The organism is Halohasta sp. A2 (genome assembly GCF_056175805.1).
Window position 1 is genome coordinate 1 of the sequence record NZ_JAQFWV010000008.1, and the last position, 55,617, is coordinate 55,617.

Annotated in this window: 58 protein-coding genes, 1 tRNA gene and 1 pseudogene (1 of these 60 only partly in view); 31 read left to right on the plus strand and 29 right to left on the minus strand. The window is 61.6% G+C overall.

Annotation, left to right across the window (positions count from 1 at the left end; all coding sequences use genetic code 11):
* Positions 1 to 199 precede the first annotated feature (199 nt).
* Positions 200 to 670, plus strand: a complete 471-nt coding sequence (locus O2S87_RS03955; RefSeq protein WP_475407505.1) for an Lrp/AsnC family transcriptional regulator — start codon at positions 200 to 202, stop codon at positions 668 to 670.
* On the opposite strand, the gene O2S87_RS03960 is transcribed toward O2S87_RS03955, so the two are convergent.
* Positions 665 to 1,681: an amidohydrolase family protein gene (locus tag O2S87_RS03960; RefSeq protein WP_475407506.1), complete on the minus strand. Its 1,017-nt coding sequence runs from the start codon at positions 1,679 to 1,681 to the stop codon at positions 665 to 667. The two genes, O2S87_RS03955 and O2S87_RS03960, sit on opposite strands and share 6 nt — an antisense overlap.
* Positions 1,682 to 2,022: 341 nt before the next feature.
* Here O2S87_RS03960 and O2S87_RS03965 point away from each other — a divergent pair, with 341 nt between their 5' ends.
* Complete coding sequence (locus tag O2S87_RS03965) at positions 2,023 to 3,507, plus strand: proton-conducting transporter transmembrane domain-containing protein (RefSeq protein WP_475407507.1); 1,485 nt, start codon at positions 2,023 to 2,025, stop codon at positions 3,505 to 3,507.
* The gene (locus tag O2S87_RS03970; protein WP_475407508.1) at positions 3,497 to 5,965 is read left to right on the plus strand and encodes a DUF2309 domain-containing protein; all 2,469 of its coding nucleotides are present in this window, start codon (positions 3,497 to 3,499) and stop codon (positions 5,963 to 5,965) included. Before O2S87_RS03965 ends, O2S87_RS03970 begins: the two co-directional genes overlap by 11 nt.
* A 15-nt stretch (positions 5,966 to 5,980) precedes the next feature.
* On the opposite strand, the gene O2S87_RS03975 is transcribed toward O2S87_RS03970, so the two are convergent.
* Entirely contained in the window at positions 5,981 to 7,027 is a 1,047-nt protein-coding gene (locus O2S87_RS03975) for a TrmB family transcriptional regulator (RefSeq protein ID WP_475407509.1), read from the minus strand.
* Between the two features lie 46 nt (positions 7,028 to 7,073).
* Positions 7,074 to 9,302, minus strand: a complete 2,229-nt coding sequence (locus tag O2S87_RS03980) for an alpha-amylase family glycosyl hydrolase (protein WP_475407510.1) — start codon at positions 9,300 to 9,302, stop codon at positions 7,074 to 7,076.
* 102 nt (positions 9,303 to 9,404) lie between these two features.
* On the opposite strand from O2S87_RS03980, the gene O2S87_RS03985 reads away from it, so the two are divergent.
* The 6 genes from O2S87_RS03985 (at position 9,405) to O2S87_RS04010 (ending at position 16,641) form a co-directional block, all read left to right on the plus strand.
* The gene (locus tag O2S87_RS03985; RefSeq protein WP_475407511.1) at positions 9,405 to 11,453 is read left to right on the plus strand and encodes a DUF7997 domain-containing protein; all 2,049 of its coding nucleotides are present in this window, start codon (positions 9,405 to 9,407) and stop codon (positions 11,451 to 11,453) included.
* A gap of 629 nt (positions 11,454 to 12,082) precedes the next feature.
* A complete protein-coding gene (locus tag O2S87_RS03990) occupies positions 12,083 to 12,673 on the plus strand; it encodes a 50S ribosomal protein L15e (RefSeq protein WP_475407512.1) in 591 nt (196 codons plus the stop codon).
* A gap of 140 nt (positions 12,674 to 12,813) precedes the next feature.
* Positions 12,814 to 14,619 carry a methyl-accepting chemotaxis protein gene (locus O2S87_RS03995; protein ID WP_475407513.1) on the plus strand — a complete coding sequence of 602 codons (1,806 nt, stop codon included), beginning with the start codon at positions 12,814 to 12,816 and terminating at the stop codon, positions 14,617 to 14,619.
* 57 nt (positions 14,620 to 14,676) lie between these two features.
* Positions 14,677 to 15,513 (plus strand): SAMP-activating enzyme E1, encoded by an 837-nt coding sequence (ubaA, locus tag O2S87_RS04000; protein ID WP_475407514.1) that lies wholly within the window; start codon positions 14,677 to 14,679, stop codon positions 15,511 to 15,513.
* 227 nt (positions 15,514 to 15,740) lie between these two features.
* Positions 15,741 to 15,914 (plus strand): ribbon-helix-helix domain-containing protein, encoded by a 174-nt coding sequence (locus O2S87_RS04005; protein ID WP_475407515.1) that lies wholly within the window; start codon positions 15,741 to 15,743, stop codon positions 15,912 to 15,914.
* On the plus strand, positions 15,904 to 16,641 hold the full coding sequence (locus O2S87_RS04010; protein ID WP_475407516.1) for a queuosine precursor transporter: 738 nt from the start codon (positions 15,904 to 15,906) through the stop codon (positions 16,639 to 16,641). Before O2S87_RS04005 ends, O2S87_RS04010 begins: the two co-directional genes overlap by 11 nt.
* Before the next feature lie 64 nt (positions 16,642 to 16,705).
* On the opposite strand, the gene O2S87_RS04015 is transcribed toward O2S87_RS04010, so the two are convergent.
* Positions 16,706 to 17,650 carry an LEA/WHy family protein gene (locus O2S87_RS04015; protein ID WP_475407517.1) on the minus strand — a complete coding sequence of 315 codons (945 nt, stop codon included), beginning with the start codon at positions 17,648 to 17,650 and terminating at the stop codon, positions 16,706 to 16,708.
* A gap of 138 nt (positions 17,651 to 17,788) precedes the next feature.
* On the opposite strand from O2S87_RS04015, the gene O2S87_RS04020 reads away from it, so the two are divergent.
* Together O2S87_RS04020 and O2S87_RS04025 are read left to right on the plus strand one after the other, a co-directional pair.
* Positions 17,789 to 18,331: an NADPH-dependent FMN reductase gene (locus tag O2S87_RS04020; RefSeq protein WP_475407518.1), complete on the plus strand. Its 543-nt coding sequence runs from the start codon at positions 17,789 to 17,791 to the stop codon at positions 18,329 to 18,331.
* 44 nt (positions 18,332 to 18,375) lie between these two features.
* Positions 18,376 to 19,152, plus strand: a complete 777-nt coding sequence (locus O2S87_RS04025; protein ID WP_475407519.1) for a pirin family protein — start codon at positions 18,376 to 18,378, stop codon at positions 19,150 to 19,152.
* Between the two features lie 15 nt (positions 19,153 to 19,167).
* Here O2S87_RS04025 and O2S87_RS04030 read toward each other — a convergent pair whose 3' ends face one another.
* The 3 genes and pseudogenes from O2S87_RS04030 to O2S87_RS04040 form a co-directional block, all read right to left on the minus strand.
* Positions 19,168 to 19,479: a DUF7964 domain-containing protein gene (locus O2S87_RS04030; RefSeq protein ID WP_475407520.1), complete on the minus strand. Its 312-nt coding sequence runs from the start codon at positions 19,477 to 19,479 to the stop codon at positions 19,168 to 19,170.
* Between the two features lie 248 nt (positions 19,480 to 19,727).
* Positions 19,728 to 19,798: transfer RNA gene (locus O2S87_RS04035), tRNA-Gly, on the minus strand.
* A 179-nt stretch (positions 19,799 to 19,977) separates the two neighbouring features.
* Positions 19,978 to 20,852 (minus strand): annotated as a pseudogene (locus tag O2S87_RS04040) (eCIS core domain-containing protein).
* 525 nt (positions 20,853 to 21,377) lie between these two features.
* Here O2S87_RS04040 and thpR point away from each other — a divergent pair.
* The 3 genes from thpR to rpiA all read left to right on the plus strand — a co-directional run bounded on the left by thpR (position 21,378) and on the right by rpiA (position 23,869).
* On the plus strand, positions 21,378 to 21,938 hold the full coding sequence (gene thpR, locus O2S87_RS04045; RefSeq protein ID WP_475407521.1) for an RNA 2',3'-cyclic phosphodiesterase: 561 nt from the start codon (positions 21,378 to 21,380) through the stop codon (positions 21,936 to 21,938).
* Between the two features lie 65 nt (positions 21,939 to 22,003).
* The gene (locus O2S87_RS04050; RefSeq protein ID WP_475407522.1) at positions 22,004 to 23,128 is read left to right on the plus strand and encodes an ORC1-type DNA replication protein; all 1,125 of its coding nucleotides are present in this window, start codon (positions 22,004 to 22,006) and stop codon (positions 23,126 to 23,128) included.
* Positions 23,129 to 23,176: 48 nt separating this feature from the next.
* Positions 23,177 to 23,869, plus strand: a complete 693-nt coding sequence (rpiA, locus tag O2S87_RS04055; RefSeq protein WP_475407523.1) for a ribose-5-phosphate isomerase RpiA — start codon at positions 23,177 to 23,179, stop codon at positions 23,867 to 23,869.
* A 68-nt stretch (positions 23,870 to 23,937) separates the two neighbouring features.
* On the opposite strand, the gene O2S87_RS04060 is transcribed toward rpiA, so the two are convergent.
* Entirely contained in the window at positions 23,938 to 24,105 is a 168-nt protein-coding gene (locus O2S87_RS04060; RefSeq protein ID WP_253737876.1) for a DUF1931 family protein, read from the minus strand.
* A 184-nt stretch (positions 24,106 to 24,289) separates the two neighbouring features.
* Here O2S87_RS04060 and larB point away from each other — a divergent pair, with 184 nt between their 5' ends.
* The 7 genes from larB (at position 24,290) to O2S87_RS04095 (ending at position 28,516) form a co-directional block, all read left to right on the plus strand.
* Complete coding sequence (gene larB / locus O2S87_RS04065) at positions 24,290 to 25,051, plus strand: nickel pincer cofactor biosynthesis protein LarB (protein ID WP_475407582.1); 762 nt, start codon at positions 24,290 to 24,292, stop codon at positions 25,049 to 25,051.
* Positions 25,052 to 25,179: 128 nt separating this feature from the next.
* Positions 25,180 to 25,326, plus strand: coding sequence for a DUF7563 family protein (locus O2S87_RS04070; protein WP_475407524.1), 147 nt, complete (start codon positions 25,180 to 25,182; stop codon positions 25,324 to 25,326).
* 128 nt (positions 25,327 to 25,454) lie between these two features.
* Complete coding sequence (locus O2S87_RS04075) at positions 25,455 to 25,730, plus strand: GIY-YIG nuclease family protein (protein WP_475407525.1); 276 nt, start codon at positions 25,455 to 25,457, stop codon at positions 25,728 to 25,730.
* A 45-nt stretch (positions 25,731 to 25,775) separates the two neighbouring features.
* Positions 25,776 to 27,149 carry a phosphoglucomutase/phosphomannomutase family protein gene (locus O2S87_RS04080; protein WP_475407526.1) on the plus strand — a complete coding sequence of 458 codons (1,374 nt, stop codon included), beginning with the start codon at positions 25,776 to 25,778 and terminating at the stop codon, positions 27,147 to 27,149.
* A 74-nt stretch (positions 27,150 to 27,223) separates the two neighbouring features.
* Complete coding sequence (locus O2S87_RS04085; protein ID WP_475407527.1) at positions 27,224 to 27,967, plus strand: DNA polymerase sliding clamp; 744 nt, start codon at positions 27,224 to 27,226, stop codon at positions 27,965 to 27,967.
* A gap of 101 nt (positions 27,968 to 28,068) precedes the next feature.
* Complete coding sequence (locus O2S87_RS04090) at positions 28,069 to 28,311, plus strand: PRC-barrel domain containing protein (RefSeq protein ID WP_475407528.1); 243 nt, start codon at positions 28,069 to 28,071, stop codon at positions 28,309 to 28,311.
* Position 28,312: 1 nt separating this feature from the next.
* Entirely contained in the window at positions 28,313 to 28,516 is a 204-nt protein-coding gene (locus O2S87_RS04095; RefSeq protein WP_475407529.1) for a DUF1328 family protein, read from the plus strand.
* Between the two features lie 98 nt (positions 28,517 to 28,614).
* On the opposite strand, the gene O2S87_RS04100 is transcribed toward O2S87_RS04095, so the two are convergent.
* The gene (locus O2S87_RS04100) at positions 28,615 to 29,205 is read right to left on the minus strand and encodes a DUF7474 family protein (protein WP_475407530.1); all 591 of its coding nucleotides are present in this window, start codon (positions 29,203 to 29,205) and stop codon (positions 28,615 to 28,617) included.
* A 121-nt stretch (positions 29,206 to 29,326) separates the two neighbouring features.
* Between O2S87_RS04100 and O2S87_RS04105 the strand changes: the two genes are divergently transcribed.
* A complete protein-coding gene (locus O2S87_RS04105) occupies positions 29,327 to 30,433 on the plus strand; it encodes a DNA primase (RefSeq protein WP_475407531.1) in 1,107 nt (368 codons plus the stop codon).
* A gap of 43 nt (positions 30,434 to 30,476) precedes the next feature.
* Here O2S87_RS04105 and O2S87_RS04110 read toward each other — a convergent pair whose 3' ends face one another.
* Positions 30,477 to 30,704 (minus strand): DUF7472 family protein, encoded by a 228-nt coding sequence (locus tag O2S87_RS04110; protein WP_475407532.1) that lies wholly within the window; start codon positions 30,702 to 30,704, stop codon positions 30,477 to 30,479.
* 144 nt (positions 30,705 to 30,848) lie between these two features.
* Here O2S87_RS04110 and O2S87_RS04115 point away from each other — a divergent pair, with 144 nt between their 5' ends.
* Positions 30,849 to 31,562: an SWIM zinc finger family protein gene (locus O2S87_RS04115; protein ID WP_475407533.1), complete on the plus strand. Its 714-nt coding sequence runs from the start codon at positions 30,849 to 30,851 to the stop codon at positions 31,560 to 31,562.
* Here O2S87_RS04115 and O2S87_RS04120 read toward each other — a convergent pair whose 3' ends face one another.
* From O2S87_RS04120 to O2S87_RS04145, 6 genes are all read right to left on the minus strand, one after another.
* The gene (locus O2S87_RS04120; RefSeq protein ID WP_475407534.1) at positions 31,563 to 31,991 is read right to left on the minus strand and encodes an Ig-like domain-containing protein; all 429 of its coding nucleotides are present in this window, start codon (positions 31,989 to 31,991) and stop codon (positions 31,563 to 31,565) included. It lies immediately after the preceding gene.
* Between the two features lie 79 nt (positions 31,992 to 32,070).
* Positions 32,071 to 32,493: a Holliday junction resolvase Hjc gene (hjc, locus tag O2S87_RS04125; RefSeq protein WP_475407535.1), complete on the minus strand. Its 423-nt coding sequence runs from the start codon at positions 32,491 to 32,493 to the stop codon at positions 32,071 to 32,073.
* A gap of 109 nt (positions 32,494 to 32,602) precedes the next feature.
* Positions 32,603 to 32,791 carry a hypothetical protein gene (locus tag O2S87_RS04130; RefSeq protein ID WP_475407536.1) on the minus strand — a complete coding sequence of 63 codons (189 nt, stop codon included), beginning with the start codon at positions 32,789 to 32,791 and terminating at the stop codon, positions 32,603 to 32,605.
* A 74-nt stretch (positions 32,792 to 32,865) separates the two neighbouring features.
* On the minus strand, positions 32,866 to 34,155 hold the full coding sequence (locus O2S87_RS04135) for an adenosylhomocysteinase (RefSeq protein ID WP_475407537.1): 1,290 nt from the start codon (positions 34,153 to 34,155) through the stop codon (positions 32,866 to 32,868).
* Between the two features lie 137 nt (positions 34,156 to 34,292).
* Positions 34,293 to 35,072 carry a PGF-CTERM sorting domain-containing protein gene (locus tag O2S87_RS04140; RefSeq protein WP_475407538.1) on the minus strand — a complete coding sequence of 260 codons (780 nt, stop codon included), beginning with the start codon at positions 35,070 to 35,072 and terminating at the stop codon, positions 34,293 to 34,295.
* 79 nt (positions 35,073 to 35,151) lie between these two features.
* Positions 35,152 to 39,156: a hypothetical protein gene (locus tag O2S87_RS04145; RefSeq protein ID WP_475407539.1), complete on the minus strand. Its 4,005-nt coding sequence runs from the start codon at positions 39,154 to 39,156 to the stop codon at positions 35,152 to 35,154.
* A gap of 45 nt (positions 39,157 to 39,201) precedes the next feature.
* On the opposite strand from O2S87_RS04145, the gene O2S87_RS04150 reads away from it, so the two are divergent.
* The gene (locus O2S87_RS04150; RefSeq protein WP_475407540.1) at positions 39,202 to 39,654 is read left to right on the plus strand and encodes a helix-turn-helix domain-containing protein; all 453 of its coding nucleotides are present in this window, start codon (positions 39,202 to 39,204) and stop codon (positions 39,652 to 39,654) included.
* 10 nt (positions 39,655 to 39,664) lie between these two features.
* Entirely contained in the window at positions 39,665 to 40,330 is a 666-nt protein-coding gene (locus tag O2S87_RS04155; RefSeq protein WP_475407583.1) for an IS630 family transposase, read from the plus strand.
* Positions 40,331 to 40,347: 17 nt separating this feature from the next.
* Here O2S87_RS04155 and O2S87_RS04160 read toward each other — a convergent pair whose 3' ends face one another.
* The 5 genes from O2S87_RS04160 to O2S87_RS04180 form a co-directional block, all read right to left on the minus strand.
* Positions 40,348 to 40,497, minus strand: a complete 150-nt coding sequence (locus O2S87_RS04160) for a surface glycoprotein (protein WP_475407541.1) — start codon at positions 40,495 to 40,497, stop codon at positions 40,348 to 40,350.
* Between the two features lie 324 nt (positions 40,498 to 40,821).
* The gene (locus O2S87_RS04165; RefSeq protein WP_475407542.1) at positions 40,822 to 41,112 is read right to left on the minus strand and encodes an ArsR family transcriptional regulator; all 291 of its coding nucleotides are present in this window, start codon (positions 41,110 to 41,112) and stop codon (positions 40,822 to 40,824) included.
* Between the two features lie 97 nt (positions 41,113 to 41,209).
* Positions 41,210 to 41,662: a DUF8103 family protein gene (locus O2S87_RS04170; protein WP_475407543.1), complete on the minus strand. Its 453-nt coding sequence runs from the start codon at positions 41,660 to 41,662 to the stop codon at positions 41,210 to 41,212.
* 86 nt (positions 41,663 to 41,748) lie between these two features.
* Entirely contained in the window at positions 41,749 to 43,038 is a 1,290-nt protein-coding gene (locus O2S87_RS04175; RefSeq protein ID WP_475407544.1) for an amidohydrolase, read from the minus strand.
* Between the two features lie 32 nt (positions 43,039 to 43,070).
* A complete protein-coding gene (locus O2S87_RS04180) occupies positions 43,071 to 43,778 on the minus strand; it encodes a peptidase (RefSeq protein ID WP_475407545.1) in 708 nt (235 codons plus the stop codon).
* Between the two features lie 111 nt (positions 43,779 to 43,889).
* On the opposite strand from O2S87_RS04180, the gene hisG reads away from it, so the two are divergent.
* Positions 43,890 to 44,735 (plus strand): ATP phosphoribosyltransferase, encoded by an 846-nt coding sequence (gene hisG, locus O2S87_RS04185; RefSeq protein WP_475407546.1) that lies wholly within the window; start codon positions 43,890 to 43,892, stop codon positions 44,733 to 44,735.
* A gap of 21 nt (positions 44,736 to 44,756) precedes the next feature.
* On the opposite strand, the gene O2S87_RS04190 is transcribed toward hisG, so the two are convergent.
* From O2S87_RS04190 to O2S87_RS04205, 4 genes are all read right to left on the minus strand, one after another.
* Entirely contained in the window at positions 44,757 to 45,800 is a 1,044-nt protein-coding gene (locus O2S87_RS04190; protein ID WP_475407547.1) for a lysostaphin resistance A-like protein, read from the minus strand.
* Positions 45,801 to 45,864: 64 nt separating this feature from the next.
* The gene (locus O2S87_RS04195; protein WP_475407548.1) at positions 45,865 to 46,242 is read right to left on the minus strand and encodes a DUF7473 family protein; all 378 of its coding nucleotides are present in this window, start codon (positions 46,240 to 46,242) and stop codon (positions 45,865 to 45,867) included.
* 44 nt (positions 46,243 to 46,286) lie between these two features.
* Positions 46,287 to 46,847, minus strand: a complete 561-nt coding sequence (locus O2S87_RS04200) for a TATA-box-binding protein (RefSeq protein WP_475407549.1) — start codon at positions 46,845 to 46,847, stop codon at positions 46,287 to 46,289.
* 55 nt (positions 46,848 to 46,902) lie between these two features.
* Positions 46,903 to 47,220 carry a DUF5658 family protein gene (locus O2S87_RS04205; protein WP_475407550.1) on the minus strand — a complete coding sequence of 106 codons (318 nt, stop codon included), beginning with the start codon at positions 47,218 to 47,220 and terminating at the stop codon, positions 46,903 to 46,905.
* Positions 47,221 to 47,370: 150 nt separating this feature from the next.
* Here O2S87_RS04205 and O2S87_RS04210 point away from each other — a divergent pair, with 150 nt between their 5' ends.
* Entirely contained in the window at positions 47,371 to 48,357 is a 987-nt protein-coding gene (locus O2S87_RS04210) for a methyltransferase domain-containing protein (RefSeq protein WP_475407584.1), read from the plus strand.
* A gap of 53 nt (positions 48,358 to 48,410) precedes the next feature.
* The gene (pyrE, locus tag O2S87_RS04215; protein ID WP_475407551.1) at positions 48,411 to 48,932 is read left to right on the plus strand and encodes an orotate phosphoribosyltransferase; all 522 of its coding nucleotides are present in this window, start codon (positions 48,411 to 48,413) and stop codon (positions 48,930 to 48,932) included.
* Positions 48,933 to 48,968: 36 nt separating this feature from the next.
* Here the strand turns inward: pyrE and O2S87_RS04220 are convergent, their stop codons facing one another.
* A complete protein-coding gene (locus tag O2S87_RS04220) occupies positions 48,969 to 50,084 on the minus strand; it encodes a DUF373 family protein (protein WP_475407552.1) in 1,116 nt (371 codons plus the stop codon).
* Between the two features lie 93 nt (positions 50,085 to 50,177).
* Positions 50,178 to 51,035, minus strand: a complete 858-nt coding sequence (locus O2S87_RS04225; protein WP_475407553.1) for a hypothetical protein — start codon at positions 51,033 to 51,035, stop codon at positions 50,178 to 50,180.
* Positions 51,036 to 51,207: 172 nt separating this feature from the next.
* Between O2S87_RS04225 and O2S87_RS04230 the strand changes: the two genes are divergently transcribed.
* Entirely contained in the window at positions 51,208 to 52,203 is a 996-nt protein-coding gene (locus tag O2S87_RS04230) for a radical SAM protein (RefSeq protein WP_475407554.1), read from the plus strand.
* A 158-nt stretch (positions 52,204 to 52,361) separates the two neighbouring features.
* Here the strand turns inward: O2S87_RS04230 and O2S87_RS04235 are convergent, their stop codons facing one another.
* Entirely contained in the window at positions 52,362 to 53,546 is a 1,185-nt protein-coding gene (locus O2S87_RS04235; protein WP_475407555.1) for an inorganic phosphate transporter, read from the minus strand.
* Positions 53,547 to 53,642: 96 nt separating this feature from the next.
* Here O2S87_RS04235 and O2S87_RS04240 point away from each other — a divergent pair, with 96 nt between their 5' ends.
* Both O2S87_RS04240 and O2S87_RS04245 read left to right on the plus strand, forming a co-directional pair.
* The gene (locus O2S87_RS04240) at positions 53,643 to 54,578 is read left to right on the plus strand and encodes an HVO_0234 family beta-propeller protein (protein ID WP_475407556.1); all 936 of its coding nucleotides are present in this window, start codon (positions 53,643 to 53,645) and stop codon (positions 54,576 to 54,578) included.
* Positions 54,579 to 54,647: 69 nt separating this feature from the next.
* A complete protein-coding gene (locus O2S87_RS04245) occupies positions 54,648 to 55,520 on the plus strand; it encodes a ribose-phosphate diphosphokinase (RefSeq protein ID WP_475407557.1) in 873 nt (290 codons plus the stop codon).
* Here the strand turns inward: O2S87_RS04245 and O2S87_RS04250 are convergent.
* On the minus strand, positions 55,489 to 55,617 hold the 3' portion of the coding sequence (locus O2S87_RS04250) for a DUF8151 family protein (RefSeq protein WP_475407558.1). 126 nt of this gene lie beyond the right edge of the window; the window shows 129 of its 255 coding nt (coding positions 127-255); its start codon lies off the right edge, out of view; its stop codon occupies positions 55,489 to 55,491. The two genes, O2S87_RS04245 and O2S87_RS04250, sit on opposite strands and share 32 nt — an antisense overlap.

Sequence of the window (55,617 nt, forward strand, 5' to 3'; positions counted from 1 at the left end):
TGGATAGTCTGGTTTGGGTGCTTCTGCAATGTCTGTATCTAGAAATTCGGCAGTTCAGCGACTCAGACAGGAGAATTTGTTATGTAAGTGATTCAATACGGGAGCTGTCTTGCGATAAACGGAGCAACTAAAATCCAACTCGTACCGAAATCCATCAGAAGCCGAAGTCACTTTGCTATCGGCTGGCTACCTACGTAGTATGGCCATTGAGGAGATCGACGACGTCGACAAGGCGATCCTCCACGCGCTGCAGGAGGACGCTCGCAACATGTCTTCCGGCGACATCGCCGAGCGGACCGGCACCTCCGACAGTACAGTCCGTAAACGGATCCAGCGACTCGAATCCGAGGGCATTATCAAGGGCTACAGCGCCGAAGTCGACTATCAGCGATCGGGGTATCCGATGCGGATGCTGTTGTTCTGCACGGCTCCGATCGCCGAACGCGGCGGGCTTATCGACGACATTCTCGCCATCGACGGCGTCGTCTCGGTCCAGGAACTGGTCACCGGCGAGCAGAACTTGCTGGTGACCGTCGTGGGCGAAACCGACAACGAGGTCACACCGGTCGCTCAGCAACTACTCGATCTCGGGCTGACTGTCGCCGACGAGGTGCTCGTCCGGAGCCACGAATCGACGCCGTTCGGCGAGTTTTCCCCAGAAGAGTTATAGAACGACCTGTTTCACGTCGAGGGCGCTCGCCCGCCGGACCACCGCGTCGACCGGATCGTCGATCCCACAGAGATTATCCGAGTCGCCATCGACGACGAGCAGCGCGGCCCGTCGACCCGGTTCGATTACCCCACAGTCGAGACCGACTGCCTCCGCACCCGCCGTGGTCGCCATCCGCAGCACTTCGCGGCTGGTCACGTCGAACGTTTTGGCCGTGTAGGCCATCTCACGGAACATCGACGGCTCGTTGAGCATGACGTTGTCCGTCCCGAGGGCAACGGTCGTGTGATCGAGTAAGTCGCGGATCGACGGTCGACCAACCCCCAAGACCCGATTGGCTCGCGGGCAGGCCACGATGGGGACTCCCTGTTCGTCGACGCGTTCGAGATGCTCGCGCTCGGCGTGGACCATGTGGATCAGCAGATCGGGTTCGAGGTCGAGGGCGGGGTGGATGTCGGTCGGGTCGGGCTCGCCCGCGTGGATGGCGAACGGCAGACCAGCCTCGCGGGTTGCAGCGCGTCGGCCAGCGAAATCGTCGTCGTTGGCGCCGCTCGCGCCGAAGCCGTCGGCGATGTCGAGCACCGAGGGGTCGTCGCTGCCGAAGATGAAGGCCGCAACGTCCTCCGGGGCTTCAGCCTCCCGGAGAATTCGCGCGCCCTCAACGCCGAACTCGCGGAAGTCGAGAAACGCGGCGGTGCCCGTCCGAGCCATGAACCGGATCGTCCGCCGGATGGCGGTGACCTGCTCGTCGTGGCTGGCGGCGGCCAGTCGGTGGTGTTTCAGACTGTTCGGTGGAACGACCGCCGCTTCAAGCGAGAGGCCGACGGCGGCCTCCTTGGCGACCGAATCGCCGATGTGGGTGTGAGCGTTGACGAACGCCGGAAGAATGATGTCGGTCGACGCGGTCGCCGTCTCCTCGACGGTCGCGACCTGCCCGTCGTCGACAACCACCCGCCCCTCGATCGGGTCGAACAACTCCCCGGCAAGCACCGTCCCCTCGAACTCGTTCATGCCAAACCGGAGTCACTGGTCCCAATATGCGTTCCCATTCGTGGCTGTCGAACGGTTCGGGAACGAACCCACCGATACCCGACCGTACCCGACAGCGATCAGGTCGACGTCGACCGACAACCGAAGAACGAAATCTACCCGGAGCGTGGCCCAGAAGACGATACTGCGGTCGACAGTCCACTGTTCGATACCAAAACATAATGTTCTATAATTATCTTCTTACCGAACGATTTGGTCGAATAGAAGAATTTAATACACATATCGTTCGTCTAGTGGAGTAACGGCGACCAAAGTAGGCCCCGATCTCGATTGTGGGCCACTGGCTCGCCGCCGGACAAACGATGACAGACACCGACACGCCGACGACGGTTGGAGCGCTTCCCGAATCGAGGCAGTCGACGCCCCGCGAGCCCCGACTGTTCACGCGGCTCGTCTGGCTGCTGTGGGTGGCGAGTCTGGGCCTTGTGGCCCTCGGCTTCCAGGATGGCTGGGAGCTTTCGGGGGTCATCTCGGTCGACGGCCTGACGCTAGTGATGTGGTCGGTGATCACGTTCGTCAGCGGCACCGTCCACAGCTTCTCGCGCCGCTATATGACCGGGAGCAAACACATGGAGCGGTTTTTCCGCCGCGTGTTCGGCTTCACGCTGGTCGCGTCGATGCTGGTCGCCGCCGATCACGTCGCGCTGTTCGCGGCGGCGTGGCTGGCGATGGGGCTGGTGATGGCGTCGCTGATCGGGACGATTACGGGCTGGCCGCAGGCCCAAGCCGCCGCGCGACTGGCCCGCCGTGCCTTCCTCGCCAGCAGCGCGCTGCTGTCGCTCGCGCTGGGCACGCTGTGGTGGACGACGGGCGCGTCGACGGTTTCGGGACTCAACGCCTCGGTCGCGGCCCTGCCGACCGGCGTCGTCTGGCTCGCCGCGGGCGCGCTGATACTCGCGGCGATGATCCAGTCGGCGCTGCTGCCGTTCCACACGTGGCTGCTGTCGTCGATGAACGCGCCGACCCCGGCCTCGGCGCTGATGCACGCCGGATTCGTCAACGCCGGTGGCATCCTGCTGGTCCGATTCGCGCCGGTGATCAGCGTCGACACGCGCATCTTGCTGGTCGTTCTGGCGGTTGGCGCGACGAGCGCGCTGGGCGGCAAGCTGCTCAAATCCGTCCAGCCGGACGTCAAACGCGGGCTGGGTTGCTCGACGGTCGGTCAGATGGGTTTTATGATCATGCAGGTCGGCCTCGGCTTTTTCGCCGCCGCAATCGCCCACCTGATCCTCCACGGATTTTATAAGTCCTACCAGTTCCTCTCGGCAGGCGAGTCGGTCGAGCACACGAGTCCCGAGAGTCACAGCCACAATCAGTCCTCGCTGGGCGTCCTCGGGGCGACGGCGACGATCGTGACCGCGGTGGCCGGTGGCCTCGTATTCGCGGCGTTGACCGGCAAAGGGACGAGTCTCGACAGTGGCCTGCTGTTGACGCTGGTGGTCATTCTCATGACCTTACAGGCGAGCCGGAGCGTCGTCACGCAGTCGGCGCTTCCGTCGACGCTTCGTTACGGGGCGGTGCCGCTGATCTTCCTGCCTGCGATCGCACTCTATGGCGTGGTGTACCGCGGGATGGAGGTCCTGCTCGCTGACCTCCCGCTGGTGACCGCCCCGACCGAGCTCACGGCGGTTCACGCCATCATCGCCGCCGTGTTCCTCCTGGCGTACGTCGCCATCGAGACCGACGCCTACCGCCGCAGCACACGGCTGTACGTCCTGTTGCTGAACGCGAGCCAGCCGCCAGCCGAGACGCTCGTCATCTCCGCGGAGGAATACAATGCACACTGAACACACAGAAACGGACAACCTACACGACTGTATTGAGCGCGCAGTAGCCACCGTCGGCTCGGTCTGGCCGATCCACTCGTTCGTGACGGCCAACCCGCTTGCGGGGTTCGAAGACCGACCGTTCCACGAGGCCGCAGAGCGCGCCGAGGCGCTGTTCGGCGGCCGTAGCTACCCGAGCGCCGATGTCTTCGGCCGCGCCTACGAACAAGGGCAGATCGACCCCGAGGTGCTGGCAGCCGAACTCGCCGTCCACGGCTACGACGACAAGCCCGAGGCGCTCCTCAATCGGTTAGCTGAGTCGACTCCTGCTGACGACACCACGGACGATGAGGGGTCGGCCACCGACCGCGTCGACAGCTTGCTGACGAAGTGGCTGGCGGCGTTTCTCGCCGAGGGGACCGCCGAGTGGCCGATGCCGAACCGCGAGCAGGGCTTTTATACGGCGTTCCGCGAGGTCGCCCGCTACGACGGCGAGCTTCCGGACCCGGCGGCGATCGCCACCCTGCCCGACAAGCCCGAGGAAGTTATCGAGGACGCGCTTGCCGAGTTCCCGCCACACGAGTGGGAGTCGATCGCCGAAGCGCAGTTCGCCGCCCTACCCGGCTGGACCGGCTTCATCAAACAGCGCGCAGCCGACGACGGCGACTGGCAGTCGACCTGTCCCATTTCGCTTTCGGGCTATCTGGCCGTCCGTCTCGCGCTCGCAACCCAGTTCGACGCGCCGATCGAGCCCGCAGCGTCGACTGAGCCGTCGGCCGAGCCGTCGACCGATGCCAACAGCGACGGCAAAGCAATCCCGCTTGCGGAGGTCTGGCTACGCGCGTGGGAGGCCAGCTACCGCGGCGAGTTGGTCGAGGCCGTCACAAGCGAAAGCGAGTCGCTGGCCGAGCGTCGACCGACGACCCGTCCCGACGCCCAGCTCGTCTTCTGTATCGACACCCGCTCGGAGGTGATCCGTCGCCACATCGAGTCGACGGGCCACTACGAGACCCACGGCTACGCTGGCTTCTTCGGCATCCCGATGCGCTACGAGGGCTACGATTCCGAGGTGACCGTCGACGCCTGTCCGCCCATCCTCGATGCCCAACACCACATCACCGAGCGTCCGAGCCACGACTGCGGGCCCGAACACGAGCATCACGACCAGTGGCACGAGACGAAGGACGTGGGCGCGAGCCTGCTCGAGGCGCTGAAATCCAACGCTGCGACCGCCTTCAGCTTCGTCGAGAGCGCGGGTGCGGGCTACGGGGCCGCACTGGCGGCTCGCACGCTGCTACCCGACCGCCTCGCCGCCACGCGTGAGACGGTCGACAGCGCGCCCGAGACCCACGCGTTCTGCGAGCCGCGGGTCGACTACAACCCCGACGGCATCCACGCGCTCCGCGAGGGGCTCACGATGGACGAACAGATCGAGTACGCCGCGACGGCGTTCGAACTCATGGGCTGGAAGACCTTTGGCCGCCTCGTCGTGTTCACCGGCCACGCCAGCGAGACGGCGAACAATCCGTTCGATTCGAGTCTGGACTGTGGAGCCTGCGCTGGCCACCGCGGCGGGCCGAACGCCCGCGTGCTGGCGGCCATCTGCAACCGCGAGGCCGTGAGGGACGGACTCCGCGAGCGCGGGTTCGAAATTCCCGACGACACCCTGTTTCTCGCGGCCGAACACAACACGACGACCGACGAGGTGACCCTTTACGACGATTCGGTTCCCGAAAGTCACCACGAGGATGTCGACGCGCTCCGTGCGGACCTCGAAACCGCCCGTGAGGCCGCCGCGGCAGAACGTACCGACGCGATGGGCGTGGACGCCGACGCGGCCTCCGAGAGCGATCCGATCAGCGAGACCGCACGCCGCGCAGTCGACTGGGCCGAAACCCGTCCCGAGTGGGGGCTGGCTGGCAACGCAGCGTTCGTGATCGGGCCGTCGGCGCTCACCAGCGAGCTTGATCTCGACGGCCGGTCGTTCCTGCATTCGTACGACTGGACGACCGACCCCGACGGCGACGCCCTCGAAGCGATCATGACCGGCCCGATGGTCGTCACCCAGTGGATCAACACCCAGTACTACTTTGCGACGGTCGACACCGCGGTCTACGGCAGCGGCTCGAAGGTCACCCAGAACCCCGTCGGCAACGTCGGCGTCTATCAGGGCAACGGCGGCGACCTGATGGCCGGACTCCCCCTCCAATCGGTGATGGACGCCGACGACGAGCCGCACCACCAGCCGCTGCGTCTGTCGACGGTGATCCACGCGCCCGTCGAGCAGGTCCGCGAGGTGCTCGCAGCAAACGAGGGGCTCGCCGAACTGCTGGACAACGGCTGGCTCTCGCTTTCGGTGGTCGACCCGACACAGGACCACGCAGCCGTCGCCTACGAGGGCGACGGCGAGTGGCAAGCGGTCGGCGAGCCTGGGGTTGTGGCCGAACCACAGACGGCCCAGCCGGTCGCCGACGACTGATACGGTTTCTCGTCCTTATTCAGCGAGCGCGAGGGAGACGCGGTCGGCTTCGATGGTTTCGAGGAACGCACCGTAGCCGCCGACAGTGTAGCGTTCGCCGCCGGATTCGACCTGCAAGCTGTGTTCGACCGGAAACGAGTTGTTGGTCGGCTCAATCAGCCCCTGGGTCGTGGCGACGACGCGACACGAGAGGTCGACCGGCTCGTTGTCGGCGGTGGTTCGGCCCTCGATTTCTGCGTGGAGGTCAGCGTCGTCTCGAAGCCACAGCGTGGCCTGAAAGACGATCTGCCGGAAGTTCTCGGCGGGAAGTGGGAGGGCCGCAGGATCGTCGACGCTGGCCTCGCGGGCGACCGGCCAGTAGTTGCCGAAAAACGAGGCGACGATGACGGGCCCGAGGTGTTTCTGGGCGAAGACGATCGCCTGAGTGTCGCTGTGGGCGCTCGTCAACATCTCAATGGGGGCGACCAGTCCCTCGCGTCGGTCGGCAGTCAGCATCGTCGGCATCCGCTCGCGCCAGACACGGGTGACGCTGGCCAGCCGTGTGGTTTCCACTGGGAGCTCTACGGTTCCCGAAACGAGCAGGATCACCAGCACGCCGCGGTCCCGCGCGGCTCGGAGTTCGTCGGCGATCTCCGCAACGAGCCTATGAGGGACCGACAGCGTCAGTTCCTCTTCGGCATCGGCGATGAACGACCGGAGCCGCTTGCAGACGGTTACCCGGCTTTTGACCACCTCGAAGTGATCGGTCGACGGCTCGGTGCTGGTGTAGCGGGATTCGAGGGCAGGTTGTATCGCCTCAGCGTCCCGAACCAGCTCCTCGACGACGGTTTCGGGCGGCCGCGCTCGAATCGTCGTCGGTACCGCGTGGTCCGAGACGTCGACGAACCCGCGATCCTGAAGCGTTTCGCTGACGCTGTAGACGTAGCGCTTGGAGACGCCCGCCACGTCGGCGATCGTGCTGGCAGTTGCCTCGCCATGCTCCAGAAGAGTCAGATAGGTGTCGACTTCCTTTTCCGAGAGGCCGAACCGTCGCAGGTGCGCCCGGAGCGTGGCATCGTCCATAGCTCCATTGCACTGTGCCATCACTTAACGCTGCGTGTCCAAGAGCCTACGCCGATCGACAGACCACGACGTCGTCGACGAGCAGGTAGGGTCGATCGGTCCGGTCGGCTTCGGCGTCGTCAGTCTGTGCGTAGCGCTTGCGGAGCGGTCGGTCCGTGACGAGATCGGTCGACGCGACAGGCTCGGGCAGCCTGATCGCCCGTGGTTCGTCGTCGAAGTTCAGGACGACCAGTAGGCGGTCGACGCCGTCATCACGGGCAAAGGCGACGACGCGGTCGGCTCCCGCGGTTTTGCCGTCGCCGTTGGCGACGACGACTGGCGGGGTGGCATTGTCCTGGCTCTCGTCGGGGGCCGTAGCGCCATCAGTCGACGTCGACTCGTCGGGGGTGTCGGCCCCCGCGTCTGCGGGTTTGGGCCGCTCGGCAACCTCTACATCCAGCGGCTCGATCCCGCCCGATTTTAAAACGGAGTACTCGCGTCGGAGCGTCGACAGCGCCCGATGGAAGTCGGTGAGGGCGGCGTCACCGTCGTGCCACTTCATCGGGCCGCGTTTGGCGGTCATCCCGCGCTCCTGACCGTAGTAGATCATCGGCGCACCCGGCAGCGTGAACGTCGCGGCAGCGGCCGCGCGCAGGGCGGCCTCGTCACACTCGGTTAAGTAGCGTGTCTCGTCGTGGTTTTCGATGTACCGCAAATGGACCGCCGACTCGGGGAAGCCCTGCCAGACCGCATCATCGAGCGCCTCGAAGATCTTCTCGGCGGGCGCGCTGCCATGGCCGATGTCGCGGAGCGTCCCGTAGAGGGCGGTGTCGTAGTGCATGTGGAACTCCGCCTCGTGGTAGTGGGGGTCTCGGGGGATGGTCTCGTCAAGGAGTAGAAAGTCGTCGGGGACGCGCTCGCGGACCTCCTTCCAGAAGCCGTGGGGAACGCCCCACGCCACGTCACACCTGAAGCCGTCGACCACGTCGGCCCACTCGTCGACCACCTCAAGCATCCACCGGCGGACGTCGAGCGAGTCGTAGTTGAGATTGGGGATGCGCTGCCAGTTGAAGTAGAACTCGGGAGCGCCCTCGCCGGCCCAGTCGACGCCGGTGTGGTCGTTGGCTCGCGAGACACGCCGGTAGTGGTCGGCGTACTCGGGAAGACCGGCCGAATGGAGTTGGAAGGTCGGATGATCCCGCGAGGTGTGATTGATGACGAGATCGAAGACGACGCGGATGCCCGCCTCGTGGCAGCGGTCGACGAGCGATTCGAACGCCGAGCGGTCGCCCAGGTCGGCCGCCATCGAGAAGTAATCGGTGGTGTGGTAGCCGTGTTTCGTCGGGCTCGCGAGCACAGGCGTCAGCCACAGGACGTCGACCGCCAGCGATTGGAGATAGTCGACACGGCGCTCGATCTCCCGGAAGGTACTCGGCGGCGTCTCGCCGGCGAACGAGCGAACGAAGATCTCGTACACCGTCGGCGAACGCGCCCACTCGGGTGGATCGTTCGGTCGACTGATGGCGAGCGAGTTCTCGTGATGGCGAATCGTGAGCGTGTCGGCGACCGACCGTCGCTCGCCCACCGCGACGGCGTGAACCCGGAGCGTCTCGGGCACCGCGTCGACCGGCACACGGAGTTCGCGACCGTCGATCTCGTAGGCCGATTCGGGCAGCCAGTCGCGGTCGTCGACGAGGAGGTCGACGTCGAGATCGGCGTCGGCGTGGTCGGTGTCGGGCGCGGCGGTTGCGGTGGCGGTGACCACGAGCGTCTCGTCGTCGACGCGGCCGTCGAGCCGACACCGGGGTCGACCCGGCCCGTCGACGGTGACTGCGTCGTGGACCTGCTGGTCGAACTGGTCGTTCAGACAGAAGGCGTAGGGGTGCGTCCCCGGCGGGAGATCGAGGTCGACGACGAACCGGTCGTCTCGACGGCTCGGCCGGGTTCGGCCGACGACCTGCTTGTTGAACGGCCCGATAACCGACACCGAGTCGACCTCGGAGACGGGGATCGGCAGCTCGTCGAACGGGAGGTCGACCTGGGTAGACTGTCGGTCGCTCGGATAGGCACGAACGGTCTGGAGGAAGGTTTCGTCGGGCGTTTCGAGTTCCAGTCGATACCGACCCGGCACGTCTGGAGTGAACTCGATACACGGCTCAAAGCCTGCCTCGGCGCTGCTCTCGGTGGGACGGTCGATCAGTGTCCACCGGTAGGTGGCGTCGGGGTCGGGCGACCGTGGGGCGAGGTCGACACGGTCACCGACCGACACGAACCGTGGCGGACCTGGGGCGTCCATGCTCTGTATCCAGTGGTGAACCGTCTTGACTGTTGTCGTTGGAAAAAACGTGTGAACAACAAATACACCAAGAATTAATACACAGCAAGTGAGGATGTAGGTGTGCAACTACGTGACACACTCGATGATTTTAAACAGTCATCGGGAAATACAACCCGATTTCCGGGGGAACGACGCACGATTACTGGTCGTTTCTCCGGTGACGGCCGGCGACTCGTGCATGTCGACGGCGGTAGTCTGCGGGATTTCGGGTATCCACTATCGGGACTGACGGGCATCGAGCGATCGCGGTTCGGCCTCAGGGTCGGCGGCCAAACCTACTGGTTCGACGAAACCGAGCCGACACAGACGTACGAGGGGTCGACAACGCTGGTCGAGACGACACACGACACACCCTTTGGATCACTTACCCAGCTGGATCTCACAGTGGGCGACGCGCATCTGACGCGATTCGACGCCACGGAAATCGGTGTGGGCGACGAGTTCGTCGAACTGGTCGCCTACCTGTCGTTGGCCCCCGAAGGCCAAGACAGCCAAGTAGGCCAACTCCACCACGAGGACGTGATCGAGGTCTACCACCAGCGCGAACACGACTTCGTCTCCAGTACGACGGGCTTTACCCAGGTTCGCGGACAGATCCCGGTCGCCTTCGAGGACCTGCTGGACGACGAACCCACGGAGTACCCGCGACCGGCGGGCGATCATCGGTACTCCGAGGACCGACTCAGCGGCGATCTGATCTGTTCGCTCCCGCTCCACAACGAGTCGACCACGCTGATTACACTCCTGGCTGACTGGACCGAGACCGACCGCGAGGCGACGCTTAATCGCCTGGCGGACCTGCGCGAAGAGTTCGTCGACAGCGCCGCGTTCACCGAGGCTGCGACGGCCGCACTCCCGGTGGGCAAGCGCCGCGGCGGCTCGCAAATGCTCCGGGAAGCCGTCAGTGCCGACGTTCGGGTGCTGTCGCTGCTGCGCGGCAAGACCGGCCTGCGGATCGCCGGGCCGAACTTCGATCCGTACTATCGCTACTCCGGGGGGTACGGCTACACCTGGTTCCGCGACGACGCCGAGATCTCGCGGTTCGTTCTGGAATCCGACCACCACTTCAATCTCGGGCTCGACGAGTGGCACGCCGAAAGCGCCCGCGCCTACTGTGACACCCAGCGCGACGACGGCAGTTGGCCCCACCGCGTGTGGCCCCACAACGGCGCACTCGCGCCGGGGTGGGCCAACGCTAAGCTCGAAGCCGGGAGCGACGACGACTATCAGGCCGACCAGACCGGCAGCGTGATCGCCTTCCTCGCCAACTTCTACCGATCCGGCATCGAGGACGCCGAGCTCGAAGCGCGGGTCGTCGACACCCTCGAGTCGGCGCTCGAAAGCCTCGACGGAACCCTGGAGGCCGACGGTCGACCGATGGTCTGTCAGAACGCGTGGGAGGATTCCATCGGGCGGTTCACCCATACGACGGCGACCTTCCTGGAGGCCTACAGCGCGCTGGCGGCGACTGACCTCGACATCGCCGACCACGCTCACGAGCAAGCCCGGCGAGTCTACGAGGCGATCAACCACCTCTGGCTCGACGATCGCGGTATCTTCGCGCTGCGCGAACACGGCGGCGGCGGACTCGACCGGCGGGCCGATTCGGCCACCCTCGCCTTAGTCGGTGCCCACCGCGCATACAGCAAGATCGAGACGGTCGACGACTACCGGCTCGACCAGCTCGATTCGCACACGCATACGATTATCAAGGCACTGTGGCACGACCCCGAAGAAAGTGATATTGCGGGCCTGTTCCGCTACGAGGGCGACCGCTGGCGGCAGGCCCACCAGGACCACGAAAAGATCTGGACGGTCTCTACCGGGTGGGGGGCGAACGCCGCCGCCCAGTTGGGCGCACTGCTGGCGGATCACGACGACAAGCGGGCCGTCGAAGCCGCCGCGCGAGCGCGGGAGCTCCTGGAGCTCGTGCTGCCCGGTGGCGTGCTGTGTGAGGACACCAGCTATCTCCCCGAACAGTTCTTCGATACGGGCGAACCAGACAGCGCGACGCCGCTGGGGTGGCCGCATGCGCTCCGACTGGCGACGGTTGCGCTGATGGACGAGCGGGGTGTGCTGTACGCTGCTCACAAGATCGCCGCCGACTGAAGCCACCTAGGCGATCAGCGGTCGACTGTTCTCCTATTATGGTTATAAGGAAATTGACATATTTGGAGAGTCGACCTGCGAAAAATATTTTGCTAATTAAAAGTTCGGCTAAATGTGCGAGACTGCGAAGAGGAATCTTGCAGCGGTATACGAAGTTTGATGGTTCAAAATTTGCGCCGAGGGGGAAAGCTGAGGGGGTGAGGTGGTGCAACCGCCTCCAGGGACGACACTGGAGCGATAGCGGTGATGAGGAGAATCAATATCATCCGGGCAAGGGTGTATTACTGGTTCTTCCCATATTCAGACCTAAACGCGCGACAGACATTAATGATCCTACTAACGTATTAGAGCGTACTTGCGAACGAAGGTATCCCGACTATGCTCTCTGTAGTGATAGCGGTCGACCCAGCAACGTAGTATAGCAATCACAGCCCCTATTGTGAATCTGAAACACCGTCGACCCTCACCATGCCAAACAACCACGCACCACCACAAACCCGAAGCCATTAAACAGGTCTCGGCAGTAGAACAGCCAACTCGCTGGAAACGGGCCACCAGTGGGCACCCGGTTCGCCGGGACGAAATGTGGTCGACTCACTCGACTGAATCGCAAGCGCCCGAGGACAACAATGGCAAAAAGCGCATACTCGCACATCCGAGACGCATGGAAAAACCCCGGCGAGGGCAAACTCGCCGAACTGCAATGGCAGCGAAAACAGGAGTGGCGGAACCAGGGCGCAATCGAACGCGTCGACCGCCCCACCCGCCTCGACAAAGCCCGCTCGCAGGGCTACAAAGCCAAACAGGGCATCGTCGTCGCTCGCGTGTCCGTCCGAAAGGGTAACGCACGCAAACAGCGGCACAAAGCCGGTCGACGCTCGAAACGACAGGGTGTCAACCGCATCGGCCGCCGGAAATCGATCCAGCGCATCGCCGAAGAACGAGCCTCCCGGAAGTTCCCCAACCTTCGCGTGCTCAACTCCTACTGGGTTGGCGAAGACGGCTCGCAGAAGTGGCACGAAGTGATCCTCGTCGATCCCGCCCACCCGGCCATCCAGAACGACGACGACCTCAACTGGATCTGCGAGTCCCAGCACAAAGGCCGCGCGTTCCGCGGTCTCACCGGCGCTGGCGACAAGGGTCGTGGCATGCAGAAACGCGGCAAAGGCACCGAGCACGCCCGCCCGAGCGTCAACAGCGACCGCAACCGCAGCAAATAACCCGATCCGGCGGCCCAACGCCGCCAGCACGGTCGACATGCGTTTTAATTATTCACGGACCACGAGCGTTGCTTGGGTCGATTCTCACGAAATAAAAATCGTCTCCGCGGTTCAATAGTCACGCTCCGAGATAGGTACGTATGTCACTGATGGACACCTACGAGGCCATCCTTTGGGGGATGATGGACAGCCTTGGCATCACCGACTCCTTGCGGCGGAAGCTGCTGGCGGCGGTCGCCATCCAGTTCAGCGTCGCTATCGCCTTGTTCGCCCTGCCGTTCGCGCTCGTGGGGACCGCCCTCTGGGTGCTTCAGGGCCTGTTGTTCGTCGGCGCAGTCGTCGCGTTCTACAACACCCTCCTGATCATCAGACAGGACCTCATCGATCCGCTGGAAGCGATCGAGACCGCGGCCGACGACATCGGGCGGGGCCACGTCGACACCGACCCCGTCGACGTCGAACAGGCCGACGAGGTCGGCGATCTGGCCGACTCCTTTGCCGCCTTGCAGGCGTACCTCACGACCGTCTCGACGCAGGCCGACGCGCTCGCCCACCAAGAGTTCGACGCCGACGCCCTCGACGAGCCGGTGCCGGGTCCCTTCGGCGAGTCGCTGGGCCGGATGGCCGCAAACCTCGAAACCCACACCCGCGAGATCGAAGCCCGCTCCGAGCGGCTCCAACGGCTGGTCGACGCCTTCGAGGCTTCGACGACCGCCGCCATCGACGGCGATCTGACCGCCACCATCGATCCCACAGTGATCGACGACGAGGCGGGGACCTACACGGTCGTCGTCGACCGCTACAACGAACTGCTGCGGACGCTCCAGAACTCGATCGGCGAGACCACCGGGTTCGCCGCCGCCGTCAGGGATTCGAGCGAGGCCGTCGACGAGAGCACGACCGAACTCGATCAGGCAGGCTCGGAGATCGCGGCCGCGACCGACGAGATCGCCGCGGGGGCCGACAACCAGCGCGAGCAGCTCCAGACCGCGGTCTCGGAGGTCAACACGCTGTCGGCGACCGTCGAGGAGATCGCCGCCTCCGCCGAGGAGGTGAGCCGGACCGCCGAAACCGCCAGCGAGGCCGCAATGACGGGGCGCGAGGAGGCCACCGAGACCGCCGACGAACTCTCGACCATCGAAGCTGAGATCACCGAGGCCGCCGACTCGGTCGACGCCCTCGTCGAGCGGATCGACGAGGTCGACGAGATCGTCTCGGTCATCAGCGAGATCGCCGAGCAGACCAACCTCCTTGCCCTGAATGCCTCGATCGAGGCCGCCCGCGTCAGCGACGGCGGCGAAGGGTTCGCCGTGGTCGCCGAGGAAGTCAAATCGCTGGCCGAAGAAACCCGCGAAGCCGCCGAGGAGATCGGCGAGCGGCTCGACGCGATCCAGACTCAATCGGACCGCACGATCGAGGACGTCGAGGCTGCGAGCGAGCGCGTAAGTGAGAGCACCGACTCGGTCGAACGCTCGCTGGGTCATTTCGACGAGATCGCCGCGGTCGTCACCGACCTCAGCGACAGCATCTACGAGATCAGCGAGGCGACTGACCAGCAGGCGACCTCCGCCGAGGACGTCGCCGCGATTGTCGACGACGTGGCCGCGATCAGCGATTCGACGGCCGCCGACGCCGCAGACGCCGCCGCCGCGGCCGAAGAACAGACCACCTCGCTGTCGACGGTCGCCGACACCGTCTCGACGCTCGCCGACGAAGCGACCGAACTCGAAGCCCAACTCGACGAGTTCGAGATCGACAACGAGGGCCACGTCGACGCCGAAGCGGTCGATCACGGCGGTCCAACCGACTACACCGAGCTAGACGACGATAGCGAGCAGTCGCTCATCGTCGAGCAGCCCAACGAGTCGGTCGACACCCGAACCAACGGCGCGGACGGTGCGGACGACGAGCCGCTCGACGACCCGGTGACGATCGCTGTCGAGTAGTCACGGTCACGGGGCCGTCGACCACACGCTTATTCTCACGGCAGCCAACCTACGGGTATGAGCCTCTCGCTGGACGCAACGCAACTCGACCGCTACTCGCGGCACATCATCATGGAGGAGATCGGCCCCGAGGGCCAGTCGACGCTCCTCGATAGCCGCGTGCTCGTCGTTGGCGCGGGCGGGCTGGGCGCGCCCGTCCTGCAGTATCTCGCCGCCGCAGGCGTCGGCACCATTGGAGTGGTCGACGACGACACAGTCGAGCGGTCGAACCTCCAGCGTCAAATCATCCACGCCGACAGCGACGTGGGAACGCCGAAGGTCGACAGCGCGGCCTCATTTATAAGCAATTTAAATCCTGACGTGAGCGTCGAGACCTACGAAACGCGGCTCTCGAAGGCGAACGCTGGGGAGATTATCGAGGGCTACGATCTGGTTGTCGACGCCTCCGACAACTTCCCGACGCGGTATCTGGTGAACGACGTGTGTCGACTGGCCGGGATTCCGGTCGCCCACGGGGCCATTTATAAGTTCGAGGGGCAGGTGACGACGCTGGTTCCCGAGGGGCCGTGCTACCGGTGTCTGTTCCCCGAAGCTCCAGCGCCGGGGACCGTGCCAGACTGTGCGACCACGGGCGTGTTGGGTGTGCTACCGGGCACCGTGGGCTGTTTGCAAGCGACCGAGGCGATGAAACTCCTGCTTGGCAAAGGCGAGGCGTTGGTGGGGACGATGCTGTGTTACAACGCGATGGATCTCTCCTTCGAGCGTGTCCCCTATCGTGCGCGCGAGGACTGTCCAATTTGTGGCGACGATCCGGTCGACTCCATCGAGGGCATCGAATATAGCGGCGGGTGTTCGATTGATGGGGTCGACGCAGACGTCGCCTCGTCGTCGTGATGTCGACGGAGTGAATGCGGTGATCGTTGAGTTTGTGTAGTGAGTTCGAATAACCAGAAACCCCCACCCACCATCAGTGGATCAGCCGCTAACGGGTGGGAATGAAAGGAGCGATTCGGGGCTTTCTGGGTCATCACGACCATCCATTCTAAATCGACCCAGACCATTCTTCGATCGAATATCGATAAATAAGCATTTTAAAGGTATTCGCCCAGTATTATCCCGGCATGGCCAAGATAAGCGTCGAAGTCCCCGACGAACTGCTCGAAGACCTTGACAGCCACGTGGGTGACGGCAAGAAGTTCGTGAACCGAAGCGAGGCCGTCCGCGCGTCAATCAGAAAAACCCTCGACATGCTCGACGACATCGACACACGGCGAGGTCGACTCGATGACGAGTAGCCAACTGGCCCCCGGCGCGCCGACCGATCGGCTGGCAATCGGTCAGGTCGCCCTGGTCGGCCTGTTCGTCACCGCGTTGGTGACCGCCCAGCTCACCGCCGCCAAGCTGCTGGCAATTCCGCTGCCGGTCGAGCTCCCGGCGGTCGGCGCTGAGATCGTCCTTCCGGGTGCGGCACTCGCGTACGCGCTGACCTTCTTCGCGTCGGACTGCTACGCCGAACTCTACGGCCGCCGGGCTGCACAGATCGTAGTCAACGTGGCGTTCGCACTCAACTTCGTCGTCCTCGCGCTGGTCTGGTCGACGCTTCGCGCGCCCGCCCTCAATCCTGAGTTCGCCGAGACCTTCGCGGCCGCACTCACTCCGAGCACCAACATCGTCCTCGGGAGCCTGCTGGCCTACATCGTCAGCCAGAACTGGGACGTGGTCGTCTTCCACTGGATCCGGGACTACACCGCCGGGAAGTATCTCTGGCTCCGAAACATCGCCTCGACTGCCAGCAGTCAGGCCCTCGACACCGTCATCTTCGTCACGGTCGCGTTCGTCGTCGCACCCGCCATCCTGAGGACCGGCGAGCCGGAGTCGACCGGCGTGGTCGGGGGCCTCATCCTCGGCCAGTACCTCCTCAAACTCCTCATTGCCCTCCTCGATACCCCCTTCGTCTACCTCGTCGTCCGCGCCCTGCGACCGGTGGGCGTCGACCCCCACGGCTACGCGGTCGACGACTGATCGTGTCGGTTCGTCGATCGGAAATCTGCCTCTACGAGATGGTCTGTTCAATGCTCCGACCCTGTCAGCCCGACTCCTCGGAGTCGAAGATGTCCGTCTCGACCGTCCGTTCGTAGGAGACGCCATCGAGCGGGAGTTCTCGTTCGACACCGTCGTACTCGACGGTCGCGGTGAAGTCGACGGTGAGCTGCGTCATCTCGTCGTTTTCGAGATGGGTGACCCACCACTCGTTGAGTTCCGAGTTGTCGATCGTCGCGTTCGCATCGATCTCGCGGCGCTCGTCGGCCGGGATCACCGTCCGCTCGGCGGCGGTGCCCTCGCCGACGACGACGCCGTTCATCCGGATCGTATACTGGATCTCGGTGATCGGAAGCGCGATGGGAAGCTCGTTTCTGGCGTTGATCGAGGCGTCGATCGGCGTTTCTTCGGCGGTAGCGTGGCCCCAGTCGGCGTTGGTCTCGGTGATCGTGAACACCGTGCGGTCGAACGCCGAGATCTCCCGGGAGCGATCCGAATTCAGCGGATCGAGAAGCTCGGTTTCGATCGTCCGTTCGCGCGTCAACTCGTCGGCCGGGGCGTCGACGCCGCCGTACTGGACGGCGACCGTGGGGTCGACCGTCACCGTTGTCGTCTCGTTGCGATTGATGTGTGTCACCCACCACGCCGGAATCCGGTCGTTGTTCAGCCACGTCGAGGTAGTGATAACGTCGTCGCGGCCCGCCAACTGCACCTGCGACTTGCGCTCACTGGCGAACTGGACATCGTTGAGCGCAACGGTGTACTGTACGTCGGCGACGCCGTCACTAAGTCTGAGCAGTCGCGGGTTGTCGACCGCGATCGCGGTCTCGACTTCGGTGCGGTTCTCGGTGACCGCTCCCCACTCGTTTTCGACGTCGGTGACCTCGGGTCGGTCGACGACGAAAACACCGTAAGCTGCGGCTCCGAGCAGTACCAGCACGACGGCAACGACGGCGACGAGAGAACGTCGACGCTTCGAGCCGAAGGCCATGATCGTTTTTTGTCTGCGGTTCGAACGTACTTAGCCGCTGTTGCCGACACCCAGCCGGAGACCGTCATCTGCGGACGAGAAAACCGAGAACTGAACGCCAGAAGACTGAACTCTGACGGCCGCTTATAAATGGCACTGATGAAAGCCCCGACTGTCGTTGCGATTTGTGGGAGTCTACGGGATGAAAGCTACACTCGGTTGGCGCTCGAACACGCCCTTGCAGCCACCGAATCAGCGGGCGCAGAAACCGAACTGATCGATCTCCGAAAGTGGGACCTCCCGTTGTTCGATCCGGACGACCGGGATCGAGGCGATGCGGTGAAACTACGGCAGGTTGTCGGTGCTGCTGATGCGGTGGTGATGGGCACGCCCGTCTACCACGGAATGGTGTCGTCGGCGCTCAAAAACGCCTTCGACTACATGGGCAAAGACGAGTTTGAAGCCACGACCGTCGGGCTGCTGGCAACCGCAGGTGGTGGCTCGTATGCACCCACGCTGGAGCATTTGCGAACAGGGGTTCGGACGGTCCACGGCTGGACACTCCCCCACGAGGTCGGGATTCGCGGGGCATACAAGGCGTTTGAAGATGGGGAGTTCGTCGACAGCGACCTCGAAGCACGGGTGAAAAAGCTCGGCCGGATGGCCGCCGAGTACGCGCGAATCGAGCCCAGATCGCTATAGGCGGCGTACGAACCCACTTATAAATAGGCGGCGTACGGATCGATATGAACGACACCGAGCCGTCGACCCGCGAGTCGGCGCTCTACACAAGCCCGCGCACCGACATCTCCCAACACCAAGGGAAATTTCGGATTCACTTCAATTTCCCCGGACGTGCGGTTCCGGACCACGAGGATCACGGGTATGGGCCGCTGTCGACGGTCGTCGAGTCCTTTTTGGACCCGGACACGCTGATCCGGATGCACCAGCACCGGAATGAAGAAATCATTTCGTGGGTTCCGGCGGGCGTGATGCGCCACGAGGACCGCCAGGGTAACTCGCTGGTCACGGATTCCGAGCAGCTGATGATCATGGGCGCGGGCAGTGGCTTCTGGCACTCCGAGAAAACCCTCGCTGACGATCCGCCGCTCCGGATGCTCCAGATCTTCGTTCGTCCTCACAGTCTCAGTTTGGAGCCGACTATTCAGCACGAACCGATTCCGGAGTCGACGCCCAACGAGTGGCGGCACCTGTTCGGTCCCGAAAACACCGACGCACCGCTGTCCGTCCGTAACGCGGTCGAGTTGTACGATTGTTGGGTCGACCAGGGCTCAACCGTCTCGCTACCCTCGCGTCCGGGGTGGGACACCTACTGCTACGTGTTCGAGGGGGCGGTGACGACTGCGGATGGGGAGACTGAAATCGGCACCACCGAAAGCGCGCTGGTGACCGGCGAGAGCGACGAAGAAGTCATGCTGACTGCGACCGAGGACTCGGTGCTTGTCGCTTTCACCATCGACCCCGACGCGCCGATTACGCGGCAGGGGACGATCGGTCGCTGACCGAACCGAGGGTTGTCATGCCGACGCGCCGGCGTATTGGGAGGCCGTCGACTGCAACTCCTCGATCAGGCCCATATCGGCAGCGTGGACGCCGCCGTCGACCGGGTGATCGAGTTCGCGGCTCTCGATCAGTTCCCACCCGTCGCCGTCGACGTCGTAGCTCAGCGCGTGGGCCGTAGCGTCGATAACCACCACGAGCGCGATAGCGAACCGTGAGGCTTCTTCGAGGAAGACCGGAAAGTTGCCAGCGATGTTCTCGCTATCATCGAGGGCGTCGACTTCAGAGCGCTGAAGCGGGCGATCCGGGAGGAGATCGGTGAGTGTCATACAGATATAAAGCCGAGACAGCGGTTTGAACGCGGTGGTTCGTGGTCGACTGAGGCAATTAAAAATGCGCCGTCCGGGAGTCCCGCGAGCGAAGCGAGTGGGACATCGGACGGCGCACGACGAAGGAGTGCGCCGTCCGGGAATTGAACCGGAACCAGACGGTCACCCTCGCTTCGCTCGGGTGCTGCGACTGGTAGGATTCAATTCCCGTGGCGATTTTCGTTGTTCGCTTCGCTCACGACAGAAAATGCGCCGTCCGGGAATTGAACCCGGGCTAGAGCCTTGGGAAGGCTCTGTCCTACCACTGGACCAACGGCGCGCACTCAATCTGAAGCCGTCGACGGGCATAAATCCCGCCATTCGGCTATCAAATAGTGTCAACAGTTTTGATTTCAAATAGTCTGTGGAACCCGACGTCGCTACATAACAACTGTCTAGTGACGTGTCTGTCCGGAGATTTCTTCAGGTCGTCAGTGTGAGATTACGAAGTGTGCATTACTACCTGTCGACCGATTCTGAGAACAGATAGTGTTGCTCGTACATCTCGTTGATCTGTTGTTTCACCGTCCCGCGATAGGTGCCAAAGCCTTGATGTTGGAACGCTTCTGGTGGCTGTTCACCCATCGTTAGATACCGGTCACGAACCTGCGCACTCAAATTTGTCACGAGTAACAGCCGAAAGAGTTCGAACTCATGGAGATCAATCGATGGGAGTTCGATACGCGCGTCGGGCTCACGGTCCAGCGGCGCTTTTGCGCCTTGGTCTGCTCGGTTTTTCCGTCGGTGTGCAGATAGTGCATTTCAGAGACCGCCTCACGTTCGAACGCCGGATCAGGGTCGACCTCCAACTCTAACCCTTCTTGCGGCAACATCGAGACCGCGCCACCGGTCTGCTGACGAACGTGCGCTAACTCATGAGCCAAGACGTGCTGGCCCTCGGATGAGGACGGATCGTACTCGCCATGATTGAACGCGATGTGGTTGCCAACCGTGAACGCCCGCGCACTGATCGCCTCACAGGCGGCCGCAGCCTGCGGTCCAGTATGGATTCGCACGTCGCCAAGCGAGTCGCCCATCCGGTCTTCGATCGCCCTCTGGATCGAGGAATCGAGCGAGCGACCGGTCGACGAGACCACCTCTCGAACCGACTCCGGAACACCCGTCTCACCGGCCCGCGCCGACCCACCGGCGGCCTTCTCGCTCCGAAGCACCGACCGGCGGTTCTGCCGTTCGATGTTCGTCGGCACTTCGGGCGGCCGGGCGGCCTGCCGCTGGCGGAAGGCTTCCATACTCCGCGTCTTGCCCATGACCGTCGAGGGCATCCCCTCGTCGACCCACTCGTGGACGCGGTGGCCGTAGGTCGACTCGTGCATCTGCAACCGCTGGAGGGTCCGCCGGTTCGGAATCTCCATGCCGAAGTGGCTCTCGCCTTTCTCGATGTCGTTCGTCCATATTCCAGCAGGGGCCGACGGCTGTTTCGGGACCGTCGACCGCGGGGTCGGCCCGCGCGTCGACTGGTTCCGATTTACGGTCGGGCCACGCTGGACGTCGGTTGGACTCGCGGTCGGCCCCCGGGTTCGACCCCGCTGGTGCGAGTCGTCCGACCGTTCGTCGTCCGGCCGGCGCGATGAACGGAATCCCATCTGTGTCCTGTACCCAATTCGTTCTGTCTTCTGATATAAACGTTCGCCCGAAGCGCTCCGCAGCGCAGTCTGGACACGAAACACCGTCGTTCGGGCGTCGAAAGCGGACAGGCGGGATCGTTTCGGGTCGAACCCAGTGGACGGATTTCCAGCGCGAACAACCAACTGAGCCACGGGATAATTCGAAGCACCGTCTCTGCGGAGACGATCTCTCGTGAGTGACAGCAACTTCTGCCTCTGTACCGAACTGATTCCATGCGACTGTTCGTCAGCGTCGACCTCCCAGCGCACCTGACAGACGCACTCGAGTCGGTCCAGGCCGCCTTTCGCGACATCGAGGGGCTCCGACTCGTCGACCCGACACGGGCACACATCACGCTCACGTTCCTCGGCGAGGTCGATCCCGAGCGCGTCCCGGAGCTCGAAACGGCCATCGAGCGGGTGGCCGACGAGAGCGGAGTCGACCCCTTCGAGTGCACCGTCGGCGGCCTCGGCGTCTTTCCCTCGCGAGCGTACATTCGCGTGGTCTGGACCGGCGTTCGCCCGGGTCGTGGCGCGGCCGAGTTGACCCGGCTTCACGACGCACTCGAAACGGAGCTGACCGCACTCGACTTCGAGACCGATAGGCACGCGTTCACACCCCACATAACTCTTGGACGGATGGACGACGCGAGGGGGAAATCAAAGGTCCAAGCGCTCGTCGACGAGACTGATCCGACCACCGGAACGTTTCAGGTCGAGAACATTCACCTGAAAGCGAGTCGACTGACCAACTCGGGACCCGAGTATGAGACGGTCAGCACGGTCGACCTGTAGCCAACAGCCCGCAACGGCCAAATCCGGGGAATCATTAAGTAGACGGGACGGATTCACACAGGCAGATGGCGGACGATCCCGAAGAGATGCTGTCGTGGGACCAGACTGTCTTCCGTGACGAACACGTCTTCGAGATCGACTACCTCCCCGACGCCTTCCACCACCGCACCAGCCAGCTCGAAAGCCTGAAATACGCGCTTCGACCGGCTGTAAGGGGCTCGCGGCCGCTGAATACGCTGATCCAAGGGCCACCAGGAACCGGTAAAACCACAGCCGTTCAAAAACTGTTCGGCGAACTCGGCGGCCAGACCGAGATCCAGACCGTTCGGGTCAACTGCCAGGTCGACTCGACCAGGTATGCGGTCTTCTCACGGATTTTTCAGGGCATTTTCGACTACGAGCCACCCTCGTCGGGAATCTCGTTCAAAAAGCTCTTTGGGCAACTCACCGAGCGGTTGGTCGACGACGAGGACGTCCTCATCGTGGCGCTCGACGACGTGAACTACCTGTTTTACGAGAACGAGGCCAGCGACACCCTGTACTCGTTGTTGCGAGCCCACGAAACCCACTCGGGAGTCAAAATCGGCGTCATCATCGTCTCGTCGGATCTCTCGCTTGACGTGATCGACGAGATTGATACGCGCGTCCAGAGCGTCTTTCGGCCCGAAGAGATCTACTTCCCGCGATACGCGGTCGACGAGATCCGGTCGATCCTCCGCGAGCGCGCCGACCGCGGCTTCCACGAGGACGTTATCGGTGAGACGGGCATCGAACGCATCGCTGAGCTCACCGCCGACAGCGGCGATCTTCGTGTCGGAATCGACCTGCTGCGGCGGGCGGGGATGCACGCCGAGATGCGTGCCTCGCGGACGATCAGCGACCAAGACATCGAGTCGGCCTACGAGAAGTCCAAACACGTCCATCTCTCCAGGAGCCTCCGGGGGCTGTCGGATTCCGAGCGCGCGCTTGTCGAAGTGCTCGTCGATCACGACGGCGAGCGCGCAGGCGCGGTGTACGAGGAGTTCGAGGAGGCCACCGGGCTCGGCTACACGCGGTACACCGAACTGGTGAACAAACTCGACCAGCTCGGGATTATCGAGGCCCGGTACGCCGACGTTGAGGGCCGCGGCCGGTCGCGAACGCTCTCGCTTGAGTACGAGCCCGAGGCAATCCTCGACCGGCTCGATTAGTGACCCAACTCCGATAGCTGTTTGAGGGGTCCCCACACAGCCAGCAGTATGAAGTCGACGAACGGAAGCAACGAGGCCAAACGTCGCGCAGGCGAGGCCGCCGCCGAGCAGGTCTGCGACGGGATGGCGGTCGGCCTCGGCACCGGGAGCACAGCCGCCTTCGCGATCGAGGCGCTCGGCGAGCGGGTCGACGCCGGCCTTGATATCGTCGGCGTGCCGACCTCGTTCGCCAGCCGCGAGCTCGCCATTGACGCCGGCATCCCGCTCGTCGGCCTGGACGAGGTCACGGGGCTCGATCTCGCTATTGATGGTGCGGACCAGGTCCGTATCGACTCGGGAGACTGCATCAAAGGCGGCGGCGCCGCCCACACCCGAGAGAAGATCGTTGCCGCCACGGCCGACGAACTCCACCTCGTGGTCGACGAAACCAAAGTTGCCGAGCGACTGGACCACACAGTAGCTATTGAGGTGATTCCGGCGGCTCGTCCCGGCGTCGAACGAGCAGTCGACGACCTGGGCGGCTCGCCGACGCTCCGCCGCGCAGCCGACAAGGACGGCCCGGTTGTCACCGATAACGGGAACCTCGTCGTCGATGCTGATTTCGGAGCGATTGACGACCCTGCAGGGCTGGCCGCGCCGCTCTCGGCGGTTCCGGGCGTCGTCGAACATGGACTGTTCGTCGACCGAACGTCGGCGCTCTACGTTGGCAGGCCAGACGGGGTTTCGGTGTCGACGTACTGATACCGTACGTATTCAACGAGCCATCGGCTGTCAGGCGTGGGGTCAAAAAAACGGGGATCGGGTCGGCCTTACAGGTCGCGGGGCTGGACCGTCTTCCGGTCGTTGTCCTCTGCTCGGCGGGCGGCGTCTTCGAGAAGCTCCTCGACCTCTGCGTCGAGTGCGTCGTAAAAGTCCGAAGCAACGTTTTTGTCGTTCAGCGCTTCCTTAACGGCTGCTTTGACGATAAGATCTGCCATGCACCCTGTCGTACCGAGTCCTGTGTAATAAGGGTTGTTATGTGATTCGTGTCGAAAAGGGCTGGACGCTAGTCTGGACCCCTGTATGACCCAAATTGTGAATGTCGACACGGAGCGGTTTCGCCACCATTATATACGCAGGCCGACCGACAGCTACGACCCAGTGGATCACCGTCGACACACCATGAGAGAGACGCTCGAAGCGCTTGCGGCGGGCACACTGTCGGTAGCGACTGCCGAGGCGCGACTCTCGGGCTACGCCACGACACCGTCAGGTCGGTTCGACGCCGCCCGCGAGCAACGACGCGGCATTCCTGAGGCGATTCTGGCCGAGGGCAAAACACCGGGTGAAGTAGTCGAGCTCGCCGAAATGGCCGTCGAAACCACCGACCGCGCGCTCGTCACCAGAGCCGACGACGCGACTACCGAAGCCGTCGAACGCGCGTTTGGCTCAGCAGAAACGGTAACTGTGAGCGTCGACGACCGGGCCAGGACGATCACAGTCACGAGCAACGGGTTCGACCAGCTCTCGCTGGCCGCCGAGGTGTGTATCGTCACCGGTGGCACCTCGGACTACCCCGTGGCTGGTGAGGCGGCCGCCGTCATCAAGGCCGTCGGGGCCGACTGCACAGTGATTCAGGATATCGGTGTTGCCAACATCGACCGACTGTTCGATCAGATAGATCGGATTCGATCCGCCGACGTAGTGGTCGCGGTCGCGGGCCGCGAGGGCGCACTACCGACCGTGGTCGCCGGACAGGTCGACTGTCCCGTGATCGGCGTACCGGTCTCGTCGGGCTACGGCGCAGGCGGCGACGGCGAGGCCGCGCTGTTGGGGCTGTTGCAGTCGTGTTCGGCGCTGTCGGTCGTCAATATCGACGCGGGCTTTACCGCGGGCGCACAGGCCGCACTCATCGCCCGTGCGGTCGACGGGTCGACTGACTGAATAGAACAAACCGAACGCTGGTAACTAACTAGTAACCAAACGTTACGATTCATTATATAAATAGAAGAAGAGTATTTGACTACTCACGGCCTAGAATCGTCACCGGCTTGCAGTGGAGCCGGGGATAAATGTCACGTTGCGATCATTGCGGGTCACACGTTTCGGACCGCTTCGCACGGGTGTTTGCCGACGAGTTGGGACAGGTGTTTGCCTGCCCGTCCTGTTCGGCCAACGCTGGCATCGCCGAAGCCGCCCGAGAACGAACCCGCAGCTAAGTTAGGGGGACCGTGAACAGCCCACTGAACAGCCATATTCGGCCATTGGGGGGCCGACGCCAGTCGGTCAATGGCCGATTTTTGCCGACCACGAAACCACTTTTGTACCAGTGACGACACCGTCGACCGTGAGCGACCACTACGTCTACATGCTCCGGTGTGCCGACGACAGCATCTATACGGGCTATACGACCGACCCCGACAGACGACTGGCCGAACACAACGCCGGTAAGGGTGCGAAGTACACACGCGGACGAACACCAGTCGAACGCGTCTATCTCGAATCCCACGAAACCAAGTCCGCCGCGATGCGCCGCGAGTACCGAATCAAACAACGCAGTCGAGAGGCGAAACTGGCGCTCATAGCAGGCGGTTCGGCCTTCGAACCTGACAGCACAGCGTAGTGTCGCACCTCACACATTTTTATCAGTTGCGAAAGGAGAGATTGTATGGACAAGATTGCTTTCGGCACCGATGGGTGGCGTGCAACCCTGGATGTGTTCACAGACGAGCGAGTCCGGATCGTCGGCGAAGCGGTCGCCCGCTATCTCGAAGACGAGGGGTACACCGACCCCGTCATCGTCGGCTACGACGCCCGCGAGACCTCGCCCGGCTTCGCCGAGAGCCTCGCCGAGATCATGGCTGGCCACGGGTTTGACGTCCTGCTTCCCAAACGCGACTGTCCGACCCCAGTGATCGCCTACGCAATCGTCGACCGCGGGCTGTCGTGTGCACTCATGGTCACCGCCTCGCACAACCCGCCGGAGTACAACGGTGTCAAGTTCATTCCCGAGGACGGTGCGCCTGCGCTGCCCGAGCGGACTGAAAAGATCGTCGAGAACCTCGCCGAACCCGATCTGCTTCCCGAAGACGAGTGGGGCGAAATTAAAGAAGTAGATCCGATTCCGAACCACGCCGACCACGCCCACGAACTCGTCGACGCCGATCTCTCGGAGCTTACGATCGTCTACGATGCCCTGTACGGCAGCGGCCAGGGCGTCACCGACGCGCTGCTCGAATCGGCGGGCGCGGACGTGGTTCGTCGACGCTGTGAGAAAGATCCCACCTTCGGCGGCGGCGAACCCGAGCCGAGTCCGAGCAACCTCCAGCCGCTCGCCGAGGCAGTCAAAGAACACGATGCGGATCTCGGGGTCGCTAATGACGGCGATGCCGACCGGATCGCCATCTGTACACCCGACCGCGGCTATCTCGACGAGAACCTCTTTTTCGCCGCTGTTTACGACTATCTTCTAGAGACTGATTCGGGCCCCGCGGTCCGCTCGGTGTCGACGACCTTCTTGATCGACCGCATCGCCGAGGCAAATGGCGAGGAAGTCGTTGAGGTGCCGGTCGGCTTCAAGTGGATCGGGAAAGCGATGGGCGAAACCGATGCCCTCATCGGCGGCGAGGAGTCGGGTGGCTTCTCGATTCGAGGCCACATCCGCGAGAAGGACGGGGTGCTGATGGCGCTGCTTGCTGGCGCAGTGACGGCTGCCAAGCCGCTCGACGACCGGGTCGATGCCCTCCTGGACGAACACGGCGAGATCCACGCCAGCAAACGCAGCGTGGCCTGTCTCGATGACCAGAAAGAGCGCGTCCTGAGCGATCTCGAAGACCACATTCCCGAGTCAGTCGCTGGCTCGGCGGTCGCCAACACCGTCACCCTCGATGGATTTAAACTCCTCTTAGAGGACGGTTCGTGGCTCCTCATTCGACCAAGTGGAACCGAACCCAAACTTCGGGTGTACGGAGAGGCCGGAAGCAAAGACCGACTCGAAACGCTGCTCGACGAGGGCGTCGACCTCGTCGAACCCCTAGTCTAACGCACCCTCGTCGGCGGTCGAGCAGGTACGGAACCGGATGTCTTTTTATTGGGGCCTTCCGTAGATCGAGTTATATGTTCAAGGCCATCGTGAGCGCCGAAACGCTCAAAGACGCGCTCGATTCGGTGAGCGTGCTGGTAGACGAGTGTAAGATCCGACTCAACTCCGAGGAGTTCTCCATTCGCGCCGTCGACCCCGCAAACGTTGGCATGGTCGACCTCTCGTTGGACGCGGCGGCCTTCGAGTCCTACGAGGCCGACGGCGGCGTGATCGGCGTCAACCTCGGACGGCTCGAAGACATCGCAGGCATGGCAAACGCCGGCGATCTCGTCCAGCTCGAACTCGACGAGGAGACTCGCAAGCTCCACATCCAGATCGACGGCCTCTCGTACACGCTGGCGCTGATCGACCCCGACTCGATCCGCCAGGAGCCAGATATTCCAGATCTCGATCTCCCCGCGCAGGTCGTTCTCGAAGGCAATCAGCTCAACCGCGGTATCAAAGCCGCCGACATGGTGAGCGACCACATCTCGCTTCGCGTCGACGAAAGCGAGGAGGCGTTTTATATCGAAGCCGAGGGCGACACCGACGACGTCGACCTCAAACTCCCCCGAGGGGACCTCATCGATCTCACCGCCGGCGCGGCCAACTCGCTGTTCTCGCTCGATTATCTCAAAGACATGAACAAGGCGATCCCCAAGGCCACCGAAGTGACGGTCGACCTCGGCGAGGAGTTCCCCGTCAAACTCCACTACGAGTTCGCCGAAGGCCTGGGGCACGTCACCTACATGCTCGCACCGCGCATCCAGAGCGACTGAGCCGGTCGACCGTCTTTTCACTATTCCGCACAGTCGGCGCGACGTATCGATCAACGTTTCCGAAATCACGCCTTTAACTGTGGCAGTCATAGCCCAACGCTATGCGAACAACACTGACTGCCGACGACGAGTCGAAACCGGTCAGAAACGCCGATGGAGAGCGTGTCGGCCGAGTCGTTGTGGTTGAAAACGGAGCCGCGTCGGTCGACCCCGAACCCGGGCTCACCGAGACGTTCCTCTCGATGCTCGACTGGGCCGAATCAAGTAATACAGACACCTACACGCTTCGATCCGACGCGGTCGACGAGATCACCGACGACGAGATCCGACTCAAGGAGTTCTGAGATGGCGAGTATACTCACCGCCGTCGACGGGCTCGCGGCCGCCCCGCTCCAGGGTGAGTTCCTCTGGTACGGACTGGTGTTTTTCGCGCTCGCGATCGTCGCCGGCATCGTCGGCTTTCAGGGAGTCGCCGGTATATCGATGCGGATCGCCCGCATCTTCGTGCTGATCTTTCTCGTGCTGGCCGTTCTGAGTCTGATTCTCTGAGCAGTAGCCGGTGACTACCGAAAAAGAGTCGACAACAAGCAGTTGGTAGCCGAGTTTTATCTAAGAGTAGTCGACAACTATCAGTCGGTAGTCAGTGGCTACCGATGGCGGTCGATGACGGCTTTAGCTTCTCTGCCAGCCTGTTTCCAGCCGTAACCCGCCTCGTAGACGTGGCGTTTACTCTCGACGAGTTCCTCGGGCGACGACTCCTCGAAGCCGCCGCGATCCCAGGTTCCCGACTCTCTGAGCCACTCACAGACGGTGGCTTTCGTTTCGGCCCACGAGAGGTCGACCATCTCGTACCACGCGATCATCGCGAACACCGCGTTGTCGTGACAGCCCGGCAGCGAACCGTGCTCGTAGATCGTCGCCATCGGCTCGACGGTCGGCTCGGAGACGAGCTCCTTGTACTCGGCGGCCGTCAGGAGTCGAAGCGTTCCGTCGTCGTCCTGTTCGACCCGACTGACACGTTTGAGCGTTTCGAGCGCGGCCGTATGAAGCTCGCTCCACTCGCTGTGAATCGCCGTTCGGAGCGCTTTCTCGGTGCAATCGCGCGTCGACAACACCGCCAGCGAGTCGGTGTAGGCCTTCTCGATGGTCGGCCACGTCGTCCCCTCGAATCGGCAGTCGAGCTCGTGGAGGCTGTTGGTCGTTCGACAGCCCGGACAAGGGTAGCTGAAACGAGGCACTACTGGTGACTGTATCGCTACCTGATTATAGATTTCGTGATTAGTCTGTGGACATGACCAGTCACCGTGACCGAGTAACCGTCGGGCTTATTCATCCTGCCGTGAAATTCTCGCGGTAACCATGTCGACCTCACGCCACGCACGGTATCCATTTCTGGAGGCGGCCCGCGCGGCCGTCGGTGAGCTGGGCGTCGACATCGAGACGCTGATCGAGACCGGCGCGCCAGCGGTCGACCGCGGGCGCGAGCGGGTCGAACGGGCCCTGCTTGCGGGCCGGGTCGACGCCGAAACCCCCGACGAGTGGCACACCGAGGACGAGCTGCTGTCGTATCCCATTGCTCGAATTCTCGTTTCGCTACTCGATTCGGGCGCGGCGATCGACAAGTACGCGGCCGCCGAGGCCAAAACCGCCGTCGAACGACTCAAAGAGGACTTCGAGACCGGCGACGACGGCCTCAAAAGCACGACCAGCGCCCGGATCGACCGCGAGACGATCCTCGAGGAGTTGGAGCTGACGACGGCGATCCGCGCCGAGACGACTCATTCGAGCCGCGAGCCCGCCTGGTTTCGCGTCGAGGTCGCGACGTATCTCCGGCTCGCCTCGGGCTCTCGCGGCGACCGCTGGCGGTTGGTCAACCGCGAGGTGGTCGACGGCGACGTACGGGTCGAACGCGAGGAGCTATTCGCGCTGCTCGGGACCGCGATCAGACGTCGGGTTGAGGCGGGCCTGCCGTTCGAGGGGCTGACCGAGGGTGAGGGGATCGTCGAGCCCCTCGAATCAGATCTCGGCGAGCTCCGTCGACTGCTCTCGGAGCGAACGGTCGTCGGCCGGATCGATTTCGTCAACCGCGAGCTGTTTCCGCCGTGTATCGAGAACCTGCTTCAGAAGGCCGAAGACGGGATCGAGCTCCAAGAGTTTGAAAGCTTCACCCTGATGGCGTTTCTGACGGGCATCGGGATGGAGGCCGACGAGATCGTCGACTTCTGTGCGGCGTCGTCGCTCGATCCCGACGGAATCCGCTACCAGACGGAGTATCTCCGTGACGACCGCGGCACGCAGTACCCGCCGCCGTCGTGCGAAACGCTGAGTGCCTACAGGATCTGTCACAACGAGGACGACCACTGGAAAGTCGCGGGCCATCCGCTGGCGTACTACCAGACCAAACTGGAAGCGGCCGACGACGGGTTGGTCGACTGGCGCGAGACGCAGGCGGCCAGCGTCGAGTGAGCGAGTGAGACGCGAGCGGGCCGGTCAGTCAGTGAGTCGAGTGTTAGGTGTCGGTCGGCTCGTCGTCCGATCGGCGAATGAGAAATAGTCCGATAACGGCCATAAGCAGTACAAATCCAGTGAGCGCGCCAACGATCGCCAGCGCGCCGTTGCTCGACAACCCTTCGGCACCGTCGAAGACGACACCGATACCAATCAGGGAAGCGAGGAACAGGCCGACGGCGAGAAGCGAAACCACCGTCTGTCGGCGCATTTCCTCGTCGATATCCATATCGCTCCGTTTTGACGGCCGTCTCAAAAGGGCTTCGAAACGCGTGAGGAAAATCACGCCACTGACCGCTTGGAGCCGGGATTTCGGCCGAAGAAGGGTTTAGGTACACGCAGACCCTAAACGAGAGTAGCTGGTGACCCTCCAATGACAGCCCACACGAGTTACGACGCCGATCAGTCGACCGCCCGCCATCCACCGCCCAACACCCGAACAGCCGCAGGCACCGGCCAGCGCGCACACCGCGCGCGAACCGAACCGATGACGCTTCGAACGCTCCGAGATGGCCGAACGATCGTCGAAACCGACGGCGGCACCTACGTCGTCGACACCAATCAGACACGCTGTACCTGCCCCGATCACGCGATCCGCGGCGCGCGGTGCAAACACCTTCGACGGGTAGCCATCGAGGCCGCTGCGGACACAGTCCCACCCGCAGGAATGCGCGAGGGCGTCTGCGCGCTCTGCGGCAATACGGTACTCGTCGACTGCGACCAACCCACTGCCCTCTGTGAAACCCACGCCTTCGAACCCGGCGAACTCGTCGTCGACCGCGAAACTGGAAGCCCTCTGATCGTCGTCGAACAAACAGCTGACCGCGCGGATACGGCACGAACCGACGACGGCCGATCTATCGCCGCCGTTGAAACGAACGATGCATATGGCGTCCACGAACCGGTTATCGAGGCCGTCTACGCCAGCGCGCTGGCGCGACAGACGACCGGCAGAGCGGCCAAACAGTACGGCTTTCCGGCGAGTCGGCTCCGCCATACTGACCGCGACCCCGTCCGTGGCCAGCGACTGCTCGCGAGCCATCAGCCGACCCACGCTACAGCACTCGCGAGCAGTGTGGCTGAGTAGTCACTCCCTACTGTCGTCTGTCGTTTCGTTCTCCTCGTCGGGACATCGCGGAACCGACACGCTCACCGATTCGTCCTCGACGCGTACCGTGAACCAGCCACAAAACGGCGAGCCAGTCGACAGTTCGACCTGCTGTTCGGCGGTTCGTTCCTCGTCACCGGTCGTATCGATCGCTTCGATTCGGTACCGACCGGCCGTCTCTACGATGTTCTCCTCAGTTACCCGCTCGTCGGGTTCGATCTGAAGCGTTTCGTCATACACCGTCTCTTCGCTGACGTGGACGATAGCAACCGACAGTTCGTGTGATCGACTATCCTGATTTTCGATACGAAGGTCGAACGACGTCGACAACGACTCACGACCGAGACAGCCCCCAAAGACGAAAACAGAGAGCGACGCTACAATCACACCCCGACGGTCTACACCCATTGGGTGACATACTGACTGAAAGAGGATACAAATTACTCAACAATTACTGAAAATAAGAATATACTGGACAACAACTGAACTAGATATCGTCGAGTGTCGTCTTGGTACTGCGGCCGACGAACTCGTCGAAGTCGACACCGTCGGCGAGCGCGGTTTCTTTTTTTACGCGGTAGTTGCCACCGTTGGTCGTATACAGGTCGCCCGGATGGAAGAAGTACCAGTCTTCGCGGTCAAATCGGACGGCAATCCGGGCTTTCGCGCCGAAGTTCCGGGCGAAATAAATGAGTGCTTCGACCTCTTGGCCGGTGAGATAGATTGGGTTCCCGCTGCTGGATTTGGCTTCGATAGCGTAAAACCGGTCGCCGTCGCCCGCCAGCACGTCGGGGAGTTCGCGCTCGGTCGCACTCCCGCTGGCGGGCGCACGCATGACTGCGAATCCAGACTCGTCGAGTCGGTTGACGAGTTCGCGTTCACGTCGGTCACCCTTGCGGTTAGCTGACATCTACTCCTCCACAAACACACCCTGTACGACATCGAAACCCGGGTAGGGAGTTCATACCGAGCGTTGTAGGGTTGTTAATAAAAGGACTGCGGGCCACATCGGAGTCTGCTTACTTCGCTCGCTCGGTGAGTGTGGCGGCCGCATCGGCGTCGGCGAGCGCGTTCGAGCCGAGATAGATGAAGACGATCGAGACGACGAGCAGGAGATCACCGAGCGGTCCGCTCCGAGTGAGCGCGAGTATGACACCGAAAACCACTAACAACGCTGCGAGTCCCAGATACGCCCACCCTGTATTCATACAACCACGTTCGATGCAACTGGCTTAAATGATCGGAATTCGAGCGTCCTGCGAACGAATTGAGAGGTAGAACCCTACGTGCCGTGGTCCCAGCTACCGAGATACTCGCGTTGCTCGTCGGTCAGCGAGTCGTGGTCGACACCCTCGGCGGCGAGTTTGATCTCGGCAATCTCGCGGTCAAGGTCGTCCGGAACGTCGTGGACGCCCGCGTCATAGGCGTCGCCGTTGTCGGCCAGTTCCCTGACACAGACCGCCTGGACGCCGAAGCTCTGGTCCATCACCTCGACTGGGTGGCCCAGCGCGATCGGCGCGGCGAGGTTGACGAGTCGACCCTCCGCCAAGACGTTGAGTCGGCGGCCGTCGGCCATCTCGTAGGCCTCGACGCCCTCGCGGGCCTCGTAGACGTCGACGGCTTTCTCTTCAAGTGCAACCAGATCGATCTCGATGTCGAAGTGGCCCGCGTTGGCGAGCAGGACGCCGTCTGTCATTACGTCGAAATGCTCGTCGACGACTACGTCTCGGTTACCAGTCGTCGTCAAAATCAGGTCGGCCTCGGCGGCAGCCTCCATCATGGGCAGCACCTCGTAGCCTTCCATGTGGGCTTCGAGCGCGCGGCGTGGGTCGACTTCGGTGACGATCACGTCGGCGTTTTGGCCCGCCGCCTTCTTGGCGACGCCTTTGCCACAGTAGCCGTAGCCTGCGACGACAACGTTCTTACCGGCGTACGAGAGGTTGGTCGTCATCGCAATCGAGGCCAACGAGGACTCACCAGTGCCGTGGACGTTATCGAACAGTGTCTTCATCGGGGTGTCGTTAACCGCGAACACCGGGTAGTCGAGGGCGTCGTCGCGCTCCATCGCCCGAATTCGGTGAACACCCGTGGTGGTCTCCTCGCAGCCCCCGACGATCGAATCGATCAGTTCGGGGTACTCCTCGTGAATCCGGAAGATCATGTCGCAGCCGTCGTCGACGGTGATCGTCGGCTCGTGGTCGATCACGGCGTCGATGGCGTCGTAGTACTCCTCGTCGTCGACACCGCGAACCGCGTAGGAGGTAATGTTGTCGTGGGTATCGAGCGCGGCGCTCACGTCGTCGTGGGTCGACAGGGGATTACAGCCCGTAATGGCGACCTCTGCGCCTCCCAGTGCGAGGAGTTCGACCAGGTTGGCGGTTTTGGCTTCGACGTGCATCGCCATCCCGATCGTCTCGCCCGCGAGGGGTTGGTCGGCCTCGAACTCCCCTCGGAGGGTCTGGAGGATCGGCATGTGCTGGAGTGCCCAGTCCATCTTGCGTCGACCCTCGGTCCGGGCGGCCTCGACGTCGTCGAGGTGCGCAGAAACCGGCGGGTACGCTGATTTGCTCATATCTTGCTGTGGCCGCTTACGGTCAAAACGGTACCGAAGCGTAACTAGCAGCACCCGCTATTCTGGCAGATCCAATATAGTTCAGCGCTCAAGCTATTAGATAGATTGTTTGTCAAAAAAGGGGAATGGTTGCCGTTTTATGTCTGCTTGCGCATAGCAAGCAAACCAGCTGACAGGAGCGCCACAAGCGCGGTCGTCAGACCGAAACCAGGCGTGCTCTCGCCGTCATCGCCTTCTCCGTCATCGCCTTCTCCGTCATCGCCTTCTCCGTCATCGCCTTCTCCGCCTTCGCCTTCTCCGTCGTCGTCTTCTCCGCCTTCGCCTTCTCCGTCTTCGCCTTCTCCGTCGTCGCCTTCTCCGTCGTCGTCTTCTCCGTCGTCGTCTTCTCCGTCGTCGTCTTCTCCGTCGTCGTCTTCTCCGTCGTCGTCTTCTCCGTCGTCGTCTTCTCCGTCGTCGTCTTCTCCGTCGTCGTCTTCTCCGTCGTCGTCTTCTCCGTCGTCCCCACCTGGTGCAGGTTGTCCGCCACCGCCACCACTACTGCCATCATCGCCACCGTCATCACTGTCATCGTCACTGTCATCAGCGAGTGTGACCGAGAGATCGACCTCGTCGGAGGCGGCTGATTCCCATGTGATGGTCTCCTCATCAGTGTCGTCGACATCGTCGACACGGATGGTTAGCTCTTCGTCCTCAGCGTCTTCGTCTGGATCCTCGACGTCGAGATCGTAGTAGCCATCGCTGTCGGTGGTGTTTTCGGCGACAACCTCACCCTCATACAGCACCTCGACGGTTTCGCCGCTGACTGCGTCACCGTCCTCGGTCACGGTACCGTAGAGACGGTGCGGTGGGTCTGGTGGCCCATCGTCTTGAGCGATAGCTGCACCTGCAGCGAACACGCTCGCGAGGAGTATTGCCACTGTCAATACGACAAATACCCTCCCGACGTTCGATCTGAGTTTGTTAGCTCTCATATCAATAAATATGTAGATAGTTGGTTTACTCGTCTGTCCAGGAGTCTTCGTCGCTGAACGTGTAGACTTCGTCGTCTTCGACGAAGACCCAGTAGCCGCTTCCGGTTTCGAGTTCGTCGTCGTCACCGATAGCATCGTAGTCGAATCCAGTGTCGTCGGACTGTTCGTAGACCGAGTGCACACTGCCCTCTATTGAGCCGAATGCCTCACCAGCGTCCTGGTTGTAGGCCTGGTAGTGGCCGACGAGGTTCCAACCTTCATCGAGGTCCTCATCATTGAGCAGCGAGCCTTCGTAGTCGTCATCGGAGCCCGCGGGCTCGTTGTAAGTGTTGACGTCGAGGGTGTCGTCGTCGTTCATCACGACGATGTAACCCTGACCGCCCTCGATTTCATCAATGTCGTTCTCGTCAGCACCGGGTGCGTAGCTCTCCCATTCGCCGTCTTCGCGCGTCCAGATAGTGTCGACGTTCTCCTCGTCGACACCGTCGATGTCGTCGATATCGAGCGAGCCCGACTGTGCAGGCACGGAGACGAAGTTCTCGCCTTCTTTCAGGTCGAGCTGGGTCGTGTGAACGACCGTTCCTTCGTCGACAGGAGTCTCGTCGTGGGAGTCTTCGACAAGTGCATCATTGCTGAAGTTGACTTCGGGTTTGTCGCCAGTTTGGATCGACTCCTCATCAAGATTCAGTTCTATGACGTTCGAATCGGGCTGATTAGCAGATTCGACAATGGCTTCACCGCCGACAGTAATGTCGTCCAACTCGTTGTTGGGCTTAACGGGTTCATCGGTCGTCACGGTAACGGTATCCTCGTTCGCGTCGTAGACGGCGTTCGTCAGCGACGGATCGTCGGCGTCGACACTTGACTCGCTCTCATCATCCTCGTAATCGTCAATGAAGTAGCTGTTACCCTCCGCGTCGGTGGCGGTGTTTAGGTCAGCGCTGTAATCACCGTCGCGATCCGTTTCGTAGGTTGCGGTGTATTCGTAGTCACCGTCATCTTCTTCCACATCGAAGTCGCCCTCATCGAGGGTTGTTCCGGGGCTTTCGTCCTCGTCATCGAGTTTCTGATCGGCCAGAAGGCCGACATCGATATCTTCGAGTTCCTCGTTGGACGAAAGCGTGACATCGATCTCGTCACCGTCAGCTTCGGTATCGAGGTCGACCGTTGCGCCGATATTGTCTCCGAGCGATTGAGTCGTTTCCTCGACAGAGAGACCGATACCGTCGTAGACTTCGTCGGATTCGACGGTGATCGTGTCGTTGCCAATGTCGTCTTCTGTCGCCTCTTCGTCTAGCGTGAGGATTGCTTCGTTATCACCGGCCTCGTGTTCGACGTCGGTGATCTCGGTCGCGTTCGTATCGTCAGTGTCGGATTCGTCACTGTAGCTGAACGCATCCTCGTCGAGCGCGCCGTCGCTATCGTTGTAGACTTCCTCGTCGAAAGCCACGCGGACCTCGTCGGAACCCTCTTTGGCGTCAAGGCCAATGAGTTCCGGAACGGTGTCTTTCGTTACGTTCTCCGAGTCGGAGGACGTGTTTTCGACCGCATCGGTGAGTTCGACTTCCACTTCAACATCATCATCGAGGTCATCACTGTCTTCAAGTTCCGTGAGATCAACGTCATTGAATTCAACTTCGTCATCCTCACTGGCGTCGACCTCTTCAGGTCCAGACTCCTCTTCGTTCCCGTCGCGATCGGTGATCGTCAGACGGGCTTCCGTGTCTTCGGTGACGTCGCTGACGTCGGCGGTCACGTCGTACTCTTCGACGTTAGAATCGGTGACCAAAGCGTCGTCTAGATCCTCATTGCCGTCGAGTTCGCTAATGTCGGGCGAAGCAGGATCTTGTTGATCCGTCAGCGCGACACTGTCGATTCCGACTTCAGTGCTGTCGGCACCGCTCTCAGTAATCGCACCTTCGAAGGCGCTGATCTCGTCCTCGTCGAGGTCGTCAGCGGAGACCTCGTCATCGAGTTCGAGTTCGAGCGATTCACCGTAGCTCTTCTCCTCGTCGACCTTCTCGATCTTCGAGGCACCCTCGTCACTGAGGTCTTCGTACGTGAAGTCCTCTTTCGAGAAGTTATCGCTGTCTTCAGTCGTGACGTACTCGTTGAAGTGGACGGTAACGTGATCGTTACCGGCTTCGGCTTCCACGCTCTCGATTTTAGGGTCGAGTTCGTCTACGGTTAGAGCATTCGACTGGGTATCCGTATCAGAATTGCTACTCTGATCCGTAGCGGTAACGGTGACATCATAGAGTCCATTCTCTGGAATGTCATCATCGAGTGTAACATCCGTCGTCTGTGTACTATCGTCACCAGCATCGACAGTGGTTCCGTCGGTACCGTAGGTATTTCCTTCACTGTCCTCGACCTGAAGAGTCACGTCGGACTGCGTCGCAGCTTCGTCGACTGTGTAGTCGACTTCGACGTCGTCACCAGGTGCAAGGTTGTCTTTGTCATCATTTTGGACACTAACACCGCTCACGTCAGGAGCGTCGTCGTCGATGGTAACCGCCTCATCCTCAGTGGAGCTGTTGGTGTTACCAGCGTCGTCATCGGCTTCGACGGTCAGGTCGTAGCTGCCGTCGGTGAGGTTTCCGTCTTCATCCTCCAAAACAGTTGTCAACGTCTTGACTTTGTTGTCGTTGTCGTACTGTTCGTCGTTGACATCCCAACTGTAGGTTTCGTCATCATTCTCAAGAGTGATGGTGACATCGTTCAGGTTGTCCTCTTCATAGGCGTACCCGACATCGAGTTCGTCACCCGATTGAGCAGTTACGGGGTCGTCGCTCGTGGGCTCCTCGATGGATGGTTCGCTCGGATCGGTGTTGTCGATCTCGAGGGTGTCGGACGTGGTGGTGTTCTCGTTACCAGCGTCGTCAGTTGCGGTCACGTCGACAGACGCTTCGTCAGTTGACTCGGCATCCTCGACGGTGAACTCACCCTCGTAGACGCCTTCCTCGTCTTTAGACTCACTTAGAGTAATCTCATCCTCGTTGCCGAATTCGCCGGCATCAACTTCGACCGTGTCGACGTTTTCGTCGGAGACGGTAGCCGACACGTCGACCGTGTCGTCTTCCGCGACGATGCCGTTGTCGTCACCATCAGTGATGGTGGCGTCTTCGGCAGTCGGATCTTCAGTGTCGACCGTAAATGACGATCCGAATGTTTCCGATGGGTTCCCGACATCGTCGTCCGCGTCGACATCGACGTCGACACCCCCATCAGCATACTCAAAGTCCTCGTCACCCTCGGTTGGGTCGATAGTGAGGACGCCGTCATCTGCATTGTAGCTGACGTTGTCGCCAGTACCAGATTGACCGATTACCTCTCCATCTGCATCCTCGACAGCGACATCAATCGAGTCTTCGTTCACACCCGATCCGTCGTCAGTGAGGTCGACAGTGTACTCGGTGGTATTGTCGTTGGTGAAAGACCCATCAGATGGATCTTCCTCAGAGATATCGGGAGCTTGGTCGTCGATAGTTAATTCTGCAGTCTCATACGCTTCTTCACTGTCATCCCAGTAATGGGCAGTCACAGTTTCATCATCGTCTTCTACCTGCAGATTGCCATCATCTAAATCAGCCCCAGCATCCTCAGTTGGGATTGATGTGGCTGTCTCACCGTCGACCTTAATCCCGTCCTCTGATTCGGGATAGTAATCATAGGTGATAACTACCTCCTCATCTGATGATGCCGCAGACTCAAGCGTCACATCACCTGTTTCAGGATCGACACTGTCAACATCTGCATCAGTACCACCGACCGTTGCGGTGACTTCATCGTCCGCGATGCCGTCTTCTCCATCCGTATCTGCAAGAGGAGTATCATCGACAGTAAATGTGTCTTGATCACTCTCAGCAGAGAAGGTTTGTTCCGCATCTTCCTCAACTGATTCAGTATCACTTGTGAATGCTACAGTAGCATCATTTGGGTTATCATCATCGGTAATAGTGAATGCTGCATCATCACCGATTGCGATATACTCGTTATCGGCTGTAATCTCTCCTGAGTGTAGCTTCAAGCGTAGTCTCGCTAGCTTAAGCTCTCTAAGCACGTATCTATACGAATGGGACGAAAGCAGCACGTTGTTGATCTCTCTGATGAGGAGCGGAGGACGCTCGAATGGTTCATTTCGACCGGTGAGCACAAAGCCGAGGACATCACCCGGGCACGTATACTCCTGAAGGCTGACGACGGGCTCACAGATGCTGAAATCTGTGAGCACGTCGGCTGTTCAATCGGAACACCCTACAACGCACGCAAAAACTACTGCCAGCGAGGGCTCGCGGCGATTCATCGCCGCAAGCCCGACCGCGAATATGAACGCAAACTCGATGGCGATGCCGAAGCCCGACTGATCAAACTCGCCTGTAGCGAACCACCAGAAGGACACTCTCGCTGGACTCTCCACCTTCTCGCTGATGAACTCGTTATGCTTGACGAGATCGACTTCGAGTCGATCTCTCACGAAACCGTCCGAGAACGTCTAAAAAAACGTCCTGAAACCGCATCTCTCTAGCTACTGGGAAATTCCACCAGAACAGGACGCTGGCTTTGTCTACTACATGGAAGATGTCCTCGCTCTGTACCACGAACCATACGACGAAACACGTCCAGTCATCTGTTTTGACGAATCCAGTAAGGCACTTCGTGGGCATGAGCGCGATCCGCTCCCGGCCGAACCGGGAGCGGTCGCTCGTGTCGATCACCGTTACGAACGCAACGGGAAACAGCGGCTCCACATCACTACCGAACCGTTGAGTGGCTGGGTAGCCGTCGAAGTTACGGAGCGACGGCGGACGACCGAATGGATCGACCGCATGGTCGAACTGGCGGATGTTCACTACCCGGATGCGGATTGCATCCGGGTTGTGATGGATCAACTCAATACGCACAAACCGGCTGCTTTCTATGACTTTTTCCCACCAGAGCAAGCGAAAGCGTATCTTGATCGATTCGAGTTCCACTATACTCCGAAGCGAGGCAGCTGGCTGAACATGGCCGAAATTTCGATTGGCATCCTCAAACGTCAGTGTCTTGATCGGCGCATCTATGACGCAGCGACCCTCCGAGCGGAGGTCGCTGCGTGGCAGCATCGTCACAATTCGGTTGATCGGCCTATTGACTGGCAATTCACCACTGATGACGCTCGTATCAAACTACGCCAGCTCTATCCAGTTGAGTCGAGAAACTAGTGAGACTACGCTTGAAGCTACACTGAGTCTGCCATCGCACTCCCCGCAAACGTCACCGTTCCGCCCACCACGGACAGAAGCATGATCGCTACGAGGAACACGGCGCGTGCTGTGCCTCTATAATCTGTATTTCGTCTCATAATTTGTTGCCATATACTGACAGCCATCGCCGGCGACCTCCCACCAACAGGATATATCGCAACGACATACTACCAGCATATAGTGATGGTATTCAATCGGACCTACATAAAATTTGGTTATTCCTCAACACGGTACTGGATGTGTCGACTGCGATCACTGGATTCGGTTATCACTGAACTACTGAGTCAATTGTTTGTGTCCTATCCACACAATAGACGGCTGGAAAACCAGCAATTGGTCACACTTAGTCGTCGAGTATGCTCACCCGACACCGACTCGACCGGCCGGTCGAGGCCTCTGTCAACGGCAATCGAAAACCACGTAAAAACAGCTCTATGCGTCGGTCGATTTTACTCGTCAGCCGAGTCGGCCTCAAGCAACGCTCGAAAGTCGACATCCGGGTCGCCGTACCGATCGCGGTTGTCGAGTGCGGCCAGCCCGCGGTCGGAGATCTCGTACAGCCCGCTGTTGGGTGCCGGTCCGACGCGCGAAACCAGTCTGTAGTCAGCCAGAATCGGGAGTCGCGTGTTGATGTAGGCCCGATTCTTGTCGATCATGTGGGCGATGTTCGCAGCGGTATTCCGCCGTCTATCCGAGAGGGCATCGAGGATATCGAAATCTGTCGGTTGGACCAGCCGCATCACTCCCTCTCAGTCCTAAGGTGTGTTATGTATGTCGATATTTACAATAGATATTGTGTTAGAATATACTAGCGGCATACACTATCCAGATGAACAATTAGTCAGTGTCGATCGCGTTCGATTGTGATTCTTCGGCCGTCAGCTGTTGTTTGAGCGCAGCGATCGCCGTATCAAGATCTTCGATGGCGCGCTCGTGACAGGTCCGTGCCTTCAGGAGTCGTCTCATGAGCTCATCAGTCGAAACCTCACAGTCGGTCGACATCGATAACACCTGCTGTTCCATAACGCGCATTGTCTGTTCATGCGAGTCAATTAACGACTTCAGCAAGATCCAATCGTGATTCTCTGTATCGGTCGGTAACGTGTCATTCCTCGAAAATTGGTTACCAGACATATGTCTTACTTGAATATTCAAGTACCTGAATATAAAGAGAAGGGATTGTAACAGATGTTTGGTCAAGCACAAAACTATTTGCTCATAAGCAATCAATCCACCAAATCGCCTTGATTCTATGTTGTGAGTTCCATAGACAATGAAAACAGCCATCATGCGTCCGCGACTGTCTATTCCACTTGAAACAAGTTTTGCAGGTCATTCAACGAAATAAGTACGACCACGAAAATCGACCAGATTGATTACGCAGCTCGGTCGACCAACGCGGCAGCTGCCTCGGAAGCCCGCTGTTTCACGGCGGCCTCATCGAGCGTCTGGACCTCGCGGTCTTTCATCAGCACCTCTCCATCGCAGATCGTGTGCCGCACGTCCGAGCCACGCACCGCGTAGGCGAGGTGGCTCACGTAGTCGTGGACCGGCGTGAGGTGCGGCCCGCTGAAGTCGACCACCGCGATGTCGGCGGTGCCACCAGCCTCGATTCGACCGACTGGGAGGCCGATTGCCTGTGCGCTGCCCTCGGTCGCCATTCTGACGGCTGACTCAGCGGCCACGTCGCGGGCGTCGCCGCGGGCGAGTTTGCCGATCATCGCTGCATCGCGGATTTCGTCGAACAGATCCAGATCGTTGTTCGAGGCCGCGCCGTCAGTTCCGAGGCCGACGTTTACCCCGGCGTCGAGCATCTCCTGGATCGGCGCGATTCCACTCGCCAATTTCATGTTCGAGGCCGGACAATGGATCACGCTTGCGCCCGTCTCGGCCAGCAGTTCGATCTCAGTCTCGTCGACGTGGACACAGTGGGCCAGAAAGTCGTCGTCGGTGAGCATTCCGAGGTCAGCGGCGTATTCGAGCGGGCGAACGCCGTGTTCGTCGACGATGGGGTCGACCTCGTGTTCGGTCTCATTGGCGTGGAAATGCAGCGGAATCCCTTTCTCGCGGGCTTTCGGGACGTACTCGTCGAGGTAGTCGGTCTCGACGGTTGTCAGCGAGTGGGGCATCAACGCGGTCGTGATCTGGCCGTCGGCAGCCCCGTCGAACCGAGTTGCCATGTCGAGGCCCTCTTGGGCATCCGCGTGGGCCTCCTTCTCGTCCTTCCCGATGCTTATAAATGCGTGACAGAGATTCGCCCGGAGGCCCGACTGCTCAGTGACAGCGGCGATCTCAGGAACTTCGAAGTAGCTGTCGGCGAAGCCCGTAATTCCGTGTTTGATGAACTCGACGAGGCCGAGTTCCGTTCCGACGCGAATGTCCTCGGGCGTGAGTTCGGCTTCGACCGGCCAGATGTCCTCCTGCAACCAGGCATCGAGCGGCTTGTCGTCGGCGTACCCCCGCAAGAGAGTCATCGCCACGTGGGTGTGGGCGTTGACGAGCCCCGGCATCACGAGACAGCCCGAGGCGTCCAGCGTTTCGTCGGCAGTCACGTCACCGACCTCGCGCACCTCACCAGCCGCGCGGTCGACCAGTACGTCGGCCGCTAGTACATCGAACTCGGGCGTCAGTACGTGGCCGCCCTCGATAGCAAATACGTCGTCCATACCGCGGGTTGGTGCGGTGGTGCCTTAATAAATCAGGATCGGTCACGAAGCCGGTCGATCCGCTGGCCAAGCGGTGGCTGGACCTCGAACCACGTCTGCCAACTCGCGGCTTCGGGCTCGACGCCACGGCGTGCGGCAGCCGTTTCGAAGGCCGTTGCAAGCGCGTCGGCTCCGACCCGTGCGGCCGCTGCACTGTCGGCGCGGAATTGGAGCCGTCGACCCACCCAGAAAAGCCCGACGGCCGCAATCGCGAGCAGAAACAGCCCGTCGGAAAACGAGACGAGACCGCCGAACATCCCCGTGGCGATTCCAATAATCGCCGCGGCGGCGACCGCCCGGTATTCGAGATACAAGTGCGAGCCACGGCTGCGTTCGGCCGTGACGAGCGCGCCGGCGAGTTCCGGATCGAGTTCGGAAAGCACGTACGCCGACAGCACGAGGGTCCGTCGACCCGGGAGGCCACGGATCGACACCTCGACCGATTCGTCAGTATCGACGATCCGCACGTTCTGGGAGCTGGGGTCGAAATCGGCGTCACCGTCGGCGGCGACCCGGTCGAGCCTTTTGCGTTCGGCCGTCGTGGGCCGTCGGGTCTCCCGAAGCGACAGCGCGACGAGCGGGGCGACGATTGCTCCGCCGAAAAAGAGGACAACGGCGACCGCGACGAACCAGATCGGGTCGACCGATAGCTGCAACACGAGTGCGGCGACAGGCAGCGAGAGGGTGGTCGGACCGAACATAGCCGAGAGGTGTCGGCGGGCGCGCAAATCGGTTCCGTTCTGGGTCTTCAATGTAGGGTGCGAGAACTCACGGAGGGAAAGACAGTTGGCTCCTGAGCCGAGAGACCCCCTATGCGCATTGCCGTACCCAACAAGGGGCGTCTACACGAGCCGACCGTGGAGCTACTCGAACGCGCGGGGCTCCACATCGAGAACGGAGCCGACCGCAAACTGTACGCCGAGACGGTCGACCCCGAGGTCACCATCCTCTTTGCTCGCGCGGCCGACATCCCTGAGTACGTCGCCGACGGTGCGGCCGACGTCGGCATTACGGGACTCGATCAGGTCCACGAGTCGGAAGTCGACCTTTCGGAACTGCTGGATCTCGCCTACGGTCGGTGTCGACTCGTGTTGGCGACGCCCGAAGACGGCGCAATCACCGAACCCGAACAGTTGGAGGGCAAGAAGGTCGCCACCGAGTTTCCCCGAATCACCGCACAGTACTTCCAGGCCAAAGGAATCGAAACCGAGATCATCGAGGTCAGCGGCGCAACCGAACTCACCCCCCACGTCGAGATGGCCGACGCCATCGTCGACATCACGTCGACGGGAACGACACTCGCGGTCAACCGCCTGGGCGTGATCGACGAGGTGCTGGCGAGTTCGGTGCGGTTGTTCGCCCGCGAGGACACCGCAGGCGACGAGAAGGTCGAACAGCTCGTGACGGCGCTCGAATCCGTGCTGGCGGCCAGCGGCAAGCGGTACCTGATGATGAACGTCGACGCCGAGAACCTCGAAGCCGTTCGGGACGTGATCCCGGGGCTCGCCGGGCCGACCGTGATGGACGTCGCCGGTAGCGACGACGTGGCCGTTCACGTGGTCGTCGACCAACAACAGGTGTTCGAGGTCATCAACGACCTCAAATCGGTGGGCGCAACCGGGATTCTCGTCACCGAGATCGAACGACTCGTCGAGTAATCATCCTCAAAACCGCAGTCGTCAGTTACGGCCATAGCTGTTTTCGGTCGTTTCGACGTCTCTGTCGTCCGTCGTAGCACCCTCTGGGTCGTCCGTCGACGCGTGCCGGAGGTCCGGCGTGCTCACTGCAGGGTCGATCGAGAGGGTTCCCGAGCGACGGTAACAGTAGACACCGATAGCGACCGCCGCGAGCACGATACCACCGACGCCAATCACCCCGGCCTCCGGACCGAACGGTCCACCCGACAGAAACTGTGGCCCACCGCTCGCAGTCGTGACGACCGAGACCGGCAGTTCGATCCCACTGACCGGCAGCCCGTAGACGAGCCCCTGAAACGCGTTCCACGTGATATGGATCCCGATCGGAATCGCCAGTTCGCCAGTATATAAATAGCCGCTCGCCAGCATCACACCGGCGGCCGAAATCGTGACCGTACTCAACAGGGTTGCGTTCGGGTTCGTCGCATGCAGGCCACCGAAAACCAGCGCCGAGACGAGCGTTGCGACGACCGCGGCAGTACGGGCCGAAATCCCATCGAACCACAGAAACCCTTCGGCGAGATTCGTCAGGAGATAGCCACGGACGAGCAGTTCCTCGTAGACGCCCACGACGACAAACACCGCCGCCAGCACGACCAGCACCGAGAGCGTGTCGGTTGAGACCCCCACCGATCGGATCGTATACCAGCCACTGGCGACGCCAGCCAGAAACACGACCGTCATCGCCCCCGCGCCGAGCGCGAGGCCGAACCCACAGTCGACCCACCACTGGCGGTCGAGCCGAAGGCCGTAGTCCGAGAGTCGACGCCGGTCGAGACTCAACGCCGTCACCGCGAGCATGGCCGAGATGACCAGCCCGACGACCGCGTTCAACACCAGTGGCTGTGTGGTCGGACCGAGGTCGGCGAGCAGGCCGAGGCCGACGGTTAGCTGCAGAACCTGCAGGCCGAGCAGCGTGGCAACCGAGACGAGAAACAACAGCACTGTCGCCAATAAAAGTCGCCACGGCGCACGGAGCCGGCGCTCCGAGCGGTTCCAGGCGAGCCACTGGAAACGTTCAATCATACCCCGTCGACCACCCACAGCCCCCTGTAACCCACGGTCGACCTGACGGTATTGAGCGGTCGGTTTAGCCAGGAATACTTACCACGAGCAGGAGTCCCCCGATCACCACAGTTCCGAGAATTACTGTGATAATGGTGTGGATTAGCGTGATGTAAGCGCTGGTTCGCCGCGGCTGGCCGTACAACAGGTGCACAGCGATGCCGTCGACCGCGAGTGCGACCACGATACCGATTCCCCCAGACACACCTAGCAGTTGGGTGAACATCGAGACGATTGCCGGACCCAGACCGACGCCGAGCGCCTTGCTGGGAGCGACGTCTCCGAGCACGTTACGCGCAGCGAGATGGGCCGTGATGGCGAGAAACAGTGCCAACAGCCCCACGGTTCCGATCACCGAGAGCGGACCGGGGGACGCTTGCAGAAGCGAGAACGTGGTCACCATACGAAACCTCCGGACTCGGGTGTGTCGAATCTATCGGTCGACCGCTAGGCCAGAAGTCCGAGTTCGTCGAGCCGCTCGGAGATGACGTCGACGGCGGCCTCGGCGTCGCTGGGCTGTTTGCCGCCCGTAATGACGAGTTTGCCCGAGCCGAACAGCAGCGCGACGACGTCGGGCTTGTCGAGCCGATAGACCAGTCCGGGGAACTGCTCGGGTTCGTACTCGATGTTTTCGAGCCCGAGGCCGATGGCGATCGCGTTGAGGTTGAGATCCGTCCCCAGGTCGGCGCTCGTCACGATGTTCTGGACGGTGATTTCGGGCTCTTCGTCGACCGGGATCTGGAGCTCACGAAGCTTCTCGAAGACGATTTCGAGGCTCTCGTGGACCGCGTCTGTCGAGTTCGCGCCGGTGCAGACGATCTTTCCCGACCGGAAGATCAGCGCGGCGGATTTCGGTGACTGGGTGCGGTAGACGAGCCCCGGAAACTGCTCGGGGTCGTAGTCGGCACCTTCGAGGTCCATCGCCACGCTCTGGAGATCGAGCTCCTGGCCGATCCCCGTCGAAGCAACCACGTTCTCGATGGATATCGTCGCTTTGGGATCATGCATTCGTATATGATCTAACGAAAGAGGGGTGTATAAATGTGATTCACAGTTGGTAGCGTCAGTCCGTTCTGAGGATCATGGCCGTATTCGAGGCGGTGACGACCGCACCCAGCACCGCGATGCCGACCGGCACGCCGACCGCGATCTCGCTTTCCGAGATCGACAGAAAGCCGAGAAAACAGACCACGAGCGCCCCCGATTTGAGCAGCGCGAAGCCGACCGGACTCGGCGTCTCCGACAACAGCGCGATCACCGCAGGATTCGCTTCGACGATCGAGGCCCGTCGGACCGCAACGACCGTGGTGACGTAGTCTCCGACGCCGTACAACAGGACGGCGACCACCCACCACTGGAGTTCGGTCGACGAGACATCCATACGAACGCGATGGTGCCATCCCGTATCAGTACGACCCGGTTAGTCATCGACAGCTACTGATTACTTCGTTCGGTCCGGGTGAACGAACGCCCAGAACCCAGAGACCGACACGCTGATAGCCACCATCACGTTCTGTCGACTGTGTACTGTCTGGAACTGGCTGGCGACGAGGACTCGTTTGCGGCCTGCGAGGCCGCCTCGGCCGCCTCCGCGGTTGAGGTCGTCGCCCCCGGCGTGGCGACCGCCCGCGGCATCGATCCAGAGCGCCTGGAGACGCTCGCCTACACCCACGCCGCCAGCGAACTTGTCGCCCGAACCGACCCCGAGATCGAGGCCGCCGCATTCGCGCTCGAAGCGGCCAGTTTCGACCGACGCGGCTCGGTCGCCGTTCGTGCTCGTGACGTGAGGAGTTCGACCGGCTGTAGCACCCGAGCGGCCGAAAGACGGCTCGGCTCCATCCTGGTCGACCGCGGCTTTACGGTCGACCTCGACGACCCCGACCACGAGCTTCGAGTCCTGTTTTCGGCGGGCAAAGTCGACGGCGAGCGGCGAGAGGTCTGTCTGTTGGGCTGGCTGGCCGCCGAAAGCAAACGGGATTACGGCAAGCGTCGACCCACCGACCGGCCCTTCTTTCAGCCGGGGAGCATGGCCCCACTCGACGCCCGTGCGCTCGTGAACATTGCGGGAGCCGGACCCGAAACGCGGCTGGTCGATCCGATGTGTGGGACCGGCGGCGTGTTGCTCGAAGCGGGGCTCGTTGGAAGCGAGGTGGTGGGTATCGACGCTCAGTGGAAGATGACTCGCGGCAGTAGCAAGAACCTAACCGCGCTACTTTCGGGCGAGTTCGAGATTCTACATGGCGATGCAACGGCGCTCCCGCTGGTCGACGACTCGGCCGACGGGGTCGTCTTCGATGCGCCCTACGGTCGACAGTCGAAGATCGCCCGCCACGACCTTGCGGATCTCGTTGGAGGCGCACTCAGTGAGGCCCACCGAATCGCCCCACGAGCGGTTGTGGTGGCCGATCGGTCGTGGGACGAGTTAGCGCGGGAGGCGGGCTGGAGCGTCGAACAGCGTTTTGAGCGGCGGGTCCACGGCACGCTCGTGCGGCACGTTCACGTGTTGTCGACCGATTGAACGGGAATCGCAGATCCCGCCCGTTTAAGCCGCCAGCCTGCCGATGGCCGATAATGGCGAATCAGGAACTTATTGCGGCACTGCGCGAGGCTGATGCGGTCCAGTACGGCGAGTTCGAACTCTCTCATGGCGGTACCAGCGACTACTACGTCGACAAATACCTCTTTGAAACGGACCCACACTGTCTCGAACTCATCGCCGAAGCCTTCGCCGAACAGGTCGACGAGCCGAAAATCGCCGGTGTGGCCCTTGGGGCGGTCCCACTCGTTGCAGTGACATCAGTCGAAGCCGGCTTGCCGTACGTCATCGCCCGGAAAAAGGCCAAGGAGTACGGCACGGCCAAACGAATCGAAGGTCGACTGGCCGAGAGCGAGGAGGTTGTGGTTCTCGAAGACATCGCAACGACCGGCAACTCGGCGATTGATGCAGTCGAAGCCCTGCGTGAGGCCGGTGCCGTGGTCAATCGTGTACTCGTGGTCGTCGACCGCGAGGAGGGCGCAACGGAACGACTTGCCGACCACGATCTCGAACTCGACGCTCTCGTGACCGCGAGTGAGCTGTTAGCGGACCGATAAGTAGCATATCGCTAACTCTTAGTAGTCAGTTGCTTCTTAGGCCGGGTCGACCCCTGACGGGTATTTCGATTCCGCAATCGCAAACGTGAGCGTGCTGAGCACGCCCAACAGTGTGCCAATCGTCAGCGCGAGCGCGAGATCCGGCAACGAAAGCGAGACGATGCCGTCGATGGTCGGAAGGAAAAACCCTGAGAGGCCATAGAGGACAATCGCGATAGCAGTCACATAGAACGGTGCGTTGAGGTACCGCCAGCGGAACCGGTCGGCGAGATACTCGTCGGTGACCTGCCCGAGGCTGCTGGTGATTCCTGCAGCGGCAAACCACTGGACCGAACCGTGAACGAACGCCGCAACGGTGGTGACGACCTCCATCGGCGTGGCGGTCGTCGAGTCGACCGTGTCGATCATCGAGACGCCCTGGACCCCGCCGACGACAACGAGCGCGAAGGCGACGATATAGGTGATGAGCGTCACGCGACCGGCGTACAGCCCGTTTCGGACGCGGTCGACCGAGCGATCGATCGAGTCCTCCAAGCCGAGTCCCCGAAACAGCGAGTAGAGCCCGACAAGCGCCGAGAGAAGTCCGAGAACGACCGCCCCAGCGAGATCGAACACGCCCGCGATCACCACGAGCGGGTAGATCAAGAGGAGAATCCCGAGCGGGACCAGAATCGTCCCGCGCGTTTCGGGGTCGGCGAGCACCTGCTTGATCGTGTAGTACATCGATTCGAGGTTCTGGGCCTGTCGGACGACCACACGGCGGACGCCGTCGATCGGCATCCGCGAGCGGATGACGGGGACAACCGACTCGTCCTGTGCGCCGTCGGTGATGATGATCACACGGATCTCCTCGCCGGTCTGGAGGCTCGCGAGTATGGTGTCGACCTCCTCGCCGACGGTCCGGTTCGCGCGGACGTCGTTGCCCTCGACGCCGGTAACGACGGCGACTTCGACCTCTTCGGTGCCCTCCTCGCGCAGGGCCTCGTACGTCGAGATCCCCTGGAACATGACGTTGACGTCGGAGTCTTCGGGATCGACCGTCGCGAGCGCAACCGCCGCCTCACGGACCGCCTCAACGCCGACGACCGGCGTCGACAGACCGGTCTTCCGACCAACGTCGTCGTCGAGGTCGACACAGAGGACGAGCAGCATTCATGTATTGGTAGGTGAGCAAACCGTTAAGACTTTTCTGGGCATCAGCCACGCCGAGACGGATGAGACAGGTGGATCTTGCTGCGTGGGGAGTTACGGAGAGCCGCTGGCCGGTGGCTCCTCGAGGCCGACCGGTGCGAACGTGATATCGTACTCGCCGTCGAGCGTCAACGTGAGCGCTTCGTCATCCTCGTCGACGTGAACGTCGCCAGCGTCGAGTTCGTCAGCCAACAACTCGCGCCACGCGTCTTCGGACAGTTTCGTCGGCACCGTCACGGTCACGTCGGATAGCGTTTCAGTTTCACTGATCCCGGGTTCGACGTCGACGGCGACTGTCTGTGGACCTGTTTCCGAGTACTCACGCTGTACTGCCGGAATGACCACCTCGTCGTCCGAAACAAGCTGTTGATTGTCGTCCTGCAGATAGCTCTCAGAGTCAGCATCCTCCGCGCCGCTATCGAGATAGACGACCGAGTACTCGTGACGGATCGGGAGTCCCGAGTCGAACTCGAAGTACGACGGCTCGTATGTCAGCAGACGCGTATGGAAATCATCCCCACTGAACTCATCGAAATCAGTGGTGTTGTCGTCACCAGTATCCTGGTCTTCGATCAGCACCGAGTTCCGTTCACCAGTGGCGATCTCACCGGTCGACGGCGGCGGGTTGAGTGCGACCAGCCGCGTCGGAAAACTGGTGCCCAGCCTCACCGTCGTCGACTGAGGGGTATTGGTCGTTCGTGCTTGAAAAATGGCGCTGCGAACGTCGAACATATCGTCTTGGGCGGTTTCGAAATGATCGACCTCAACGGCTGCGTTCTGCTCGGGGACGACAGTCGCCTGATACACCGACAACGAAATCACGACGAAACCGAACAACAGAATCGCACCGATCAGTGGGGCGACACCGCGCGAATCCGAACCGAATGCGACACCGGACCGTGACCGACTCATAGCACCGTGTGCACCAACCCGGTCCGCGCAGCGTATGTTCTCCCGAAAGACATTCTCAACTGAACGTATTCATAAAAATCAATAATAAATGTCAGTAGTTCATCGCAGACAGATGATGCAGGCCGTCGATTCGGACGCTTTTTGTGGCCACAGGTGGTAGTTGGCTCAACTGATGATCTCTAAAGGCTGTGAACAGTGCGCCAAAGGCGGAAAGATGGTCCTTTTCGTCTACGGTTACTGCGACCAACGGGACTGTTTCTACTGCCCACTTGGAGAAAACCGCAAGAACGTCACCGATGTCTACGCCAACGAGCGTCTCGTCGAAGAGGACGAAGACGTCATCGGCGAGGCCAACCGGATGGATGCTCTCGGCACGTCGATTACCGGCGGCGAGCCACAGGAGGCGATGAACAAAACGTGTCGCTACCTCAGGCTCTTGAAAGACGAGTTCGGTGAGGATCACCACACCCACCTGTACACCGGCATTACCGGTGGCCGCGAGAACATGCGTCGACTCTCGGAGGCGGGTCTCGACGAGATTCGGTTCCATCCACCCTACGAACAGTGGGGCGACCTCCACGGCACTGAGTGGGAGGAAATCCTCTATATTGCCCGGGAAGAAGGTCTCACACCAGCGTTCGAGATTCCCGGCATTCGCGCCGAAACGGAGTTCCTCGACTTCCTCGACGAGGGAGCGGCCGAGTTTTGCAATATCAACGAGTTCGAGATGAGCGACGGGAACTTCCGCCGAATGAAAGAGCAAGGGTATGAACTTCAAGAGGGCCACATGTCCGCCGTAGAGGGCTCGAAGGAGGCCATTCTCGACGAGATGGGCGACCACGAGCGCGTGTATTTCTGTACCAGCGTGTTCAAGGACGCCGCCCAGCACCGCAACCGGCTCAAGCGGATGGCCCGGATCATTCGCCGGGAGTTCGACGAGATCACCGACGACGGCACGCTCGTCTACGGCAAGACGTGGGAATCCGAGGTTCGACTCGAAGAACTCGGCGTTCCCGAGGAGTTCTACACCGTCAAACCCGATCACGTCGAACTTGCGTGGTGGCTCCTCGAAGAGATGATCGAGGAAGGCGACGTAAGCGAGGGCGAGATCGTTGAGCAGTATCCGACCGTCGACGGGACGGTTGTCGAGCGAACGCCGCTGGCATAATCTGTTTTTAAATTAGCTCGATGTTACCGAGGCGGTAGCGGCGCGGTAGTCACCAGTTACTGAGCCGTGACGAGCGACCATTGGGAGCGAAGAAGGTTTTAGTCCAGGTTTTGCCGAGAGAGCGAACGGAGTAAGCGACCGCAGGGCAAAACGTGGGCTTAGAAGCCGAAGACGGGGACGAACTTGAAGACGAGATACGCACCGAGCGTTGAGATGATCGGAACGACGTTCTGCATCACGATCACGCGAGCGGTCGTCGACGGGTTGAACAGATCGGCGGTCGTCGGGATGTCTTCGGGCTTTTCCTCGCCGATCGGCGGCAGTGGCTCACCTTCGGTGTCGGCGGCGAGCGAACCGACCGACATCCGCGTCTCGCCGGCTTTTTCGGAGATATCTGCCCGGGAAGCACGCATCGTTCGGGTTGCCCGACCCCAGCCGAGGCCGATAATCGACATCGTCGCGATCACGACGAAACTCGCCGGAATGCCGATCGCCGAGAGGCTGACGACGAGCGTTGCACTCACCGTCGCAACGATGATCGCGGCGGTCAGCGGCAGCGAGGTGATGTCACTGCCGAGCGTATCGAGCGTCCGGCGCGCGATCGTAAACGCACCGATCGCGACCGCGAGACAGGCGATGATGATTCCGGGGTTCATCTCCAGGGCTCCGCTTCCGACCAGCGGGGCGATCGCGTTTGCCACGTTACTCGTCCCGGAGCTAAAGGCCATGATACAGCCGATCGCGACGACGATCACGGTTCCGACGAGTTCGCGTGGAGTCGTCCCGGGGCCGAGACCGATCGCCGGAACCGTCGACGAGCGGTCGACGGTCAGCAGCGGCCCCTCGCTTTGGGCGAGCGCGATCCGGCGGTTGAGCGTCGCATAAAAGTAGCGACCGATTACCGCCGAAATCCAAAAGCCGATAACCGGCGCGACGAGCCACCACGAGACGATCTCGCCCATGACAGCCCAGTTGAGCGAGTCGCTAGCGAGGCCAAGGCCAGCAATTGCACCGACCGCGGTCATCGACGTCGACGCCGGAACGCCAAAGACGTTGCCGACGAACAGCGCGAGGCCGATAAAGAACAGCACCGTAATACTCGCCGGCAGCGTGAAGATCCCCGGATCAGTCACGAGTTCGGTGCCGAGGGTGTCGACGACGCGTCGGCCGATCGTCCATGCGCCAATAAAGAAGAAGACGCTCATGAGTCCGGCCGCGACGGTTTTCGAGAGCGTGCCAGCACCGACCGCTGGACCGAACGCCGGGCCGGTTGTTGCGCCACCGATATTGTACCCGACGAAAATCGCTACGACCACACCAATAATCAACAGTACATCGACCACAGTGGCTGCCTCTTTTTCCCGGCAGCGGTTAAGTCGTCGGGTGTCGGCCGCGCGGCGAGCGGCGAGGTTTTTGGGTGTGGGTCGACGAGTCGCCGTATGCAGACGCTTTCGGAAAAACGGGTGTTCGGCACGAAGGTTTCGAGGACCGAGGTGTTCGTTGCCAGCGACACCGGACTGGTCGAAGTGTTGGTCTCGGCCGACCAGATTGGCGAGTTCAGCCTGGCCCACCGCGGGCCGGTGACCGCAGTCGCGGTCGACGATCGTGGCGTCCTGATCGGTACCGACGAGGACGTCCTGTACAGTGAGATGGCCGAAAACACTGGCCAGGACCAGCATACTCACTCGCCAGCGGTTTCGACAATGGCGGCCCAGGCGTTCGGTGAACCCGTTGCGGTTGGCTGGGGGCCTGCAGGGCCGATCGCCGCCGATTCCAGTGGGGCCGTATTCGAATGCAGCGAGTGGTCAGTCGACGAAGTCGAGGCCGAGGGCGATGCAGAGACCGAAGCCAATCACTCCGGGGCGAGGTGGACCAAACTGGGCGAGACAGCGGGCGTACGGGCGGTCGACGCCGGACTCGTTGCGGCAGCCGATGGCGTCTACCGATGCGCTGACGAGGGGTTGGCCCACGTGGGACTCGACGACGTGCGGGACGTCACGGCTCACGGAGCGCCGCTGGCAGCGACTGCCACGGGGTTGTTCCGGCTGGCCAACGGCTGGGTATCGGTTCACGAGAACCCCGTCGACCGGGTCGCCAGCGACGGTCATGGTCACACCCACGCGATAGACGGACACGGCGGAGTGATTCGCTCGACTGACTCGACCGACCCAACAGTGTCGACCGAACGATGGACCCAGACCGACCTCCCGGTCGATTCGCCAGCGGTCGACGTCGCCTACGGCAGCGGGATCGTTGCCGTAGTTACCGAGGATGGAGCGCTCTGTGTCGACGCTGGCGACGGCTGGCGACACCAGTTGCTAGGTGCCCGTGGCGTTCACGAACTCGCGGTTGGAGCGCCGAGGTCGGCCGAGTAGTCGACCTGCGTGTCCAGTATACGCGCGCACACCGAAACCGGGTTTAGGTGGGACGGAAAAGGGGCGGGTATGCCCACGATCATTCCGGGGTCGAGTTCGCAGGCGCTGGCGGCCGCGCTCGCGACCGAACTCGACGCGACGCTGACGGTACCGACCTACGACCGCTTTCCCGACGGCGAGACGATGGCATCGGTCCCCGAGTTCGACGAAAGCGAGGCGATTATCGTGGCGTCGACGGCGACCAACGACGCCCACATCGAACTGCTTCAGCTACAGGATGCGGTCGGCGAGGTCGGTGCCGACGAGATCACCACCGTCATTCCGTATCTGGGGTATGCCCGCCAGGACAAGGCGTTCACACACGGCCAGCCGATTTCGGTACGGGCGACCGCGAAAGCCATCAGCACCGGAACCGACCGGGTGTTCCTGATCGAACCACACGAGCCGGATGTAGCGGAGTTTTTCACCGTTCCCACTGCGTCGATCGACGCTGCCGATCTGCTGGCCAACGCGCTCACTACGCTCCAGGATCCGCTGTTCGTGGCCCCTGACGAGGGGGCGATCGAGCTCGCGAAAACGATGCGGGACGCCTACGACGAGGGAACGGTCGACTACTTCGAAAAGGAACGCGACTACGAGACCGGCGAGATCGAACTCACGCCGAGCGATGCACCGGTCGAGGGGCGAGACGTGGTCGTGGTCGACGACATCATTGCGACCGGCGGGACGATGAGCGGCGCGATCGGCGTGCTCACCAATCAAGGAGCCGAGCGGGTCTATGCGGTCTGCGTGCATCCGGTGTTAGCCGGAAGCGCGCTCACGAAGCTCTCGGCGGCGGGCGTCGAGCGCGTGATCGGCACCGACACGCTCGAACGCGCGGTGAGCGACGTGAGCGTCGCACCGGCGGTCGCTACTCGGCTCGCTGAGCAACAAGACGTTTGAGTCGCGGAAGCAGTTCGGTGAGCCCCATCGCGTACAGGCCGAAGTAGAACGCGACACCACCGAGAACACACAGCCAAAGCCCGAGTGCGAGTTCGCC

Bases quoted from the DNA above. Each gene is read 5' to 3' on its own strand.
- O2S87_RS03955 (WP_475407505.1), top strand. From the start codon at position 200: ATGGCCATTGAGGAGATCGACGACGTCGACAAGGCGATCCTCCACGCG.
- O2S87_RS03960 (WP_475407506.1), bottom strand. From the start codon at position 1,681: ATGAACGAGTTCGAGGGGACGGTGCTTGCCGGGGAGTTGTTCGACCCG.
- O2S87_RS03965 (WP_475407507.1), top strand. From the start codon at position 2,023: ATGACAGACACCGACACGCCGACGACGGTTGGAGCGCTTCCCGAATCG.
- O2S87_RS03970 (WP_475407508.1), top strand. From the start codon at position 3,497: ATGCACACTGAACACACAGAAACGGACAACCTACACGACTGTATTGAG.
- O2S87_RS03975 (WP_475407509.1), bottom strand. From the start codon at position 7,027: ATGGACGATGCCACGCTCCGGGCGCACCTGCGACGGTTCGGCCTCTCG.
- O2S87_RS03980 (WP_475407510.1), bottom strand. From the start codon at position 9,302: ATGGACGCCCCAGGTCCGCCACGGTTCGTGTCGGTCGGTGACCGTGTC.
- O2S87_RS03990 (WP_475407512.1), top strand. From the start codon at position 12,083: ATGGCAAAAAGCGCATACTCGCACATCCGAGACGCATGGAAAAACCCC.
- O2S87_RS03995 (WP_475407513.1), top strand. From the start codon at position 12,814: ATGTCACTGATGGACACCTACGAGGCCATCCTTTGGGGGATGATGGAC.
- ubaA (WP_475407514.1), top strand. From the start codon at position 14,677: ATGAGCCTCTCGCTGGACGCAACGCAACTCGACCGCTACTCGCGGCAC.
- O2S87_RS04005 (WP_475407515.1), top strand. From the start codon at position 15,741: ATGGCCAAGATAAGCGTCGAAGTCCCCGACGAACTGCTCGAAGACCTT.
- O2S87_RS04010 (WP_475407516.1), top strand. From the start codon at position 15,904: ATGACGAGTAGCCAACTGGCCCCCGGCGCGCCGACCGATCGGCTGGCA.
- O2S87_RS04015 (WP_475407517.1), bottom strand. From the start codon at position 17,650: ATGGCCTTCGGCTCGAAGCGTCGACGTTCTCTCGTCGCCGTCGTTGCC.
- O2S87_RS04020 (WP_475407518.1), top strand. From the start codon at position 17,789: ATGAAAGCCCCGACTGTCGTTGCGATTTGTGGGAGTCTACGGGATGAA.
- O2S87_RS04025 (WP_475407519.1), top strand. From the start codon at position 18,376: ATGAACGACACCGAGCCGTCGACCCGCGAGTCGGCGCTCTACACAAGC.
- O2S87_RS04030 (WP_475407520.1), bottom strand. From the start codon at position 19,479: ATGACACTCACCGATCTCCTCCCGGATCGCCCGCTTCAGCGCTCTGAA.
- thpR (WP_475407521.1), top strand. From the start codon at position 21,378: ATGCGACTGTTCGTCAGCGTCGACCTCCCAGCGCACCTGACAGACGCA.
- O2S87_RS04050 (WP_475407522.1), top strand. From the start codon at position 22,004: ATGGCGGACGATCCCGAAGAGATGCTGTCGTGGGACCAGACTGTCTTC.
- rpiA (WP_475407523.1), top strand. From the start codon at position 23,177: ATGAAGTCGACGAACGGAAGCAACGAGGCCAAACGTCGCGCAGGCGAG.
- O2S87_RS04060 (WP_253737876.1), bottom strand. From the start codon at position 24,105: ATGGCAGATCTTATCGTCAAAGCAGCCGTTAAGGAAGCGCTGAACGAC.
- larB (WP_475407582.1), top strand. From the start codon at position 24,290: ATGAGAGAGACGCTCGAAGCGCTTGCGGCGGGCACACTGTCGGTAGCG.
- O2S87_RS04070 (WP_475407524.1), top strand. From the start codon at position 25,180: ATGTCACGTTGCGATCATTGCGGGTCACACGTTTCGGACCGCTTCGCA.
- O2S87_RS04080 (WP_475407526.1), top strand. From the start codon at position 25,776: ATGGACAAGATTGCTTTCGGCACCGATGGGTGGCGTGCAACCCTGGAT.
- O2S87_RS04085 (WP_475407527.1), top strand. From the start codon at position 27,224: ATGTTCAAGGCCATCGTGAGCGCCGAAACGCTCAAAGACGCGCTCGAT.
- O2S87_RS04090 (WP_475407528.1), top strand. From the start codon at position 28,069: ATGCGAACAACACTGACTGCCGACGACGAGTCGAAACCGGTCAGAAAC.
- O2S87_RS04095 (WP_475407529.1), top strand. From the start codon at position 28,313: ATGGCGAGTATACTCACCGCCGTCGACGGGCTCGCGGCCGCCCCGCTC.
- O2S87_RS04105 (WP_475407531.1), top strand. From the start codon at position 29,327: ATGTCGACCTCACGCCACGCACGGTATCCATTTCTGGAGGCGGCCCGC.
- O2S87_RS04110 (WP_475407532.1), bottom strand. From the start codon at position 30,704: ATGGATATCGACGAGGAAATGCGCCGACAGACGGTGGTTTCGCTTCTC.
- O2S87_RS04115 (WP_475407533.1), top strand. From the start codon at position 30,849: ATGACAGCCCACACGAGTTACGACGCCGATCAGTCGACCGCCCGCCAT.
- O2S87_RS04120 (WP_475407534.1), bottom strand. From the start codon at position 31,991: ATGGGTGTAGACCGTCGGGGTGTGATTGTAGCGTCGCTCTCTGTTTTC.
- hjc (WP_475407535.1), bottom strand. From the start codon at position 32,493: ATGTCAGCTAACCGCAAGGGTGACCGACGTGAACGCGAACTCGTCAAC.
- O2S87_RS04130 (WP_475407536.1), bottom strand. From the start codon at position 32,791: ATGAATACAGGGTGGGCGTATCTGGGACTCGCAGCGTTGTTAGTGGTT.
- O2S87_RS04135 (WP_475407537.1), bottom strand. From the start codon at position 34,155: ATGAGCAAATCAGCGTACCCGCCGGTTTCTGCGCACCTCGACGACGTC.
- O2S87_RS04150 (WP_475407540.1), top strand. From the start codon at position 39,202: ATGGGACGAAAGCAGCACGTTGTTGATCTCTCTGATGAGGAGCGGAGG.
- O2S87_RS04160 (WP_475407541.1), bottom strand. From the start codon at position 40,497: ATGGCTGTCAGTATATGGCAACAAATTATGAGACGAAATACAGATTAT.
- O2S87_RS04165 (WP_475407542.1), bottom strand. From the start codon at position 41,112: ATGCGGCTGGTCCAACCGACAGATTTCGATATCCTCGATGCCCTCTCG.
- O2S87_RS04170 (WP_475407543.1), bottom strand. From the start codon at position 41,662: ATGATGGCTGTTTTCATTGTCTATGGAACTCACAACATAGAATCAAGG.
- O2S87_RS04175 (WP_475407544.1), bottom strand. From the start codon at position 43,038: ATGGACGACGTATTTGCTATCGAGGGCGGCCACGTACTGACGCCCGAG.
- O2S87_RS04180 (WP_475407545.1), bottom strand. From the start codon at position 43,778: ATGTTCGGTCCGACCACCCTCTCGCTGCCTGTCGCCGCACTCGTGTTG.
- hisG (WP_475407546.1), top strand. From the start codon at position 43,890: ATGCGCATTGCCGTACCCAACAAGGGGCGTCTACACGAGCCGACCGTG.
- O2S87_RS04190 (WP_475407547.1), bottom strand. From the start codon at position 45,800: ATGATTGAACGTTTCCAGTGGCTCGCCTGGAACCGCTCGGAGCGCCGG.
- O2S87_RS04195 (WP_475407548.1), bottom strand. From the start codon at position 46,242: ATGGTGACCACGTTCTCGCTTCTGCAAGCGTCCCCCGGTCCGCTCTCG.
- O2S87_RS04200 (WP_475407549.1), bottom strand. From the start codon at position 46,847: ATGCATGATCCCAAAGCGACGATATCCATCGAGAACGTGGTTGCTTCG.
- O2S87_RS04205 (WP_475407550.1), bottom strand. From the start codon at position 47,220: ATGGATGTCTCGTCGACCGAACTCCAGTGGTGGGTGGTCGCCGTCCTG.
- pyrE (WP_475407551.1), top strand. From the start codon at position 48,411: ATGGCGAATCAGGAACTTATTGCGGCACTGCGCGAGGCTGATGCGGTC.
- O2S87_RS04220 (WP_475407552.1), bottom strand. From the start codon at position 50,084: ATGCTGCTCGTCCTCTGTGTCGACCTCGACGACGACGTTGGTCGGAAG.
- O2S87_RS04225 (WP_475407553.1), bottom strand. From the start codon at position 51,035: ATGAGTCGGTCACGGTCCGGTGTCGCATTCGGTTCGGATTCGCGCGGT.
- O2S87_RS04230 (WP_475407554.1), top strand. From the start codon at position 51,208: ATGATCTCTAAAGGCTGTGAACAGTGCGCCAAAGGCGGAAAGATGGTC.
- O2S87_RS04240 (WP_475407556.1), top strand. From the start codon at position 53,643: ATGCAGACGCTTTCGGAAAAACGGGTGTTCGGCACGAAGGTTTCGAGG.
- O2S87_RS04245 (WP_475407557.1), top strand. From the start codon at position 54,648: ATGCCCACGATCATTCCGGGGTCGAGTTCGCAGGCGCTGGCGGCCGCG.